Annotated in this window: 50 protein-coding genes and 1 pseudogene (1 of these 51 running past the window's edge); 28 read left to right on the top strand and 23 right to left on the bottom strand. The window is 73.2% G+C overall.

All coding sequences use genetic code 11. The annotated features are described in order from the left end of the window. Positions 1–2 precede the first annotated feature (2 nt). A complete protein-coding gene (locus tag KIK05_RS10595; RefSeq protein ID WP_214410428.1) occupies positions 3–1,160 on the bottom strand; it encodes a baeRF10 domain-containing protein in 1,158 nt (385 codons plus the stop codon). Positions 1,161–1,485: 325 nt separating this feature from the next. Here KIK05_RS10595 and KIK05_RS10590 point away from each other — a divergent pair, with 325 nt between their 5' ends. After that, entirely contained in the window at positions 1,486–1,719 is a 234-nt protein-coding gene (locus KIK05_RS10590) for a hypothetical protein (protein WP_214410427.1), read from the top strand. 17 nt (positions 1,720–1,736) lie between these two features. Here KIK05_RS10590 and KIK05_RS10585 read toward each other — a convergent pair whose 3' ends face one another. Then, positions 1,737–2,741 (bottom strand): nucleoside hydrolase, encoded by a 1,005-nt coding sequence (locus tag KIK05_RS10585; protein WP_214410426.1) that lies wholly within the window; start codon positions 2,739–2,741, stop codon positions 1,737–1,739. Then, the gene (locus tag KIK05_RS10580) at positions 2,738–3,796 is read right to left on the bottom strand and encodes a translation initiation factor eIF-2B alpha/beta/delta subunit family protein (protein ID WP_214410425.1); all 1,059 of its coding nucleotides are present in this window, start codon (positions 3,794–3,796) and stop codon (positions 2,738–2,740) included. The genes KIK05_RS10585 and KIK05_RS10580 overlap by 4 nt, the downstream gene beginning before the upstream one ends. A 320-nt stretch (positions 3,797–4,116) precedes the next feature. Here KIK05_RS10580 and KIK05_RS10575 point away from each other — a divergent pair, with 320 nt between their 5' ends. After that, a complete protein-coding gene (locus KIK05_RS10575) occupies positions 4,117–5,457 on the top strand; it encodes a lanthionine synthetase LanC family protein (protein ID WP_214410424.1) in 1,341 nt (446 codons plus the stop codon). Between the two features lie 3 nt (positions 5,458–5,460). Here the strand turns inward: KIK05_RS10575 and KIK05_RS10570 are convergent, their stop codons facing one another. The 4 genes from KIK05_RS10570 to KIK05_RS10555 form a co-directional block, all read right to left on the bottom strand. Further along, positions 5,461–6,792, bottom strand: a complete 1,332-nt coding sequence (locus tag KIK05_RS10570) for a sensor histidine kinase (RefSeq protein WP_308249849.1) — start codon at positions 6,790–6,792, stop codon at positions 5,461–5,463. Between the two features lie 132 nt (positions 6,793–6,924). Further along, entirely contained in the window at positions 6,925–7,083 is a 159-nt protein-coding gene (locus KIK05_RS10565; protein WP_214410423.1) for a hypothetical protein, read from the bottom strand. A 168-nt stretch (positions 7,084–7,251) separates the two neighbouring features. Next, complete coding sequence (locus KIK05_RS10560; RefSeq protein ID WP_214410422.1) at positions 7,252–8,319, bottom strand: ABC transporter ATP-binding protein; 1,068 nt, start codon at positions 8,317–8,319, stop codon at positions 7,252–7,254. Next, positions 8,316–9,065 (bottom strand): ABC transporter permease subunit, encoded by a 750-nt coding sequence (locus KIK05_RS10555; protein WP_214410421.1) that lies wholly within the window; start codon positions 9,063–9,065, stop codon positions 8,316–8,318. Before KIK05_RS10555 ends, KIK05_RS10560 begins: the two co-directional genes overlap by 4 nt. Before the next feature lie 159 nt (positions 9,066–9,224). Here KIK05_RS10555 and KIK05_RS10550 point away from each other — a divergent pair, with 159 nt between their 5' ends. Next, on the top strand, positions 9,225–10,046 hold the full coding sequence (locus KIK05_RS10550; RefSeq protein ID WP_214410420.1) for a DUF1206 domain-containing protein: 822 nt from the start codon (positions 9,225–9,227) through the stop codon (positions 10,044–10,046). A 66-nt stretch (positions 10,047–10,112) separates the two neighbouring features. Here KIK05_RS10550 and icmF read toward each other — a convergent pair whose 3' ends face one another. Further along, entirely contained in the window at positions 10,113–13,328 is a 3,216-nt protein-coding gene (icmF, locus tag KIK05_RS10545) for a fused isobutyryl-CoA mutase/GTPase IcmF (RefSeq protein WP_214410419.1), read from the bottom strand. Between the two features lie 105 nt (positions 13,329–13,433). Next, on the bottom strand, positions 13,434–14,750 hold the full coding sequence (gene glyA / locus KIK05_RS10540) for a serine hydroxymethyltransferase (protein ID WP_308249848.1): 1,317 nt from the start codon (positions 14,748–14,750) through the stop codon (positions 13,434–13,436). 166 nt (positions 14,751–14,916) lie between these two features. Between glyA and KIK05_RS10535 the strand changes: the two genes are divergently transcribed. The 4 genes from KIK05_RS10535 (at position 14,917) to KIK05_RS10520 (ending at position 17,102) form a co-directional block, all read left to right on the top strand. Further along, positions 14,917–15,639, top strand: a complete 723-nt coding sequence (locus tag KIK05_RS10535) for an aspartate/glutamate racemase family protein (protein ID WP_214410417.1) — start codon at positions 14,917–14,919, stop codon at positions 15,637–15,639. A 51-nt stretch (positions 15,640–15,690) separates the two neighbouring features. Next, a complete protein-coding gene (locus tag KIK05_RS10530) occupies positions 15,691–16,362 on the top strand; it encodes a response regulator (protein ID WP_214410416.1) in 672 nt (223 codons plus the stop codon). A gap of 271 nt (positions 16,363–16,633) precedes the next feature. Then, positions 16,634–16,882, top strand: coding sequence for a DUF6400 family protein (locus KIK05_RS10525; protein ID WP_214410415.1), 249 nt, complete (start codon positions 16,634–16,636; stop codon positions 16,880–16,882). Continuing rightward, the gene (locus tag KIK05_RS10520; protein WP_214410414.1) at positions 16,869–17,102 is read left to right on the top strand and encodes a hypothetical protein; all 234 of its coding nucleotides are present in this window, start codon (positions 16,869–16,871) and stop codon (positions 17,100–17,102) included. Before KIK05_RS10525 ends, KIK05_RS10520 begins: the two co-directional genes overlap by 14 nt. A 13-nt stretch (positions 17,103–17,115) precedes the next feature. Here the strand turns inward: KIK05_RS10520 and KIK05_RS10515 are convergent, their stop codons facing one another. Next, complete coding sequence (locus KIK05_RS10515; protein ID WP_214410413.1) at positions 17,116–17,847, bottom strand: MOSC domain-containing protein; 732 nt, start codon at positions 17,845–17,847, stop codon at positions 17,116–17,118. A 62-nt stretch (positions 17,848–17,909) separates the two neighbouring features. Here KIK05_RS10515 and KIK05_RS10510 point away from each other — a divergent pair, with 62 nt between their 5' ends. Continuing rightward, a complete protein-coding gene (locus KIK05_RS10510) occupies positions 17,910–18,542 on the top strand; it encodes a YigZ family protein (RefSeq protein ID WP_214410412.1) in 633 nt (210 codons plus the stop codon). Positions 18,543–18,580: 38 nt separating this feature from the next. On the opposite strand, the pseudogene KIK05_RS10505 reads toward KIK05_RS10510, so the two are convergent. Beyond that, a pseudogene (locus KIK05_RS10505) lies at positions 18,581–19,372 on the bottom strand (helix-turn-helix transcriptional regulator); the annotation flags it as partial. Between the two features lie 100 nt (positions 19,373–19,472). Between KIK05_RS10505 and KIK05_RS10500 the strand changes: the two are divergent. After that, positions 19,473–20,297, top strand: a complete 825-nt coding sequence (locus KIK05_RS10500; RefSeq protein WP_214410411.1) for an SDR family NAD(P)-dependent oxidoreductase — start codon at positions 19,473–19,475, stop codon at positions 20,295–20,297. A gap of 103 nt (positions 20,298–20,400) precedes the next feature. Beyond that, positions 20,401–21,549, top strand: coding sequence for a PucR family transcriptional regulator (locus KIK05_RS10495; protein WP_214410410.1), 1,149 nt, complete (start codon positions 20,401–20,403; stop codon positions 21,547–21,549). Positions 21,550–21,560: 11 nt separating this feature from the next. Here the strand turns inward: KIK05_RS10495 and KIK05_RS10490 are convergent, their stop codons facing one another. Further along, positions 21,561–22,103, bottom strand: a complete 543-nt coding sequence (locus KIK05_RS10490) for a phosphate-starvation-inducible PsiE family protein (protein ID WP_214410409.1) — start codon at positions 22,101–22,103, stop codon at positions 21,561–21,563. Positions 22,104–22,310: 207 nt separating this feature from the next. Here KIK05_RS10490 and KIK05_RS10485 point away from each other — a divergent pair, with 207 nt between their 5' ends. Beyond that, positions 22,311–24,317: an erythromycin esterase family protein gene (locus KIK05_RS10485; RefSeq protein WP_214410408.1), complete on the top strand. Its 2,007-nt coding sequence runs from the start codon at positions 22,311–22,313 to the stop codon at positions 24,315–24,317. A gap of 143 nt (positions 24,318–24,460) precedes the next feature. Beyond that, entirely contained in the window at positions 24,461–25,075 is a 615-nt protein-coding gene (locus KIK05_RS10480; protein WP_250562527.1) for a TetR/AcrR family transcriptional regulator, read from the top strand. Positions 25,076–25,298: 223 nt separating this feature from the next. Here the strand turns inward: KIK05_RS10480 and KIK05_RS10475 are convergent, their stop codons facing one another. Further along, on the bottom strand, positions 25,299–25,856 hold the full coding sequence (locus KIK05_RS10475) for a TetR/AcrR family transcriptional regulator (RefSeq protein WP_214410407.1): 558 nt from the start codon (positions 25,854–25,856) through the stop codon (positions 25,299–25,301). Positions 25,857–25,983: 127 nt separating this feature from the next. On the opposite strand from KIK05_RS10475, the gene KIK05_RS10470 reads away from it, so the two are divergent. Together KIK05_RS10470 and KIK05_RS10465 are read left to right on the top strand one after the other, a co-directional pair. Next, positions 25,984–27,585: an MDR family MFS transporter gene (locus KIK05_RS10470; protein WP_214410406.1), complete on the top strand. Its 1,602-nt coding sequence runs from the start codon at positions 25,984–25,986 to the stop codon at positions 27,583–27,585. 145 nt (positions 27,586–27,730) lie between these two features. Then, positions 27,731–28,144, top strand: coding sequence for a DUF3592 domain-containing protein (locus KIK05_RS10465; RefSeq protein ID WP_214410405.1), 414 nt, complete (start codon positions 27,731–27,733; stop codon positions 28,142–28,144). A gap of 16 nt (positions 28,145–28,160) precedes the next feature. On the opposite strand, the gene KIK05_RS10460 is transcribed toward KIK05_RS10465, so the two are convergent. Next, positions 28,161–28,535: a class I SAM-dependent methyltransferase gene (locus KIK05_RS10460; protein ID WP_214410404.1), complete on the bottom strand. Its 375-nt coding sequence runs from the start codon at positions 28,533–28,535 to the stop codon at positions 28,161–28,163. Positions 28,536–28,604: 69 nt separating this feature from the next. Here KIK05_RS10460 and KIK05_RS10455 point away from each other — a divergent pair, with 69 nt between their 5' ends. From KIK05_RS10455 to KIK05_RS10440, 4 genes are all read left to right on the top strand, one after another. Then, positions 28,605–29,366 carry a phosphotransferase enzyme family protein gene (locus KIK05_RS10455; RefSeq protein ID WP_214410403.1) on the top strand — a complete coding sequence of 254 codons (762 nt, stop codon included), beginning with the start codon at positions 28,605–28,607 and terminating at the stop codon, positions 29,364–29,366. Positions 29,367–29,721: 355 nt separating this feature from the next. After that, a complete protein-coding gene (locus tag KIK05_RS10450) occupies positions 29,722–30,531 on the top strand; it encodes a putative protein N(5)-glutamine methyltransferase (protein WP_308249847.1) in 810 nt (269 codons plus the stop codon). 12 nt (positions 30,532–30,543) lie between these two features. Next, complete coding sequence (locus tag KIK05_RS10445) at positions 30,544–31,476, top strand: Ppx/GppA family phosphatase (protein ID WP_214410401.1); 933 nt, start codon at positions 30,544–30,546, stop codon at positions 31,474–31,476. Between the two features lie 159 nt (positions 31,477–31,635). Further along, complete coding sequence (locus tag KIK05_RS10440) at positions 31,636–32,148, top strand: hypothetical protein (protein WP_214410400.1); 513 nt, start codon at positions 31,636–31,638, stop codon at positions 32,146–32,148. A 24-nt stretch (positions 32,149–32,172) separates the two neighbouring features. On the opposite strand, the gene KIK05_RS10435 is transcribed toward KIK05_RS10440, so the two are convergent. From KIK05_RS10435 to KIK05_RS10415, 5 genes are all read right to left on the bottom strand, one after another. Then, a complete protein-coding gene (locus KIK05_RS10435) occupies positions 32,173–33,483 on the bottom strand; it encodes an AAA family ATPase (protein WP_214410399.1) in 1,311 nt (436 codons plus the stop codon). Positions 33,484–33,565: 82 nt separating this feature from the next. Next, positions 33,566–35,035 (bottom strand): hypothetical protein, encoded by a 1,470-nt coding sequence (locus KIK05_RS10430; protein WP_214410398.1) that lies wholly within the window; start codon positions 35,033–35,035, stop codon positions 33,566–33,568. Positions 35,036–35,093: 58 nt separating this feature from the next. After that, complete coding sequence (locus KIK05_RS10425) at positions 35,094–36,203, bottom strand: hypothetical protein (RefSeq protein ID WP_214410397.1); 1,110 nt, start codon at positions 36,201–36,203, stop codon at positions 35,094–35,096. A gap of 93 nt (positions 36,204–36,296) precedes the next feature. After that, positions 36,297–37,151, bottom strand: a complete 855-nt coding sequence (locus KIK05_RS10420) for a hypothetical protein (protein WP_214410396.1) — start codon at positions 37,149–37,151, stop codon at positions 36,297–36,299. A 90-nt stretch (positions 37,152–37,241) separates the two neighbouring features. Next, entirely contained in the window at positions 37,242–38,435 is a 1,194-nt protein-coding gene (locus KIK05_RS10415) for an ROK family transcriptional regulator (RefSeq protein ID WP_214410395.1), read from the bottom strand. 174 nt (positions 38,436–38,609) lie between these two features. Here KIK05_RS10415 and KIK05_RS10410 point away from each other — a divergent pair, with 174 nt between their 5' ends. The 7 genes from KIK05_RS10410 (at position 38,610) to KIK05_RS10380 (ending at position 47,080) form a co-directional block, all read left to right on the top strand. Further along, positions 38,610–39,983 carry a glycoside hydrolase family 36 protein gene (locus KIK05_RS10410; RefSeq protein ID WP_214410394.1) on the top strand — a complete coding sequence of 458 codons (1,374 nt, stop codon included), beginning with the start codon at positions 38,610–38,612 and terminating at the stop codon, positions 39,981–39,983. Between the two features lie 61 nt (positions 39,984–40,044). Then, a complete protein-coding gene (locus KIK05_RS10405; protein ID WP_214410393.1) occupies positions 40,045–41,001 on the top strand; it encodes a carbohydrate ABC transporter permease in 957 nt (318 codons plus the stop codon). Between the two features lie 14 nt (positions 41,002–41,015). Then, complete coding sequence (locus tag KIK05_RS10400; RefSeq protein WP_214410392.1) at positions 41,016–41,825, top strand: carbohydrate ABC transporter permease; 810 nt, start codon at positions 41,016–41,018, stop codon at positions 41,823–41,825. Between the two features lie 62 nt (positions 41,826–41,887). Next, positions 41,888–43,207, top strand: coding sequence for an ABC transporter substrate-binding protein (locus tag KIK05_RS10395; protein WP_214410391.1), 1,320 nt, complete (start codon positions 41,888–41,890; stop codon positions 43,205–43,207). 202 nt (positions 43,208–43,409) lie between these two features. After that, positions 43,410–45,032 (top strand): beta-N-acetylhexosaminidase, encoded by a 1,623-nt coding sequence (locus KIK05_RS10390; RefSeq protein WP_214410390.1) that lies wholly within the window; start codon positions 43,410–43,412, stop codon positions 45,030–45,032. A gap of 186 nt (positions 45,033–45,218) precedes the next feature. Beyond that, a complete protein-coding gene (locus KIK05_RS10385) occupies positions 45,219–45,638 on the top strand; it encodes a tyrosine-protein phosphatase (protein WP_214410389.1) in 420 nt (139 codons plus the stop codon). Between the two features lie 65 nt (positions 45,639–45,703). Further along, a complete protein-coding gene (locus KIK05_RS10380) occupies positions 45,704–47,080 on the top strand; it encodes a hypothetical protein (protein ID WP_214410388.1) in 1,377 nt (458 codons plus the stop codon). Positions 47,081–47,105: 25 nt separating this feature from the next. On the opposite strand, the gene KIK05_RS10375 is transcribed toward KIK05_RS10380, so the two are convergent. Beyond that, entirely contained in the window at positions 47,106–48,806 is a 1,701-nt protein-coding gene (locus tag KIK05_RS10375; protein ID WP_214410387.1) for a serine/threonine-protein kinase, read from the bottom strand. Between the two features lie 135 nt (positions 48,807–48,941). Here KIK05_RS10375 and KIK05_RS10370 point away from each other — a divergent pair, with 135 nt between their 5' ends. Further along, positions 48,942–49,541 carry a TetR family transcriptional regulator gene (locus KIK05_RS10370; protein WP_214410386.1) on the top strand — a complete coding sequence of 200 codons (600 nt, stop codon included), beginning with the start codon at positions 48,942–48,944 and terminating at the stop codon, positions 49,539–49,541. Positions 49,542–49,646: 105 nt separating this feature from the next. Here the strand turns inward: KIK05_RS10370 and mctP are convergent, their stop codons facing one another. The 3 genes from mctP to KIK05_RS10355 form a co-directional block, all read right to left on the bottom strand. Continuing rightward, complete coding sequence (mctP, locus tag KIK05_RS10365; protein ID WP_214410385.1) at positions 49,647–51,254, bottom strand: monocarboxylate uptake permease MctP; 1,608 nt, start codon at positions 51,252–51,254, stop codon at positions 49,647–49,649. Then, a complete protein-coding gene (locus KIK05_RS10360) occupies positions 51,251–51,481 on the bottom strand; it encodes a DUF3311 domain-containing protein (RefSeq protein ID WP_250562525.1) in 231 nt (76 codons plus the stop codon). The genes mctP and KIK05_RS10360 overlap by 4 nt, the downstream gene beginning before the upstream one ends. 134 nt (positions 51,482–51,615) lie before the next feature. Then, positions 51,616–53,211 (bottom strand): CocE/NonD family hydrolase, encoded by a 1,596-nt coding sequence (locus tag KIK05_RS10355; RefSeq protein WP_214410383.1) that lies wholly within the window; start codon positions 53,209–53,211, stop codon positions 51,616–51,618. A 299-nt stretch (positions 53,212–53,510) separates the two neighbouring features. Here KIK05_RS10355 and KIK05_RS10350 point away from each other — a divergent pair, with 299 nt between their 5' ends. Both KIK05_RS10350 and KIK05_RS10345 read left to right on the top strand, forming a co-directional pair. Next, a complete protein-coding gene (locus KIK05_RS10350; RefSeq protein ID WP_214410382.1) occupies positions 53,511–55,670 on the top strand; it encodes an anthranilate synthase component I in 2,160 nt (719 codons plus the stop codon). 137 nt (positions 55,671–55,807) lie between these two features. Next, positions 55,808–56,721 carry the 5' portion of an amidohydrolase family protein gene (locus KIK05_RS10345; RefSeq protein ID WP_214410381.1) on the top strand. The gene runs 241 nt beyond the window's last position, so the window shows 914 of its 1,155 coding nt (coding positions 1–914); the start codon lies at positions 55,808–55,810; its stop codon lies beyond the right edge, outside the window.

Genomic DNA, 56,721 nt, shown 5'->3' with positions numbered 1-56,721 from the left:
GGTCAGGCCGCGGCCGGCTGGGGTGGGCGGGGCGGGAGGGGGAAGCGGAGGGAGGCCGCGACCAGGAGGTCCTTGAGCTCGGTCTCGGCGAGCACGTGCTCCACCGTGCCACCCTCGTCGATCACCGCCTCGGCCAGCTCCGAGACCACGTCCGGGGTGCGCCGCGTCGCCCGCCCGCACAGCGGGCAGGCGTCGCCGGAGGTGCCGAGCCAGCCGGACTCGTGGCAGACCACCCCCGGCGTCGTCATGCCCTCCTGCACCAGCAGCGTCTGGACGGCGGCGACCGACCCGGCCCACAGGCAGTCGTCCAGCCCGAGGGCGGCGGGACGGCGCGTCGCGGCCCGGGCGAGGACGTCGGTGACCCAGCGGCGCTCCTCCTCCCGTTCGTACTGCTCCACGATGCGCTCGGCGCAGGAACGGATGTCGGCAGGCGTGGCCGTGCGGGGATCGACGCTGAACGTCCCGGCGACCTTGGCGCGCAGCTCGCGGGGGAGGAACTCCAGGAAGTTCGGCACCTCCTCGGGGTGGCCGCCGACGATCAGCAGTTCGTAGGCGCGAGCGCGGAACAGCTCGTCGAGGAGCTGCAGGGTGTGGCGGAAGTGGCGCCGCGTGAGGTCGTCGGCGCGGTTGCGCACCCGGTGCTCGGTGTAGCCGTACCAGCCGGCGTAGTTGGGCTTGCGCAGAGCCTCGTCCTCGACCTCGCCGATGGCGCGCATGTCGTCCTGGTACAGCTCCCACGCCTCCGCCGAGCGCCGGTCGACCATCAGGACGCAGGCACGGTGGTACTCGTCCAGGACGGCGAGCATGGGACGGACCCACGGCGTGGCGTTCACCATGATCCTGTCGCGCACCGGGCGCGGCAGCACCAGCTGCTCGAACAGCTCCCCCTCACTGCAGGAGAAGACGGCCACGCCACCGGTCTCCACCCGATCCAGGCCCTCCATGGTCTCGATGCGCTCGATGTCGGCGCGCAGGGACATGCGGGCCCGCCGCCCGAGGGAGCCGTTCTGCCCCAGCGGGCGGATCTCGTGGAGCAGGCTGTTGATCCGGGTCGGAAGGGCGCCGGGGCCGTCCTGGCCCACGCCGACGTACAGGGAAACCACGGGCAGCTCACCCCCGTGGAAGCGGATGATCCGGTCGACGGTCTCTGTGCTGATCAATCGTCCCGCCCCCTTCACTGGTCCTGTGACCTCAGTATTCGCCATCCCTCACGCCCCCCTTGTGGACACCCCCTGCCTTCGTCCCCCTCGCGCCCGCCGGACGGGAAGTGCGGTGCCGTGTGCGATCCTCGGAGAGTGGGGAGGCCGGAGCCCCGCGACGCGAGTCGCGTATGGTGCGGTTGAGTGGCATCGGGCGGCGTCGCGGAGCAGGATGGGCTTTCCACCGCGTCGCGCTGTTGTCGGCCCGGCGCACGATTTGCCGCTCTCGGCACCCGCCCGGGCTCGCCACCCCGGCGACCAGATCCGTTACCGCGAGGAGAACCCTTTGAGCACCGCACCCAAGATGGACAACCTCGACCTCGCCACCACCGCCCGCGAGCTGGCCGACGACGCCCCGTCCGGCTCGCTGGACAAGGCCGCCGCCACGTCGGTGGCCATCACCTGCGCCACCACGCGCGACATCGCGGAGGCCAGGGCCGCGCTCGGCGGGATCACCCCGGCCGAGGTACGGCAGGCCGCTCTCGCGCTGTTCGACCGGCTGTCCGCCGGGGCACGCTAGAGCCGCGCGGGCGCCGGTCAGGGCGGCGTCCGGGTCAGGGCCCGGACGAAGCCGTCGACGAACCTCGCCGAGTCGACGGCCCTGACCACGCGTGTGCCGGGCGCGGGTTCGCACGGCACGGCCGGGGGAGGGCCGCCGGGGACACCCATCAGGTGCGCCCGCCACGAGGAGTCGTCCCTGACCACGTTCACCGGCCCGACGGCCGCGGCGGTGACCAGCGACGGGTCGGCCAGCACGCCGGCCGCCAGGGGGTCGTGCAGCGGGATCGCCATCCGCCCCCGCCTGCGGCGTGACAGCTCGAGGTAGGCCTGGAGGATCTCCGCGGCGAACCCGGAGACCGGCGTTCCCGCGGCGCGCAGGGCGGCGAGGGCCGGCTCCGGCAGGATCGTGGTGGCCGTGACGTCGACGCCGACCATGGTCAGCTCGCGGCGCGGCGCCGAGAACACCGCGCGGGCGGCCCGCGGGTCCTGTGCGACGTTGGTGTCGGCCATGAGCGGCGCGCCCGGCGGGACGTACGGGCCGGAGCCCGCCATGACCACGACCGAGCGGTACTTCGTGAAGAGCGCCGGGTCGGCCCGCAGCGCCAGGGCCAGGTTGGTCATCGGGCCGAGGGCCAGCAGGTCCAGCTCGCCCGGCCGCTCTGCGGCGAGCCGGACGAGCAGCCCGGCGGCGCGTTCGCCGCCGGCGGGCGGCGGCGGCCGGTCGTGCCCGAGGTCGCCGAGGCCGTCCCTCCCGTGCACCCCGTCCCCGTCCGGGGCTCCCCGCCCCTCGCCCTCGTGGTGTCCGCCGGCCCGCCGCCCGCCGGCCAGCGGGCGCCCGGCGCCGCGCGCCACGGGGGTGTCCAGCCCGAGCAGCCGCAGCACGTACGCGATGTTGCGCACGGCGTCCTCCTCGGCGCAGTTGCCGAACACCGAGGTCACCGCGGTGATCTCCGTCTCCGGGCGTCCGGCGAGGTACAGCAGCGCGCACGCGTCGTCGATGCCGGTGTCGGTGTCGACGACGACGCGGCGGGGAGCGCTCAACCCGCCCGTCCCTCCGCGCCGGCGCCGTAGGCGAAGTGGTCGGCCACGCGGGAGGGGGCGAAGGCGCCGCGCTCGGTGACGATCCTGGTCACCAGGTGAGGCGGTGTCGCGTCGAAGGCCGGGTAGTAGCCGCGCACCCCCTCCGCCGCGGTGCGCGTGCCGAGCACGTGCAGCACCTCCTCGCCGTCGCGATGCTCGATCTCGACGTGGTCGATGCCGGGGGAGAGCGGATCGGGCGCGTGCGACAGCACGTGGAACGGCACCCCGAACTCCCGCGCGGCCAGCGCCACCGCGAGCGTGCCGACCTTGTTGACCACGTGGCCGTCCATGGTCACCCGGTCGGAGGCGACCAGTGCCACGTCGGCGAGGCCGTTCGCCAGCGCGGCGGGCACCATGCCGTCGGTGATCAGGGTGGGCCGGTACCCCATCTCGACGAGCGCCGCCGCGGTGAGCCTCGCCCCCTGGAGGTACGGCCGGGTCTCGGTGCAGACGAACTCCAGGCGCCTGCCCTGCTCCTCGGCGGCCCGGACGGTCGCGACCAGGTAGGCGTCGCCCCAGCAGTGGGTGAGCACCCGCGCCCCGTCCGGGAGCAGCTCGGCGGCGTGCCGGCCGAGGGCGCGGAATCCGGCGCGGCGGCTCTCGTCATGCCGGGCCGCCGCCTCGGTGACGGCCGGCAGCAGCTCCTCCCCGGAGGCGTCCGCCAGCGGCCCGTCGGCGGTCGCGGCCAGGACGGCGCGCACGGCGTCGCGGATGTGGTTGTTGGTGGGCCGCGTCGCGATCAGCCTGGCGCCGGCGGCCCGCAGCCGCTCGGCGGCCGCCCCCGGCCCGAGGCGCGCGGCCTCACGGGCGGCCAGCACCAACCCGGCGGTGGTGGCGAACAGCGGCCCGAGGCTCTGGGTGACCATCCGCTCGATGGCCACGGCGACGTCCTCGGCGGTGGCGCAGCGCACCCACCGCCGCTCGAAGGGGTAGACCCGGCGGTCGAGGATGTCCACGCCGTCGCCGGTCAGCCGGACCGAGTCCGCCAGGACAGGTGTGTTCCCGGTGTCGCTCACGTGACCGTTCCTTCCGCCCGGCTTCCGCGGGGCCCGTCTGGTGCCGTCGCTCCCTCTGTTTCCGCCGTTCCGCCGGGGCAAAAGCGTCAGCGGGGACGAATACCGTCTTGCTCGTCCTTCGGACCGGCGGACAGCCCGCGGCGATACGGGATTGTGCCGTATCGGGGGCCGCCGGAACCGCCCGCCCGGGCGCGGTCTGTGAGATTGTTCTGATGCGGCCGATGAAGGGGTCGGTGGCGAACCATGACCGGATGCCGACCGATTGCCTAGTTTTCCTACCAAATTGATAGGTATGCTGGGGATCGCGTAGAGGAGGCGAGATGAGCCCGGACCGGAGCGGCCCGTCGTGGCCGCGCGCCGAGACACCCTTCAGCGCGGCCGTCATGGCCGGACGCTGGATCCGATCCGCCGCCGTCGACGACGGCCGCGGGCGCCACTGGCGCGCCAACCCCGATCCCCGGCGGCCCTCGGCGAGATCCGGCCAGCCCGGCTCCCTGTACGCGGGGGTCGCCGGCATCGTGCTGTTCTTCCTGGAGCTCGCCGCCGCGACCGGCCACGAGGCCTACCTCGACGACGCCCGGCAGGGCGCCCGCTACCTCGCGGCCACCTGGGAGGACGAGCCCGACCTGTCGCTGTACCACGGCCTCACCGGCATGGTCTTCGCGCTGGCGGAGGCCGGTTGGGCCACCGGCGAGGAGAGCTTCTCGGTCGCCGCGCGGGCGGGGGCCGACCGCGTCGTCCGCAGCCTGCGCAGGAACGGCGACGGCGTCGGCTGGACCGGCGACCCCGCCCAGCGCGGTGACGGCGGCATCATCCTCGGGCTGCTGCACGCGGCCGGCATCCTCGGCGTCTCGGCCTACGAGGAAGTGGCCGTCGAGGCCGGCGAACGCATCGCCGGGCTGGTCGTGCCCGGCCACAGATTCGGAGAGGAAGGCTGCGCCGACCTGCCCGTGGACGCCGTCACGCCCGGCTTCCTGTCCGGCACGGCGGGCACGGCCTTCCTGCTCGCCCGCCTGTACGGCGTGACCGGCGACAAGCGGTTCCTGGAGGCGGCCCGCAGGGGAGCCGACTTCGTCCGCACCGTGAGCACCGTGACCGACAGGCACGCCTTCGTCCCCCACCACGTCCCGCAGGGCAGAGGACTGCACTACCTCGGGCTGTGCTCGGGGTCGGCCGGCGTGGCCCGCATGTTCTACGAGCTCTACCGGGTGACCGGCGACCGGGGCGAGCTCGACTGGGTCGCGCGGCTCGCCGACGGCATCATGTGCAGCGGCGTGCCGCACCGCCAGACCCCCGGTTTCTGGAACGTCGCCTGCCAGTGCTGCGGCGCGGCGGGCCTGCTGGAGCTGTTCGTCGGGCTCTGGGCCGCCACCGGAGAGGAGCGGTACCTCCGGTTCGCCCGCTCCCTCGGCGAGAACCTCGTCAGCCGCGCCACCGGGCACGACCACGCCGGCTACCGCTGGTACCAGGCCTACCGGCGGCTGCGCCCCTGGGAGGTCACCGCCGACACGGGCTACATGGTGGGCGCGGCGGGCATCGGGGCGGCGCTGCTCCACCTGGACGCCACCGGCCGCTCGGCCGACCCGCGGCGGCTCATCCTGCTCCCCGACAACCCCTTCCCCGCCATACCCGTGCCGGCCTCGGCGCTGCGCCGCGGGTGAGGCTCAGTCCTCGTCCTCCTCGGAGGGAAGGGCCAGCGGAAGGCACAGGACGAAGCGGGCGCCCTTGTCGCTCGGCTCGATCGTCAGGGTCCCGCCGGTGGCCTGGGCGATCTGGCGCGCGATCGGCAGGCCCAGGCCGGTGCCCCCGGCGTCCTTGCTGCGCGCCGCGTCGAGCCGGGTGAATCGCTGGAAGACCGCCTCGCGCTTGTCGGGCTCGATGCCCGGCCCGTCGTCCTGCACCTCCAGGACGATGACCCCGGTACGGAAGCGCCTGTTCGGGGGCTCGCTGCGCACCGTCACCGAGATGGACTGCTCGGCGTGCCGCTCGGCGTTGTCCATCAGGTTGGTGAACAGCCGGGCCAGCCGCAGCCGGTCACCCATCACCACGACGCCCGGCTGCAGGTCCCGCTTGATCGTCAATCTCGAGTGGCGCCGGTTCAGCTCGGAGTTGATCAGCGCCGACAGGTCGACGCGTTCCCTCTCGCCCGGCGTCCCGGCGTCCAGCCGGGCGACGATCAGCAGGTCGGACACGATGGCCTGCAGCCGGTCCAGGCTCTCCAGCAGGGAGTCGCCCATCACGCTGATGTTGGTCTCCTCGGGGGCGAGCAGGGCGTCCTCGACCTCCGCCCGCATGGCCGTGATGGGGCTGCGCAGGTCGTGGGAGGCGTCGGAGGCGAACTGGCGCTGCTGCTCCATGGCGGCCTGCAGCCGGTCGAGGGTGTGGTTCACGCTCTCGGCGAGCTCCTGGATCTCGTCCCGGGCGGGGGGCACGGGCACCCGGCGGTCGGGGCAGCTGGCGTTGATCTCGTCCAGCTCCGCCCGGATGGCGTTCACCGGGTTCAGCGCCCGGGAGAGCAGGCGGTAGGCGCCGTAGGTGATGGCGGCGGTCAGGAAGACGGTGCCGCCGATCACCAGCGCCGCCAGCGTGGGATGCACGAGCGGGGGCACCTGGGGCGCGGCGGCGTAGACCATCCAGTCCTGCCCCATGACGTAGGCCCGCTGCCCCACGACGATGTAGCACTCGTCGTCGGGAAAGGTCCCGCCGCACACCACCCTCGAGGCGATGGTCTTGCCGGCGGCAGGGGTGAAGTCCGCGATCGGCGGCTTGCTCTGGAGGCGATACGTGGCCGCCACGACCCTGCGGCTGGGGTCGACGATCTGGATGAACTCGATGGGCCCGGCCGAAAGGGGGTTGGGCCGGTAGCCTCGTATCAGTTCGCCGGCCACGCGGTCCCCCGCCGCGGTCACCTCGTCGCTGACGTACTCGGTGGCGATACGGTTGACCGCCACCATGAGGATGGTGGCGACCAGCGTGGACAGCAGAGCAGCGACCACGCCTGCGAACAGCGTGACGCGGGTTCTGACCGACCATCGGTGACGCACACGCACCCTCTCGCACCCCTAGGACCAGTCGACCATACGGGTCTTCGGAGTGTTCAGCGGGGGGCGAAGGCGGGGGAGGACCGATCAGTCGCCGGGGCGGCCCGCCCCGGCCTCGGCGGTGCTTCCCGTGAGGGACTGCACGGCCTCGGTGAGATAGGCCACCTGGAGTTCGAGGCTGTGCACCCGGGCCTCGAGGTCGATCGGGCTTGGGGGCTGGTATCCGGTGGCGATCTGCCTCGGCATCGGCGCCCGCTCCCTTCCATGATGGTCAGCGGCGGTGTGGAGGAGTGCGAGGGATCTCCGGAGAGATCCCCGCGTCCTTACCTCTGCCCGCACAGAGGCCGGGCAAGCACGGACCCCCGATAAGGCTAACGTTACCTTTGGGTAATGCCACGGACGGCCGCGGCCCGTCTAATCCCAGAAGGCGGGGATGTCCGGCTGGGTGTCGTCCAGGGGGTAGGCACGGGTCCGGGCGGCGTCGGTGACGGCCCACACCCGCAGGCCGGGGGACAGACCCAGCTCCACGGCGGCCGGCGGTGCGAGGTCGGCCGCCGCGGCGATCGGCCCGGCGAGACGGACCCGCACCTGGTCGCCGTGCGGCTCGACCCCCGCGACCACCGCCTCCCACCGGCCCGCGGCCGCGTCCGGCGGCCGCGGGCGCAGCGTGACGGCCGACGGCGGGAACGCGACGTACACCGGCCCCTTGGCCTCGTCGGCCACGCCGAGCACCGGCCCGCCCGCCGGGCCGACCGACACCTCCCGGCCGCGCCCGTCGCCCCGGCACAGGTTCAGCCCCGCCAGCCGGGCGGCGAAGCCGGTGCGCGGGCGGCACGCCACCTCGGCGGGAGTCCCCTCCTGGACCAGCGCGCCCCCCTCGACGACGAGGACCCGGTCGGCGAGCGCCAGATCCAGCGGATCGCCGGTGACGAGGACGCACCCGCCGTCGAACACGCCCAGCTGCGCCCGCAGCGCGGCGCGGACCGTCAGGCGCGCGCCGGCGTCCAGAGCGGCCAGCGGCTCGTCGAGCAGCAGCACCCGGGGCCGTACGGCGAGCGTGCGGGCGAGCGCGACCAGCCGCGCCTCCCCGGGGGTCAGCTCGCGGGGCCGTGCGCGCAGCCGCCCGCCCAGCCCCAGCCGCCGCAGCCACAGGGCCGCGGCCCGGCGGGCCTCGGCGCGGCTCGCCCCCCGGCATCGCGGCCCGAAGGCGACGTTCCCGAGCGCGCTCAGGTGCGGGAACAACAGGTGCTCCGGGGACAGCATGCCGACGGGACGCACCCCCGGCGGCCGCGCGTGGACGGCGGCCCCGTCCAGGACGATGTGGCCGCCGCCGGGCGGGGTGAGGCCGGCGAGGACCCTCAGGGCGGTGGTCTTGCCGGCCCCCGGCGGCCCGGTCACGGCGACCACCTCCCCGGCGGCCAGGCGGATCCTGAGGTCGAGCCGGAAGGGCGGACGCTCGGCCACCAGGTGGGCGTCGATCATCGGTGGTCCAGCACCCGGCCGCGCAGGCACGCCACGACGGCGACGGCGACCGGCAGCGGCACCAGGCCGAGCACGACGGCGGCCTGCCGGAGGGCGGCGGGCGGGGTGCTCGCCGCGAGTGCGACCGCCGCCCCGGACTCGGCCAGTGCCCGGGCCCAGCAGAGGGCCGTTCCCGCCGCGATCCCCGGCCAGGCGAGCGGCAGCGTCACCAGGCGCATGGTCCTCCACCTGGAGGCGCCCAGCAGGACCGCCGCCTCCTCCAGGCGTGGCCCGCGGGCGCGCAGCACGCCCTCGACGGTGAGGACGAGGAACGGCATCGCGGCGAACGCGGCGGCCGGCACGAGCCGCCCGCCGGGCGGCTCCTCGGGGCCGAGCGCCCGCAGCAGGACGACCGGCGACGCGACCAGCGGCAATGCGACCAGGACCCGGACCACCGCCGTGCCGGGAAAGGACGCGCGGGCCAGCGCCCAGGCCAGCGGCAGGCCGGACAGCAGGCAGCACACGGTGGCGGCCGTGGCCGCCCCCACCGCGAGCCGGAGGGAGTCGGCGACGCGCGGGTCGGCCGGCCGGGCGCCGAGGACCGTCCACGGAGCCACCGCCGCCGGCCAGGCGAGGGGCAGCACCAGCACCGCCAGGCCGAGCGCTGCGGGGACCAGCAGCACCCGGGGCAGGCCCGGCACCCCCTCCCAGGCCGTGCGCCCGCCCCCGGTCCGCGGCCGGCGCCGCGTGGTGATCAGTACCCTCATGCCGCCTTCATCCCCGCCATGCCGGCCCGCCACGCGAAGCCCCGCCTCAGGAATCACGGCCGTTCAAACCGGTGGTCGACTGGAGATCCGATGAAGAGACGGGAGTTTATCTTCCGCCCAGAAGTGCAGAGGGGAAGGCGTACCGAAAGGAGAGGGACCATGAGCTCCGTGGCCTCAGCCGGTCACCACGCGCGGGGAGTCGCGCGGCAAGCGACACGCAGCCGGGCATTCGACCGGCTGGCCCGGTTCGGGATGGCGTGCCGGGGCGTCCTGTACGCCCTCATCGGCATCCTGGCGCTGCAGATCGCCTTCGGCGGTAGCGGAAAGGAAGCGGACAAGACAGGCGCCGTGCGGATGGTGGCCGAGCAGCCCTTCGGCACCGTCGTGCTGTGGCTGCTCGCCATAGGCTTCACCGGGCTGGCCCTGTGGCAGCTGTCGGAGGCGCTGTTCGGCGGCCTCGAGGTCAAGGACCGGGTGGAGGCGGCCTCGCGCACCGTCGTGTACGCCCTGGTCGTCGGCACCGTCCTCAGCTTCCTGCTGCGCGGCAGCACCGGGCAGTCGAGCGACCAGAAGTCCAAGGACCTCACCGCCACCGTCATGGACTGGCCGGGCGGCCAGCTGATCGTCGGCGCTGTCGGCCTCGGCATCATGGCCCTGGGCGCCTTCTGGGTCTACGAGGGGGTGACCAGGAAGTTCCGCAAGAACCTGCGCACCGGCGAGATGTCCCCGCGCGTGCGCGGCGTGGTCGAGAAGCTCGGCATGGTGGGCTACAGCGCGCGCGGCGTGATCGCCGTGGCGGCCGGCGTCTTCTTCCTGCACGCGGCCATCACCTACGACCCGGACAAGGCCAAGGGGATCGACTCCACGCTCCGCTCGTTCGCCGGCATGCCCTTCGGCCCCTGGGTGCTCGCCGTGGTCGCCCTCGGGCTGGTGCTCTTCGGCGTCTACTGCGTCTGCGAGGCCCGCTGGCGCAGGACCTGACCTTCACCTCCCCTTGCACGGAAACGGACCCCGGCGCCTGCCGGGGTCCGTTTCCGTCGTCCGCGGTCAGAGGTTGCGGCGGTACTGGCCCCCGGCCTCGAACAGGGTCTCGGTGATCTGGCCCAGGGAGCAGACCCGGGCGGCGTCCATCAGCGCGGCGAAGGCGTTCCGGTCGGACATCGCCGCCTCGCGCAGCCGCCGCAGGGCCTCCGGCGCCTCGGACGCGTGCCGCTGCTGGAACGCGCGCAGCCGTTCGAGCTGGCCGCGCTTCTCCTCCTCGGTGCCGCGGGCCAGTTCCAGCGTGCCGTGCTGGACGTCCCCCTCCGGATTGCGGAAGGTGTTGACCCCGATGATCGGCAGCGACCCGTCGTGCTTGCGCTGCTCGTACAGCATCGACTCGTCCTGGATGCGGCCGCGCTGGTAGCCGGTCTCCATCGCGCCGAGCACGCCGCCGCGGTCCGACAGCCGCTCGAACTCGGCCAGCACCGCCTCCTCGACCAGGTCGGTGAGGTCCTCGACGATGAACGAGCCCTGCAGGGGGTTCTCGTTCTTCGCCAGGCCCCACTCCCGGTTGATGATCATCTGGATGGCCATGGCACGGCGCACCGACTCGGCGCTGGGGGTGGTGACGGCCTCGTCGTAGGCGTTGGTGTGCAGGCTGTTGCAGTTGTCGTAGATCGCGATGAGGGCCTGCAGCGTGGTGCGGATGTCGTTGAAGTTCATCTCCTGCGCGTGCAGCGACCGGCCGGAGGTCTGGATGTGGTACTTGAGCTTCTGCGACCGCTCGTTCGCGCCGTACCGCTCCCGCATGGCGACGGCCCAGATGCGGCGGGCCACCCGGCCGAGCACGCTGTACTCCGGATCCATGCCGTTGGAGAAGAAGAACGACAGGCTCGGCGCGAAGTCGTCGATCTTCATGCCCCGCGCCAGGTACGCCTCGACGTAGGTGAAGCCGTTGGCCAGCGTGAACGCCAGCTGGCTGATCGGGTTGGCCCCCGCCTCGGCGATGTGGTAGCCGGAGATCGACACCGAGTAGAAGTTGCGCACCTTGTTGGCGATGAACCACTCCTGCACGTCCGCCATCATCCGCAGGGAGAAGTCGGTGGAGAAGATGCAGGTGTTCTGGCCCTGGTCCTCCTTGAGGATGTCGGCCTGCACGGTCCCGCGCACGGTGGCGAGCGTGGCGGCCCGCAGCCGCTCGGCCTCCTCGGGCGTCGGCTCGCGGCCGTTGTCGGCCTGGAAGCGCGAAAGGGCCTGGTCCACGGCGGTGTGCAGGAAGAACGCCAGGATCGTCGGCGCCGGGCCGTTGATGGTCATCGACACCGAGGTGTTCGGCGAGCCGAGGTCGAAGCCGTCGTACAGCGCCTTCATGTCGTCCAGCGTGGCGATCGACACCCCCGACGTGCCGACCTTGCCGTACACGTCGGGCCGCTCGGCCGGGTCGTTGCCGTACAGCGTGACCGAGTCGAACGCCGTCGACAGGCGCACGGCGGGCTGGCCGTCCGACAGCATCTTGAAGCGGCGGTTGGTGCGGAACGGGTCGCCCTCGCCGGCGAACATCCGCGTCGGGTCCTCGTCGTCCCGCTTGAACGGGAAGACGCCGGCGGTGAAGGGGAAGCGTCCCGGCAGGTTCTCCGAGCGCAGGAACCGCAGCAGCTCGCCGTGGTCGGTGTACCTCGGCAGCGCCACGCGCGGCACCCGGCTGCCCGACAGGGTGGTGCGCCACAGCGGCGTGCGCAGCTCCTTGTCGCGCACCTTCACCACCAGCTCGTCGGCGGAGTAGGCCGCGACGGTGCGCGGCCAGTCCGAGAGCAGGGCCCTGGCGTCCTCCGGCAGCTCCGCCTCGGCGCGCTCGCGCAGGGTGTCGAGGGACGCGGTGTCGCCGCCCTCGGCGCTCACCAGCTCGGCCACCTCGGTGAGCTGCTGGCGCCGCCGCGCCGCGCCCGCCTGGCGCTCGGTCTCCCGGTGGTACTCCCGCACGGTCTCGGCGATCTCGGCCAGGTACCGTACGCGGGCGGGCGGCACGATGGCCGAGCCGAGCGCCGAGGTCCTGGCGTCGGTCCGCGGCAGGATGCCCGGGCTCTCGGGAAGGCCCTTGCGGCCGAGCAGCTCGCGCAGCCCGTGGTACAGCCCGGTGACGCCGTCGTCGTTGAACCGCGAGGCCACCGTGCCGTACACCGGCATGTCCTGGGGTGCGGCGCCGAACGCCTCCCGGTTGCGCACCAGCTGCCGCCGCACGTCGCGCAGCGCGTCCTCGGCGCCGCGCCGGTCGAACTTGTTGATGGCCACCACGTCGGCGAAGTCGAGCATGTCGATCTTCTCGAGCTGGGAGCTCGCGCCGAACTCCGGTGTCATGACATAGAGGGAGACGTCGCTGAAGGGGACGATCGCGGCGTCGCCCTGCCCGATGCCGGGCGTCTCCACGATCACCAGGTCGTTCCCGGCGGCCTTGCAGACCGCGATCACGTCGGTGAGGTGCTCGGGGAGCTCGTGCGACCCGCGGGTGGCGAGCGAGCGGAAGAACACCTGGTCGCCGCCCAGGCTGTTCATCCGGATCCGGTCACCGAGCAGCGCGCCGCCGCCCCTGCGCCGCGTCGGGTCCACGGCGATCACGGCCACGCGCAGCTTGTCCTCGTAGTCGACGCGCAGCCTGCGGATCAGTTCGTCGGTGAGCGAGGACTTGCCGGAGCCGCCGGTGCCGGTGATGCCGAGCACGGGCACCTGGCGCTCGGCCGCCGCCGCGCGCAGCCGCTCGACGTACGCCCCGTCCGCCCGGCCGGTCTCCACGAACGTGATGGCCCTGGCCACGGCCCTGTGGTCGCCGCCGAGGACCGACGGCGGCTCGGCGCCCTCGGTGAGGTCGGTGTCGCAGGTCTCGATGATCGTGTTGATCATGCCGGCCAGGCCGAGGCGCTGGCCGTCCTCGGGGGAGAAGATCTTGCTCACGCCGTGGCCCTCGAGCCTGGCGATCTCCTCGGGCACGATGACGCCGCCCCCGCCGCCGTAGACCCTGACGTGACCGGCCCCGCGCTCGCGCAGCAGGTCGACGAGGTAGGTGAAGAACTCCACGTGGCCGCCCTGGTAGGAGCTGATCGCCACGGCCTGGGCGTCCTCCTGGATGGCGGCGGTGACGACCTCGTCCACCGAGCGGTCGTGGCCGAGGTGGATCACCTCGGCTCCCTGCGACTGCAGGATGCGGCGCATGATGTTGATCGCCGCGTCGTGCCCGTCGAACAGGGCCGCCGCGGTGACGACTCGCACGGGATTGACAGGTACGTGCACCGGCGCTCCTCCAAGGCTCCACAACGAATTGCTAGGACGTCCAAGTAAATAGTAGGACGTCCTAGCAAGCCGGCGGAAGCGGCATCCGCGCGAAAGGGGGTGCCCCTACGGCGCGGCGGGCACCGAGCGGCGCAGGGCGGTGGTGTCGGGGAGGACGGCCGCCGGGTCCTCCTTGTCGAGGAGCAGGCGGCGCATCAGCTCGGCGAGGGCCTCCATCCGGCCCGGGGTGAAACCGCGGCGGGTGATCTCCTGAGTGCCGATGCGCAGGCCGCGCATGGGTTCGCCGGGCGCCTGGTCGGGCAGGCCGATGCCGCTGAGGTACACCCCGCCGGCCGCGAGGGCCCGCGCCGCCTCGTCCCCGCCGCCGAAGGCGCCCGCGTCCACCGCGACGTGATGGGACGCCGTCCAGCCGAGCCCGGCCGCCGCGACCGTGAAACCGGCCGCATGGAGCGCGGCCGCCAGCGCCCGCGCGTTCGCCATGCAAGCGTCGGCGTAGGCGGGGCCGCTCTCGGCGAGCTCGGCGACGGTGACGGCGAGCGGGGCCAGGCGCGCCGCGTCGTAGTTCGCCGTCAGCCCCGGATAGGCGGCCGCCGAGACCCGCTCGGCCAGTTCCTCGTCCCGGGTGACGATCGCGGCCCCGGGCGGCCCGCCGAACGACTTGTAGGTCGACATGGTCAGCACGTGGGCGCCCTCCTCCAGCGGGCGCTGGAAGCGGCGCCCGGCGACGAGGCCGGCCACGTGGGAGGCGTCGTACAGCAGCGTCGCGCCCACCTCGTCGCACGCGGCCCGCACCCCCGCGACGTCGTGCGGGAACAGCATCAGGCTGGCGCCGATCACCACGACGGCCGGCCGCTCCCGCCGCAGGAAACCGGGCAGCCGTTCGTGGTCGATGGTGAACCCGGCCGCGTCGTAGGGCAGGTCCACCACCCGCAGCCCCCGGATGCCGGCCACGCCCTGCGCGTGATGGCTGGCGTGCCCGCCCGCGGCCTCCGGCAGCACGGCGATCGTGTCGCCAGGGCGGGCGAAGGCCGTGTAGCAGGCCAGGTTGGCCAGCGTCGCGCTCTGCAGGCGGACCTCGGCGAACCGTCCCTCCATCAGGGAGGCCATGCCGAGCGGGGCCAGCGTCTCCAGCACGTCCAGGTGCTCGAGCCCGGCCTGGAACTTCTCGCCCGGCCAGCCCATCGACGGGCGGCTGGACACGGTGGCCTCGTGGACGGCGAGGGCGCGCGGGGTCATGGTGTTGGTGCCCGCGTACAGCACGATGCCGTCCTCGTCGAAGGCGCGGCGGTGCCGGGCCAGGCTGTCGGTGACGGTCCGCACGACATCGTCGGCGCGCTGCCCGGCGAGCAGCGCCTCCAGTTCGGTGAGGCGCCGCTGGGCACGGGACGAGGCCCAGGGCGCGACGCGGCTACGGCTTTCCACCGGCGACCAACTCCGTTCCGGACGGTGGGAGGAGACGTGATCGACGCTACGACGCCCCTTCCCGCCGCCACCACCGACAGCCGCCGAGGATGGAGGGCGGGGGTTCCTACAGGTGTAGGAACCGGTGAAGGATGGAGCTGTCGCCGTTCCCGTCCCCGGAGTCGTCATGAGCCACCTCGGAATCCTCGCCCACAGCACGGGAGGGGCCGCGCTGTGCTTCCTCGCCTACTGCGAGGAGGGGTTCCGCCGCGCCGGCCGTCACGAGCATCCCGACGTGACCCTCGACTACATCGCCTTCGGCCGCAGCATGCCCGCCTGGGAGGCGGGGGACCACGCCTCGATCCGCGCCACCCTGGCCACCAGCGTGGCGCGGCTCGCCCGCGCGGGCGCGGACTTCTTCGTCTGCCCGGACAACACCGCCCACATTGCCCTGGAGATCCCCGGGCCGGACCTCGCGCTCCCGGGTCTGCACATCGCCGAGGTCGTCGCCGACCAGGCCGCGGGGGAGGGCCGCACCCGGGTCGGGATCCTCGGCACGAAGTTCACGATGGACGGCGAGCTGTACCCGCGGGCGCTCGCCGCCCGCGGCATCGCCGCCGTGACACCCGGCGCCGACGACCGCCGCCTCGTCAACGACATCATCTTCGACGAGCTCGTGGCGGGCGTGGTCACGCAGGCCTCGCGCCGGGCGTACACCGGGGTCATCGAACGGCTCGCGACCCAAGGGTGCGACGCGGTCGCCCTGGTGTGCACCGAGATCCCCCTGCTGGTCACCCCGGAGGTCTCGCCGCTGCCCACCCTGGACTCCACCCGCCTGCTCGCCCGCGCCGCCTACGACGTCGCGGTCGGCGAGCGCGCCATGCCGGCCTGGCGCGGCGGCCCCCTCTGACGGTCGGTTCGCGGCGTCCGCCGGGACGAGGTGTGGTCTACCCTGGCCCGCATGACCTCGCCCATCCGCGTCCTGCTCGTGGACGACGACCCCCTCGTACGCGCCGGGCTGACGATGATGCTCGGCGGGGCCCCGGACATGGCCGTCGTGGGCGAGGCGGGCGACGGCAGCCAGGTGATCCCCCTGGTCGAGCGGCACGCCCCCGACGTCGTGCTCATGGACATCCGCATGCCGGAGATGGACGGCCTGGCGGCGACCGAGGCGCTGCGGCGGCGGGAACGGGCGCCGGAGGTCGTCGTCCTGACCACCTTCGGCGCCGACGAGTACGTGCTGCGCGCGCTGCGCGCCGGCGCCGCGGGCTTCGTGCTCAAGGACACGCCTCCGGCCGAGATCGTGGCCGCGGTGCGCCGGGTCGCGGCCGGTGACCCGGTGCTCTCGGCGTCGGTGACCAGGCGGCTGATCGCCCACGTGACCGAGCCCGGCCCCGGCACGCGCCGCGCCCGCGCGCTCGCCCGGCTCGGCGAGCTGAACGAGCGTGAGCGCGAGGTCGCCGCGGCCGTCGCCCAGGGCGCGTCGAACGCCGAGATCGCCGCCGAGCTCTACCTGAGCGTCCCGACGGTCAAGACCCACGTGTCCCGCATCCTCACCAAGCTGGACCTCAACAACCGCGTCCAGATCGCCCTGCTCGTCCACGACGCGGGCCTGGCGGGCGACGACCGCTGACCGGAGCCGGGCCGCAGGAGTGCCGCGCGGCGGTGGCGCCAGATCGGGCGCCGGTAGGTCGGACGTTAAAGCGGTGGCAGGCGGACCACTCATCCGTGACACGATCAAGCGGTATAAACCCGACATATGGTATAAAAAGGTATAAAGCGGCATTGCTGTAGGTGGATCCAGGTCCACTCGCGGCCCGTGCCCCCCGCCGTGACGGCGTCCGCCGCGCCCCCGCCCCGGTCCGCCGCTCTCGTTCGTTCCTCGTCCTACGGGAAGTCACGTCATGACCCACGACAACGGTCCCGAGCACATCGTCTTCGAGATGGACCTCTCGCTGCATGAAACGCGCAGGCGTGCCGAGGTCGTCGCCGCGCTCGGCACGGACTGGGACCCCGTGGCGGTCGTGCGCGGGGAGCAGGAGGCCTACGACCTGCTCTACTCCGGGCTGGACGACCGGCAGCTCGAGGTCTACGACATGCTCGTGGCCGCCGGTGTCCTCCCGCGGCGAGAGGCCGGCCGTGCTTCCGATTGACCCGCACGCCGACATCTCCCGTCGCGCCTGGATCGCCTGCCCCCGCTGCCGTGACGACAGGGGCTGCGCCGACTGCCGGTCCGGCCGCAACTGCCGCGACCACTGGCGCTACCTGCTGAGCACCACCGGCGGCGTCCTGCACGTGCAGTGCCCGGGGTGCGCCTACCTGTGGGACCACGAGACGGGTTTCGGGGCGGGCGGCAGGCCCGCCGGCCTCTGAGGCCTGGCCCCGGCTAGGCGGACACCGAGGCGACGTCGCCGGCGCGGACCGTGCCCGGCGCCGTCACCCGCATGATCACGCCGAACTTGTTCTCGTGCTCGGCGATCAGGTGCTTCTGCAGCTCAGGACGGCGTTCGCGTCCGTACGGGTCCCAGCTCGGCACCGTGCAGCGGATGCAGGGCCCGGCGTTGTCGCCGACGACCGCCAGCGTGACCTCGCCGACCGTGATCGTGGCGCCCTCGCCGAACGACTCCTCGGCGAAGGCGGGCGCGTCGGTGTCGAGGTGAAGATTGGGGCGGAAGCGGCGGATGTCCACCTCCTGCCCCGTCTCCTCCTCAAGCCCCCGCCGCGAGGCCTCGAAGGTGACCAGCACCGTCGGCCCGCGGTCCTGCTGCCCGTCGGCGGCCCGCAGCGACAGCGGCACGCCGTACTCCTCGGCGAGCGCGGCGGGGAGCTCCGGGTCCTCCCAGGCCCACGCGGCACCGGAGGCGGAGTAGAGCACCGGGGGGCCGGACGGCTCGGGGGAGCCGTCGCAGGTGGCGGGGTAGGCGGCCTCCCAGGCCAGCATCTCGGGCCTCTGCCGCACGGTGAGCCGCTTGCGGCCCCGCTCGGGCCGCTCGTCGATCAGGGCGTACGCCCGATCCCCGGCCATGCCGCGGTGGTCGAGGAGCGCGGCGCTCACCTTCTCACCGCGCAGCGACTTCACCGGCCAGCGGTACATATCCCGGACCTCACCCTTGTACATAGCCCCTGATATTAGGCGTATCGCCGAAAAGCGCTTGAGGCGGGCGGCGCTACGCTGACGGCATGGCCGAGCCGTACCTCACCGTCAGCGGGTTCACCGAGCACGAGATCGAGGTGCGGCGCTCGCGGTTCGTCTGCGCGATCGCGCCCGTCGCCGGAGAGAAGGAGGCGGCCGAGTTCGTCGCCGCCCGCAGGAAGGCCCACCACGGAGCCCGGCACCACTGCACGGCGTACGTCATCGGCGGCGACCGGCTCCTGCAGCGGGCCGACGACGACGGCGAGCCGTCCGGCACCGCCGGCCTGCCCATGCTGGAGGTGCTGAACCGGCGCGGGATCGCCGACACGATCGCCGTGGTCACGCGCTACTTCGGCGGCATCCTGCTGGGCGCGGGCGGCCTGGCCAGGGCGTACGGCGGCGCCGTCACCGAGACCCTCGACCGGGCCGGGCTGGTGACCATGGTGCCGGCCCGCGTCATGACCGTCCGCGTCGGCCATGCCCAGGCGGGACGCCTGGAGAACGACCTGCGCGCCGGCGGGCACGCGGTCCGCGGCGTCACCTACGGCGCCGACGTCGCCGCCGAGGTGGGCGTCGAGGCCGGGCGGACCGAGGAGTTCACCGCCTGGGTGGCCGCGGCGACCGCCGGCCAGGCCACCATCTCCCCGGGCCCCCTGGTGTACGTGCCGTCCCCGGAGTGAACGGCACGGGCCCCGGCCGGGGCGGTGAGCCTGGCGAGCGCCGCGGCCGACGGGGTCCCGGGCTCGGCCTGGTAGGCGATGACGACCTGGCCGTCCGTCCCGCCGACCGCCAGGCTGTGGCGCCGCAGGACCAGCGGCCCGACGACCGGATGACGGAATTCCTTCGTCTCGTCGCGCGTCGGCCGCACGTCGTGGCGCTCCCACAGGCGGCGGAATTCCTCGCAGGCCGCCGACAGTTCCTCGACCACCTCGCGCAGGGCCGGGTCGTCGAGACCGGTGCCGGCCGCGGCCCGCAGCGCGGCGACCGAGTCGGCCGCCACAGCCGTCCACATGGGGAACAGCGCCCGCGCGCCAGGGTCGAGGAAGACGTCCCGGACGAGGTTGCGCCCCGGCCGGTACATGGGCGCCAGGGCGAGGGCCGCCGCGTTGGCGGCCAGAACGTCGAACCGCCGCCCCCGCAGGTAGGCGGGTGTGCCCGCCCACGCGTCGAGGAGCCGCTGCGTGCCCGGGGCCGGTCGTTCCGCCGGCCGGTCGGGCGGCTCGCCGCGCCGGCTCGACGTCCCGCGCGCCAGCGCGTGCAGATGGGCGGTGAGGTCGGGGTCGAGGCGCAGCGCGGCGCCGAGCGCGTCGAGTACCTGCTCGGAGGGGTGGCGGTCCCGGCCCTGCTCCAGCCGGGTCAGGTAGTGGGAGCTGACGCCCGCGAGCGCGGCCAGCTCGTCGCGGCGCAGCCCGGCGACCCGGCGCCGCCCGGTCGCGGGCAGCCCGGCGTCCTCCGGGCGCACCAGCGCGCGGCGCGCCTTGATGAAGCAGCCGAGAGCGTTGCCGTCCATGACCCGACCACTCTACGCAACACCGCGAGCGGCCCACGCCGCGATGGTGGCCCTGTCACGGTACTGGTTACCCCGGCCGAGGGCGGGCAAAGTCACCGTCATGAATACCGGACACACGAAGACCTGGTTCGTCACCGGAGCGTCCCGCGGCTTTGGTGACGTGTGGACGCGGGCGGCGCTGCGGCGCGGCGAGCGGGTGGTCGCGACGGCCCGCGACGTCTCGGCGTTGAAGCCCCTGGCCGACGAGTTCGGTGACGCCGTGCTCCCGCTGGCGCTGGACGTCACCGACCGGGAGGCCGCCTTCGCCGCGGTGGCCCGGGGGGCCGCGCACTTCGGCGGGATCGATGTCGCCGTCAACAACGCCGGATACGGCCTTTTCGGAATGGTGGAGGAGGTCACCGAGGCCCAGGCGAGGGCCCAGCTGGAGACCAACCTCTTCGGCGCCCTCTGGGTCACCCAGGCCGTGCTGCCCGGGATGCGGGAACGCGGCCGGGGCCACATCCTGCAGGTGTCGAGCATCGGCGGCGTCGCCGCCTTCCCCACGCTCGGCCTCTACCACGCCTCCAAGTGGGGCCTGGAGGCGTTCAGCGAGGCGCTCGCCCAGGAGGTCGCCTCGGCGGGGATCAGGGTGACCATCATCGAGCCCGGCCCCTACGGCACCGACTGGAGCGGGTCGTCGGCCGTCCACGCCGAGCCCGAACCCGCGTACGAGCACGTCCGGGAGGCCCGCCGGGCCGCCGCCGCGGGCAGGGTCCCGATCGACCCCGCGGTCACCGCCGACGCGGTCCTCGCGGTCGTGGACGCCGAGCGGCCTCCGCTGCGACTGTTCCTCGGCGGGTACTGTCTGCCCATCGCGGAGCGGGTCTACGCCGAACGCCTGGCCACCTGGCGGGAGTGGCGGTCCCTGTCGGAGTCCGCCGGCTGAGTCCGCCCGCTGCGGGAGCCGTCACGTGATCGCCTTCGCTCGCCGAGTCGGGCGGTGAGCCTGGTGGTGGGGCCCCCGGGGACGGCTGGGTTAGCATGCGCGCATGGTCGCCGACGACGTGCAGGAGGTGCTCGAGGCGCTCGCACGGGCCGTGGGAAGGGGCGTCTCCGTCGACGACCCCGATGGGCGCGTCATCGCGCACAGCGCGCACCACGGCGAGACCGACATCGACCCCGTACGGGCCCGCGCCATCCTCTCCCGTACCGTTCCCGCCGACGTCGGCGAGTGGCAGCGCGCCCACGGCGTCGGCACCGCGACCGGCCCGGTTCGCGTCCCCGCGAACGCGGCGCTGGCGATGGGCGCCCGGCTGTGCGTGTCCCTGCTCCACCGGGGACGGCGCCTGGGGTACCTCTGGGTCATCGAGGGGGAGCGGCCGCTGTCGGCCGCCGAGATCGACCGGGTCGAACGGGACGCGGCCACGCTGGCCGCCCTGCTCGACGTCCCCGCCACCCCCGGTGGCGCCGGCCGGACCCTGCGCCGGCTGCTCACCGGCGGCCCGGACGCCCGGCGCCAGGCCGCCGCCGAACTGCTCGACCACGGTTTCACCGTCGGGGACCGGGCGTACCGGGTGATCGTCACCCACCCGCCCGCGACCGGCGGCGAGGTCTCCGCCGGCGGGATCGTCCCCTCGCCCGAGGGACTCCGCCGCCTGCTCGCCGGAACGCTCCACGGGCTCCGCCCACCGGCCGCCCACTCCCTGGTCGACGGCCGCACGGTCATCCTCGCCGTGGACGGCACCCCGCCCGGCGCCGCCGCCCCGGGGGCGGTGGCCGGGGTGAGCGCGCCGCACACCGGCCTGGCGGAGGCGCCGGACGCCTACCGGGAGGCGCTCGCCGCGTTCAGGGCGGCGGTGGGGGACCCGGCGATCGGGCCGGTGGCGATCTGGCCGGAGATCGGGGTCTACCGGTTCTTCGGCGACCGCGCGGAGCGGCGGCCGGAGGCGTCCGGCGGCCCCCTGGCACGCCTGCGCGAACGCGACCCCAGAGGCGTCCTCGCGGCCACCCTGGAGGCCTATCTCGACTCAGGAGGAGACGCCCAGGCGACCGCCGAGGCCGCACACCTGCACCGCACCAGCCTCTACTACCGTCTGCGGCGCATCGAGGAGATCACCGGCCGCGACCTGCGCGACGGCCGCCACCGGCTCGAACTCCACCTCGCGCTCAAACTCGCCCGCTGGAACGCCACGGACTGAACCGGCCGGGGTCATGGCTCTTCCCGGCCGGCCATCCTCCGCGACCATCGCGCGATGGCCAGGGCCGCGACCAGCAGGAACGTCGCGCCCGCGTAGACGGCCAGCTCGGTCCACCGGGCGCGGCTCTCGGCCTGGCTCATCCCCGCGGCGAGCCGGACGGCCACCGACAGGATGTGCCGCACCACCGCGATCACGCCCACGATGATGAAGGGTTCCAGCCGGAGAGGGCCGCCCTCCAGGTGCGCCAGGACCGTGACGAAGATCTCCAGGATGATCAGGACGAGGAGCAGTTCCTCGATGACGGTCACCGTCGTGCCCGTCCAGGGGCCGGGGCTTCGGGCCACGTTGACGCACATGACCACGATGACGGCCGCGCCGAGGGCCAGCAGCATCAGCGACACCAGGTACAGCAGCATGCGCTCCGCGCGGGCGAGGATCCCCATCAGTGTCCGGTCCAGCCCGCTCCGGCGAGCCGCGGTGGCCGAGCCGCCCGGCGTGACGGCGGGTCCCTCGGCCGGCGGGTTCGCCGCGCTGTCGGTCTTCCATGGCTCCACGGCTCGCCTCCAGGTGTCCACGTCAGCGTGCCGTGGGGACGACGCGTGGTTACATACCCGGCCTCGGCGGACGCGGTGCGCGTTCCCGGTCCGGAGTTGGTCCGGTGCGGGTCAAGCGATGGGCGAGCGCGGGTGCCGATGGGGCGGGTGCGGGCATGGAGGGCCCGCTTCTGGGTATGGCTGGCGGTTCTCGAGGAGGCCGTTGCCATGTCCGATCGTCTGTTCCAGAACCGGCGGGACGCGGGCCGGGTTCTCGCGGGTCTCCTGGACGAGTATCGCCGCCCCGACGTCGTCGTCCTCGGCCTGCCGCGCGGCGGCGTGCCGGTGGCGTACGAGGTCGCCATGGCGCTGGACGCCCCGCTCGACGTCCTCGTCGTGTGCAAGCTCGGCGTGCCGGGACACGAGGAGCTGGCGATGGGCGCGATCGCCGGTGGCGGAGTGGTCGTCGTCGGCGAGGACGTCGTCAGGGGCCTGGACATCGCGCCGGAGACCATGATGCAGGTGGCCCAGCGCGAGGGGCGGGAGCTGCTGCGGCGGGAGGAGGCCTACCGGGAGGGACGCCCGCCGCCGGACCTCGCCGGCAAGACCGTCGTCGTCGTGGACGACGGCCTGGCGACGGGGGCGAGCATGCGCGCCGCCATCCACGCCCTGCGTCGTGCCCGGCCCGCCGCCGTCGTCGTCGCCGTTCCCGCGGCACCCGACTCCACCTGCGAGGATCTGGCGGCCCTGGCGGACGACGTCGTCTGCGCCACCACACCCTCGCCGTTCCTCGCGATCGGGCGCTCCTACTGGGACTACGGCCGGACCACCGACGAGGAGGTACGCGATCTGCTGCGCGCCGCCACGAGGACCCGGCCGATCACCACGGGCTCGCGGACGCTGACCGACGTGGCCGTGGTCCGGATGGAGGCGCTTCCCACCGTGGACGGCGTACCCGACGACCACGTGCTGTTCGACCTGGTGGGAGACGCCCGGTTCGTCCTGATCGGCGAGGCGTCCCACGGGACCCACGAGTTCTACCAGGCACGCGCCCGGATGACCCGGCGGCTGATCGAGGAGAAGGACTTCTGCGCCGTGGCCGCCGAAGCGGACTGGCCGGACGCCTATCGGGTCAACCGCTTCGTCCGCGGCCGCGGGCGGGACGTCACCGCCGAGGAGTCGCTGCGCGGCTTCCGGCGCTTCCCCACCTGGATGTGGCGCAACACCGCCGTGCTGGACTTCGCCTGCTGGCTGCGCGAGCACAACGACGCCATCGGGGACGAGCGGGGCAAGGCCGGGTTCTACGGCCTGGACCTCTACAGTCTCCACAGTTCGGTGCACGAGGTCATCTCCTACCTCGAGCGGGTGGACCCCGGCGCCGCGGCCCGGGCGCGGGAGCGCTACAGCTGCTTCGACCACCGGTCCGGCGGCGACGCCCAGGCCTACGGATACGCCGCGGCGTTCGGGGCGGGCGAGACCTGCCAGCGGGAGGTGGTCGAGCAGCTCGTCGACCTGCGACGCCACGCGCTGGACTACGCGCGGCGCGACGGGCTGCTCGCCGAGGACGAGCTCTTCTACGCCGAGCGCAACGCCCAGGTGGTGCAGGCGGCCGAGGAGTACTACCGCATCATGTTCGGCGGGCGGGTCTCCTCCTGGAACCTCCGCGACAAGCACATGGCGGAGACGCTGGAGGCGCTGGCCGACCACCTCGGCCGCCGGCGCGGCCGCCCGGCCAAGATCGTGGTGTGGGCGCACAACTCGCACATCGGCGACGCCCGGGTGACCGAGGCCGCGACCCGCGGCGAGTTCACCATCGGGCAGCTGGTGCGCGAACGGTTCCCGGGGGAGTGCCGCCTGATCGGCTTCACCACCTACACCGGCACGGTCACCGCCGCCGACGACTGGGGCGGACCGGCCGAGCGCAAGCGGGTACGGCCGGCGCTGCCCGAGTCGATCGAGGAACTGCACCACGAGGCGGGAGGGAAGGAGTTCCTCCTGTGGTTCGGCCTGGCGCCGCAGGCGGCCGAGGCGCTGCGCAAGGCCCGCCTGGAGCGGATGATCGGCGTGATCTACCGGCCGCGGACCGAGCGGCGGAGCCACTACTTCCGGTGCCGGGTGTCGGAGCAGTTCGACGCGGTGATCCACGTCGACGAGACCCGGGCCGTCGAACCCCTCGAACGGACCGCCCGCTGGGAGGAGGGAGAGGTCCCGGAGACCTACCCGTTCGCCGTCTGACCCCTGTCGCCCTCACGCCGGCGAGGCCGTCCCCGGTATCACTCCCGCACGGACACCGCCCCCGTCTCTCCCGAACGCCGTGACGATCGTCCTCGCACATCGACAGTTGACGGAGTGAGGACTCACTCCGTACAGTTCGAGGTATGACAGAGACGAAGGCCCGGCGCAGGGCGCCGGGGATGAGCCCCGAACGGCGGCGCGAGATGATCCTCCAGGCGGCCCTGCCGCTGGTGGCCGAGTACGGAGCCGCGGTGACCACCGCCCAGATCGCCAGGGCCGCGGCGATCGGGGAGGCGACGATCTTCCGCGTCTTCGCCGACAAGGAGGAACTGCTGAGCGCCTGCGTCGCGCGGGCGCTCGACCCGGCCCACATGCTGGCCGAGATCGCGGCCATCCCGCTCGACCAGCCCCTCGCGGACCGGCTCCGCGAGGCCGCGGAGGCGATGCGCGCCTATCTGGAGCGCATGGGGTCGGTCATCGGCGCCCTGCACGCCTCGGGCGCCCGGCGCGGCAGGCCCGACGCCGGGGACGGCGGGGGCGGGGGGCCGGTGAGCAGGGAGGAGTCGTTCGCCCGCACCCGCGAGGCGGTGGCCGAGCTGTTCGAACCCGACCGCGACACGCTGCGCCGGCCGCCGGAGAAGCTGGCCGCGATCTTCCTCGGCATGCTGTTCGTCCGCCCCGCCGCCCGCGACGGCGAGGCCGAGACGGTGGCGCTCGACGACATCATCGAGGTCTTCCTCAACGGAGCCGTCGCCTAGCCACCGTGGCTCCGCCGGGCCACCCGCCGTACGGCGGCGCCGGCCTCGCCGCCCACCCTCCCGCCGTCGCGGCGCCGATGAAAGGCACCACCCCCGGCGGGTGAGGGCGGGTGCTCCGGCCATCCCAGGGGCCGACCGCCGGACGCCTCCGGCGGGTGAGGGCGGCCCGGCCATCCCAGGGCCGCCGGACGCCTCTGGCGGGTGAAGGCGGGGCGCGGGTGGATCAGAGGCGGGGTTCGATGAGCTCGAAGGCGACCTCCAGGGCGGCCTTCTTGCGCTCGGCGTGGGTGAGGTCGTCCTCCTGGAGGAGGAACCAGCTCACGTGCAGCGTGAACACCGCCATCGAGCTCCTGAGGCGCTGGGCGGTGGAGTCGCCCTCGTCGCACAGGATCGAGGTGAGGTCGCCCATCAGCGAGCGCATCTTCTGGAACTTGGGATGCTCGCGCAGCGCCGTCTGGTTGCGCTCCATGAACCTCATGAACTCGTGGTGGTGGCTGTCGAACAGCTCGTCGGCGTACCGGCGGACGAACTCCCGCCGCGCCTCCAGCGTGCGGGGGAGCTCCTTGCCCCACTTGATCAGGTGTTCCATGGACGCCTGCCGGTCCTCGGCCATGCTGGCGAGGATGTCGTCCTTGGTCCTGAAGTGGTAGTAGAGCGCCGCCTTGGTGACTCCGAGGGCCTCGGCGATCTCCCGGAGCGAGGTGGCCTCGTAGCCCTGCTCGGTGAAGAGCTTCAGGGCGATCTCCTGGATACGAGCTCGCGTATCGGTCTGTTCCCTCATGTCTCTGCAGACGCTCCCTAATGCGCACGAAACAACTTGACGGTCGGCAAGTAAGTGCTCTAGCTTTGCAGTATAGACACTAGCCGGTCGGCAAGTAAGTAGGCATTATCCCAAGGGGGCGTAAGAAATGACAGAGACCGAGGCCTTGCCCGGTCGCAGCCGAGAGGTCATGGCCGTCCTGCCAGGTCTCATGCTGGCCATGATCCTGGCGATGCTGGACAACATGATCGTCGGCACCGCGATGCCGCGCATCGTGGGAGAGCTGGGCGGCCTGGCCCACCTGTCCTGGGTGGTCACCGCGTACGTCCTGGGCACCACGGTCTCGACGCCCATCTGGGGCAAGATCGGTGACCTCTACGGCCGCAAGACCATCTTCCTGGCGTCGATCGGCATCTTCATGCTCGGCTCCGCCCTGTGCGGCATGGCCGGCTCCGACCTCCTCGGCGGCACGGCCGACGGCATGGCCCAGCTGATCGGATTCCGTGCCCTCCAGGGTCTCGGCGCGGGCGGTCTGATGGTCAACGCCATGGCCATCATCGGTGACCTGGTGCCGCCCCGCGAGCGTGGCCGCTACCAGGGCATCATGGCCGCCATGATGTCGCTGGCGATGGTCGCCGGCCCGCTGGTCGGCGGCTTCATCACCGACCACCTCGACTGGCGCTGGGCCTTCTACGTCAACCTGCCCATCGGCGCCATCGCCTTCGTCTGGCTCGTCGCGCGGCTGCACCTGCCGAAGTACCGCACCGAGCACCGCATCGACTGGTGGGGCGCCGCCCTGCTCACCGTGGGCATCACCGCGCTCGTCCTCATCACCACCTGGGGCGGCAACCAGTACGACTGGGGCTCCTGGCAGATCCTCGGCCTGGTGGCGGTCGCCGTGGTCTCCCTGGCGATCTTCATCCCGGTCCAGCGCAAGGTCGCCGAGCCGATCATGCCGCTGCACGTCTTCCGCAACCGGAACTTCACCCTGATCTCGCTGATCGGCTTCCTGCTCGGCTTCGCGATGTTCGGCGCGATCAACTTCCTGCCGCTGTTCCAGCAGACCGTCCAGGGCGCCTCGGCGACCAACTCCGGCCTGCTGCTGCTGCCGATGATGGCCGCCATGATGGTGGTCTCCCTGTTCGTCGGCCAGTTCATCACCAAGACCGGCAAGTACAAGGCCTTCCCGGTCATCGGCGGTGTGATCATGGCCGTCGGCATGTGGCTGCTCTCCCTGCAGGACGTCAACACCACCCGGTGGCAGACCGGCATCTTCATCGCGGTGCTCGGCCTCGGCATGGGCTTCCTGATGCAGACCACCATGCTCATCGCGCAGAACAGCGTCGAGCAGAAGGACCTCGGCGTGGCGAGCAGCGCCTCGACGTTCTTCCGGTCCATCGGTGGTTCGTTCGGCGTGTCGCTCTTCGGCGCGATCTTCAACCACAACCTGACCAACCACCTGACCGAGAAGCTCGGGCCGCAGGCGGCCAAGATGGTCGAGGGCGGCGGCGGCCGTCTCGACCCGGCCGCGCTCGCCAAGCTCCCCGCCCAGGTGCGCACCGGGTTCCTCGAGTCCCTGGCCGGCTCGGTCTCCAGCATCTTCGTCTGGGCCATCCTGTTCGCGGTGGCCGTGCCGGTGCTGGCGGCCTTCGTCAAGCAGGTCCCGCTGCGCGGCGGTCCCGCCTCGGGCGGCGGTCCTCAGGACGGCGACTCCGCCAAGGAGACGGCGATCGTCGGCGCCTTCGAGTAGCCTTCCCGCCTCACGCATCGCCCCGGTGGCCGTCGACACGGCCACCGGGGCTTCCTTGTTCCCGGAGGGTCAAGGCGCCGGCAAGTCGCGCGCAAGCGGCGGTTCCTAACGTGGGTCCCGCCCCCTCGAGGAACAAGGAGTACACGTGTCACCCACCGCCTGGATCGTGCTCGGACTCGGCCTCGGCGCCCTGGCGTTCGGCGGAGTCGGCGCCGGTCTGCTCGTCTCCCACCGCGAGTTCCGCCGTATCGCCCAGCGCGCGCAGGGCCAGGTCGTCCACCTGCGCCGCGGCTCCACCGAGGGCGGATACGTCTACTACCCGACGATCAGGTTCGTCACCGCCTACGGGCAGCAGATCGAGGCGGAGACGAACTACGGGTCCAACCCGCCGGTCGCCCCGGTCGGCGGGTTGGTCGCCGTGCTGTACGACCCCGAGAAGCCGTCGCGTGTCCGCGTCGACAGCGTCTGGGGCGGCGGGGTCGCCGTCGGCGCCATCTTCGCCGCCTCCGCGGTGCTCCTGGTGGTGGTCGCCGCCGGCGTGGTGCTCTTCGGCGCCTGATCCGGGCCCGCGGCCGCTAACCGGGTTTGCGGGCGGTGACCATGCCCGTGCCGAACCACGGCCCGCCGTACCAGAAGCGCCACCCCAGATCGCGTACGGCCACCTCCTGCGCGCCGAGCCCGCGCAGCACGTCGGCGTAGCGGGGGGCGTGCCGGAAGTCGGCGAGCAGGAGGCGTCCGCCGGGAGCGGTCACCCGGTAGGCCTCGGTGATCGCGCCGTCGCGCCCGTCCGCGTCCGGGATGTTGTGGACGGCCAGGGAGGACACGACGAGGTCGAAGGAGGCGTCCTCGACGGGCAGCGAGCGCATGTCGCCGGTGACGAGCTCGACCCGGCCGGCCACGCCTTCGGCCTCGGCGTTGCGCCGCGTCACCTCCTCGGCGTTGCCCGACACCCCGCCGGGCCTCGCCGGTCATCACGATTCGACCTCGTTCATTTCCGGTCGGATAGGGTCCTTCGGGTGATGGAGGAGATCTTGGCCGGGGGAGGGGTCAACGAGGTCGTGCGGGCGGGCGCGACGGTGCGGCGGCCCGCCGGGCCCTGGACGCCGGTCGTCCACGCCCTGCTCGGGCACCTGGCGGCCAGGGGCTTCACGGGCGCGCCCCGCGCCCACGGCCTGGACGAGCGGGGGCGCGAGATCCTCGACTTCGTCCCCGGTGAGGTGGGGCACTACCCGCTGCCCCCCGACGCGTGGAGCGAGGCCTCCCTCACGGCGGCCGGCCGGCTGCTGTGCGCCTACCACGACGCCTGCGCCGGGTTCGTCCCCCCGCCGGACGCCGCCTGGTACTTCCCGCCCCGCGAGCCGGCCGAGGTGATCTGCCACGGCGACGTCGCGCCGTACAACTGCGTCTACCGGGACGGCCTGCCCGTCGCACTGATCGACTTCGACACCGCCCACCCCGGCCCGCGCCTGTGGGACGTCGCCTACGCCGCCTACCGGTTCGTCCCGCTCACGGCGGTGGGCAACGGCGAGGCGGTGCTCCCGGTGGACGAGCAGGCCAGGCGGCTGCGGCTGTTCTGCGACGCCTACGGGCTCGGCGGCGGCGACAGGGCCGCCCTGCCCGAGGCGGTGGGGGAGCGGCTGCTGGCGATGGTCGGCCACATGCGCGAGCAGGCGCGGGCGGGGCACGCCGCCTTCGCCCGCCACCTCGCCGACGGCCACGACCGGCTCTACCTCACCGACCACGAGCACGTCACCGGCAACGCCGCGCTCTTCCGGTGCTGAGGGGCGACGTGCCGCCCGCCCGGCACCGTGACGTACTCGACGTTGTACGGGCGCAGCACCGGACGGCCCGTCTTCCGCCAGACGATGTTGGCGGAGTGGTACGGGAAGCGGAGCCGCCGTGCGGCCGCGCATCCGTCACGCTCGGCGGGGGCGGGGAGACGCGGCCGGGGGTCCGGGCGGCTCTGGTAGGGTGGCCTCGCTCGACAGTGATCGTCCTCAGGAGGTGAGACCCATCAACGCCATGTCAGGCAGGGTGCTCTCACCTCACGACGGTCCCCTCTCCCACTGACCGCGAGAGCGCCCTTCGGTATCCCGAAAGGCTCTTGTGTCCGTCTCATCCTTCTTGCCGTCGTCCGTGATCGCCTCCAGGCTGCGCGCCGCCGGGTGCGTGTTCGCCGAGGACGAGGCCGAGCTGCTCGCGGCGAGCGCCGGCACCCCCGAGGAGCTCGAGCTCATGGTGGAGCGGCGCGTCGCCGGCCTGCCGCTGGAACACGTCGTGGGCTGGGCGGAGTTCGGCGGGCTGCGCCTCGTCGTCGAGCGCGGGGTCTTCGTCCCGCGCCGCCGCACCGAACACCTTCTCCGGCAGGCCGTCGCCCTGGCCCGCCCCGGAGCCGTGGTCGTCGACCTGTGCTGCGGCGCGGGCGCGCTGGGCGCGGCGCTGGCCTCGGCCGTGCCCGGGGTCGAGGTGCACGCCGCCGACCTCGACCCCGCCGCGGTGCGCTGCGCCCGCCGCAACCTGGCCCCCTTCGGCGGGCGGGTGTACGAGGGCGACCTGTACCGCCCCTTGCCGGCCGCGCTGCGCGGACGCGTCGGCGTCCTGCTGGTCAGCCCGCCGTACGTCCCCACCGAGGCCATCGGGCTGCTGCCGCCGGAGGCCCGCCTGCACGAGCCCCACGTGGCGCTCGACGGAGGCGCCGACGGGCTCGGCGTCGCCCGGCGCGTGATCGCCGGCGCGCCGCACTGGCTGGCCCCCGGTGGCCGTCTGCTGATCGAGATGAGCAGACGGCAGGCGGACACGGTCCTGCGAGCCGCCGTGGACGCCGGGCTGGTTCCGGAACTCGCCACCTGCGACGATCTCGACGCCACCGCCGTCATCGCCACCAGACCGGTCAGCGACGGCGCATCGCCCGCTGGATCGGGCGTCACCGGCGATTCCGGACAGTAGTAGCGTCGGATCATGCGACTCGGCGTCCTCGATATCGGTTCCAACACTGTGCATCTCCTGGTGGTCGACGCCCACCGGGGCGCCCAGCCGCTCCCGGCGTTCTCCTACAAGGCCGAGCTGCGGCTGGCCGAGCATCTGCAGGACGGCGACAAGCTGTCCTCAGGCGGGGAACGCGAGCTGCGGCGGTTCGTCGAGGAGTCGCTGCGCATCGCCGAGGACAAGGGCGTGGAGGCCGTCATGGCCTTCGCGACCTCCGCCGTGCGCGAGGCGGTCAACGGCGAGGAGGTGCTGAGCCGCCTGCGGTCGGCCACCGGCGTGGACGTCGAGGTGCTCTCCGGGCAGGACGAGGCGCGGCTGACGTTCCTCGCGGTGCGCCGCTGGTTCGGCTGGTCGTCGGGACGGCTCCTGGTGCTCGACATCGGCGGCGGCTCCCTGGAGATCGCCTCCGGCGTGGAGGAGGAGCCGGACGTGGCGGTCTCGCTCCCGCTCGGGGCCGGGCGCATGACGCGCCGGTGGTTCACCGCCGACCCGCCACCGGCCGACGAGGTGCGCGACATGCGCAGGCAGGTCCGCGCGGAGATCGGCAGGGTCGTCGGCGACGTGGTGAAGTACGGGCGGCCGGACCACGCCGTGGCCACGTCCAAGACCTTCAAGCAGCTCGCGCGCATCGCGGGCGCGGCTCCTTCGAGCGAGGGGGCGCACGTCAGGCGGGTCCTGGGCCACGACGACGTCGCCCGCTGGGTGGGGCGGCTGGCGAAGATGCGCAACGCCGAGCGCGCCGAGCTGCCCGGCGTGTCGGCGGGACGCGCGCCCCAGCTGCTGGCGGGGGCGGTGGTCGCCGACGCGACGATGGACCTGTTCGAGGTCCCCGAGGTGGAGATCTGCCCGTGGGCGCTGCGCGAGGGTGTGATCCTGCGCCGCCTGGACGCCATGCCGGGAGTGTGACGGCCGGTGTTTCCGAGATCACACTGTTGCGGGGGATGTGAGGGAGATCTGCCAGGTTTACTGATACAACAGGGGTTTTCAGCTTTTCCGGGGGATGTGTGAGAGGGGCCGTGGAGGGCACCGGTCTCACCGCCACAACACAACAGGAGGATCAGAGCGATGATGGAGGTCATCGGCGCGGCCGGTACGGTGGCGGCCGTTCTGGCGCTCGCGGGGGTCGCTCTGGTGCTCATCGCGGTGCTGAGCCTCATCGCCCTGGCACTGCTGGCCTCCACCACGAACCCCGAACCCGACGTCGAGCCCACCGCCCTGAAGGAGGCCCGTCCGAGGCGGCGCCCGGATCCCCCGGAGCCGGTCAAGCGCGTCCCCATCCGCCCGGCGCCGATCCGTCCCGTCACCCCCGAGCCGGAGACCGGCACGTCCGCCGCCGGGCGGGAGGACGCGGACGGCGTGACCGAGCCGATGGACGCCGTCCGGGTGACGGCACAGGAACCGGCCGGCGACAGCGAGGGCGCGGAGCGGCCCGGAGAGGACGGGCCGGGACGGCCGCATGACGCGGACGCGGTGGGGACGGTGCCGTTCCGTCAGGTGGAGGCACGGCGCACCCGCCCGAAGGCGGACCGGCCGGCGGCTTCCCGCAAGCCGGTGCCGGCGAAGTCCGCGCAGGGATAGGACGGCCTGCGCCGGGCCCCGGCGTCAGCGCAGCGGGGCCGCCTCGACGCGGTGCTTGGACAGGTGGGACAGCACGGCCTGGTTGGCCTCCCAGCCGTCGGGGAACTTCACCGGGACGTTGAGCTGCACGGCCTCGGCGGAGGGGTGGGCGTCCAGCAGCTCGGGGATCCCCGCGCGGGCCACCACGACGCAGGCGTGCCGGTGCCGCGAGGTGAGCACGCACAGCCGTCCCGACTCCAGGTGGAACGCGGTGGCGTCCCTACGGCCGGACAGGGGATGCAGGACGATCGTGACGTCGTACTCCCGGCCCTGCAGCCGGTTGGCGGTGTCGACGGTGATCCCCTCGGGCAGCCCGGCGGCCTGGATCGCCGCCACCTGGTCGCGGTGGGCGGCCCCGACGGCGATGCGCTCGGCGGTGACCTGGTGCTCGCCCCGCTCCGACAGGGCGACCGGGGCCCGCTGCAGCAGCCGGGCGGCCAGCACCGCGACCGCCTGGACCGCCTCGGCGTCGGTGCGGACGGTGTGGCGGTTCGGCAGCTCGTACAGCGCCCAGCCGGATGCCGCCGCCTCCTCCAGCGCCCGGTCGTACGCCGTGCGCATGCCGCCGACGCCCAACGACAGACGCCGCTCACCGTGCCCGGTTCCGGCCTTGAACCCGGTGAAGGGGTAGAACGCCTCCGAGACCACGGGCGCCGCCGAGGCGGGCAGCCGCCAGGAGACCGGCAGCCGGTGAACGGGCAGATCGGGATTGTGCCGCAGCAGCACGGCGACGGCGCTCTGCAGCGGGTCCCAGGACAGGCCGGCCCACCGGTCGCCGTCGACGATCGAGAAGGGGTCCAGCTGACCGGGGTCGCCCACGAACAGCGCCCGCTCGAACAGCCCGGCGATGCGCAGCAGCTTGTCCGAACGCATCTGGTAGGCCTCGTCGACGATCGCCCACGGCCAGGTGCGGCCGCCGGCCCACGCCCACTTGTCGGCGGTCGCCACCACGACGGCGGGGTCGCCGAGGTCGGGCAGCTTGGTGCCGATGGCGGCCCTGCCCACGATCCGCTGCGGCACGGCGTAGTCGGAGGCGGACAGCCGTCCGATCGACAGGTCCGGGTGCTCGTCGGCGAGACGGACGATCAGGTCGTCGACCTGCTCGTTCGTCTGCGCGATGATCATCAGGGGCTCGCCGGTGGCGGCGATGTGCCCGGCGGCCCGCACGACCAGCGTCGACTTGCCCGCGCCGGGAGGCGAGTCGACGACGACGCCCCGGTGCCGGGGCAGGTCGGCCAGCACCGCCTCGACGACGGCCGCCGCTTCGGCGCCGGGGGAGGGCGCACCCGCCGTCATCGGCTCCCACCGCGTCCCGTGAGCCCGCTCACCCGCGCGCCGCAACCGCCCGGCGGCGGGACCGCTGCCCGGTCACCTGACCTCAAGACCACTCCTCCTCAGGGTCGTCGTCCGCGGGGACGTGCTCGGGCGGCGGGCCGCCGTGCGTCCACGGGGTCTCCTCGGGGGCCGGCAGGCTCGCCGGGGGCTGGTACTCGTCGGTCAGGGCGGCGTAGCACACCCGCTCGCCGACCTCGGGCACCGCGCCGGGCGTCGCCGCCTTACCGCGCCCCATCCCCTTGACGATCTTCAGCGTGACCCGCCCCCCGTCGATCTCGACGACCTCGGCCTGCTGCCCCCGCCGTTCGGGCGTGCCGAGCCGCGCGCCCGTCGCCAGCCGGACGGGGTCGGTGGTGCTCACGGTGAGGAGCGGCCGGAGCTTGCGCCCTCGGCCCTCGCCCTCGGTGTGCTCGGGATCGGTGGCGACCACCGTGCCGGTGAACGCCTCGCCCGTCAGCCGGTAGGCCGCCATGACCAGCGGGTCGTCGTAGGCGCGCTGGGCGTCGTAGGAGGCCTGGGCGCGCTCCATGCGGGCCAGCCGGGACGCCGCCGCGACGGCGCTGTCGTGCCGGGGCTGCGGAGGCCCGCCCTCGGCGAGCTGCGCGGCGAAGCCGGTGAACGCCGCCCGGTCGGCCTCCCAGCGAGCGGCGGTGCTCGTCGCGGCGGGCAGTGAACGCAGCAGCCCGATCGCCCGCCACACCAGCCGCCACGTCGGCTCCAGCTGGGAGCGCACCGCCTCGCCGACGCGCGCGGCGGCGCGCTCGCTCAGCGTCTCCTCGTAGGCGCGGATCGCGGGCACCAGGACCTCGGCGTCGAAGACCGGGTCGGTCGCGGGCCCGGCCGGCGGCCAGATCAGGGGATCCTCCGCCTCGCGGGCGGCGTCCGCCCCGGACATGCCGGCGGGGGGATCGATCCAGCTCACCAGGGACGCGAGGTTGGCGTCCTCCAGCATGCTCTGCCCCGTCGCCCAGTGCAGCGACAGCGCCGCCGTGGCCGCCTGCAGCATCACCGAGCCGGGGTACTGGGCCCGCTGGGCGAGGAAGGTGAGCCACCGGCCGAGCAGCGGCACCGAGGGATGCACGGCGTACGGCCCCTCGGCGCGGCGGAAGCGGGTGGAGCGCCCGAGCAGGCCCGTGAACGCGATGGCGCCCTGGTTGGGGACGATCAGCTGCGGGGCGTCCAGGCACCGCTCGTACGGCTCGGCGCCGCGCCGCTCGACCGTCTCGGTGGTCTTCTGCAGCCCCTCGATGTAGGGGAGCACGATCTCGGCAAGTTCGGCGGCGAAGGCGAACCGCAGGTCGCGGTCGCGGGGTTGCGGCACCACGAGCAGCCGGGGATGGCCGGGGTCGGTGCCGACCATGGCGGCCAGCGGCGCGGCGGCCTCGCCGGCCAGCCGCAGCGGGATGAACACCATGGGGTGCTCCGACAGGTGGCAGTGCCGCACGGTGGCCAGCGGTTGCGCCGTGCCGGACCGGACGGCCCGCAGCCGCGCGAGGGCGGCGAGCGTGCTCACGAGGCCGTCTCCGGCCGAGGACGGAGGGCCCGGTCGCGGCCGGGGACGGCCGGGGGAGTCACGACACCTCCGCGTAGATGCGGTCGGCGAGGCGGAGCAGGCGGGCGATCTCCTCCTGGCCCTCGTCGGGCGTTAGGGAACCGTCGGCCAGGCCGAGCGCCTCGGCCACCGTCGCCACCCCGCCGAGCGCGTCGCGGACCTGCCGGCCCAGCAGGTCGGTGGACCCCTCGCCGGCGGCCTCGTCTCGGCAGAAGAAGCACAGGTCGCACGTCGACAGGCACTCGGGGACGTACCGCGCCTCGACCGTGCCAACGGCCTCGCGCAGCTCGTCGGCCGGGCGGGTGGGGACACCGGCGGCGTCGCGCGCCAGGTCGAAGCTCAGCCCCTCCGGCAGCGCGGCGACGATCGAGCCGACCCGCGTCATGCGGGCGAGCTGCCTCCTGAGCACGGCGAGCTCCTTGCGGACGTCCACCAGCGTGGCGGTCGGCCGGTTGGCGAAGTTCTCCGGGCACACCAGCACGACGTCGTGGGACACCCGCTCGGGGTCGTGCCCGAGCTCGCCCAGCATGTCGCGCAGCGCGAGCACGTAGACGGCGGCCTGGCGGGCGGCGGCGGCCACCTTGTCCGGCTCGGCCTGCCCGTCGACGACGGCGAACGACTTGATCTCCACGATGTGGAACCGCGCGCCGAGCCGGAACGCCACCACGTCGGGCTCCAGATAGGAGCTGTGCCCGGCGATGTCGAGGCGGAGCAGCGGATGGTCGAACAGGGTGCCGGCGTCGTCGCTGTCGCGGGCGGCGCGGTCGATGAGCTTGCGGGTGTGGCCGTGGCGCAGCTGCGCGGAGGGGTTGCCGCCGACGTCGCCGAGATCGGTGTAGGACGCCTGCGGGATCGGCAGGCCGAGCCGCTCGCGCAGCAGCCGCAGCAGCTCGGCGCAGCCGCTCTCCTTGACCAGCGACTCGAAGGCGTTGCCGCGGGTGATGGCGAAGGGCGACTGGCCGAAGGGCGCGGGGAAGCCGAGGTGGGTGGCGGTGGCGTCCTTGTCGATGCCGGCGGCGTCCAGGACGGCGCGCCGCGCGCACCCGGGGTTGGCGGCGAGGGCGGCGATGGCCCGGGCGTCATGGGGACGCGGCGGCACCGGGCCGCGCAGCTGATCGAGTCGATCCACCTCACGCCTCTTTCCCGGCCAGGCCGGCGCGCGCGGGGCCCGGCGTGGCTCGTCTTCCTGATGGTTCCGTGTGCCGCGGCCGGCCCGGCCGCGTCAGCACGAGGCCTCCCTGCGGGCCAGGCTCAGCATCGTGCCGCCGAACAGGCGCTCGGCGTCGCCGAGCCGGTCGCGGGCACGGGCGGCGATCTCGGCCCGCGCGCCGGCGTCGGCCTCGGCGTGGACCTCCAGCTCGGCGCGGGCCGCCTTCACGACGGTGGCCGGGTCGGGGCCGGCGAAGCCGTCCAGGGCGGAGCCCCGCCCGGACGCCAGGGGCAGGACGCGCGTGCCTCCGCCGTACGGCATCGCCCCGGGGATGTTGTGCGCCAGCCTCGACAGCAGCCGCTGCGCCTGCGGCGCGGCCTGCTCGCCGGCGTCGGCGAGCCGCAGGACGTGCTCGGCGACGCGGATCGCGGTGGTGAGGAAGTGGACGCGCGGGCTGAGCGGGCCGACGACCCGCTGCTCCAGCGGCCAGGTGCTCACCGCGATCAGGCCCCGGGACGCCGAGAGGCGGTCGGTGAGCGCGGCGCACAGGTAGTAGGGCCGGGAGAACGGGGAGGTGCGGAAGGAGCGCTCCTCGTCGCGGCGCAGGCTGGCCAGCTGGGTGCTCTTGAGCGAACCGGCGCGCAGCGCCTCGTGCACCGTGACGATCATCTTCGCCGCGCTGGGCACCCCGAGCAGGGTCAGCGCCTGGTGGACCTGCTCGCGCACCGGCAGCAGCGACGCCGGCCGCGCCGCCGCCCCGTCGTCGGGGGCGTGGACGGCCACCGCCTGGTCCCACGCGCGCTCGGCCTTGCGCAGCTCGGCGCGCAGCGACCGGGCGAGGGCGCTCTCGCGCGCCCGCACGGCCTGCCGGATCTCTCCCCGGAGCGCGTTGATGCGCTCCTCGAGATCGTCCAGCGTTTCACTCACGCCCGGAGCGTACCAACAGTTCCCATGAGTTCCAGGGATTTCCAGTTTTCCCGCGGCGTGTCGGGTGGCGGGCGCGCCCCCGCGCACCCGTCAGGGGGACGCCGCGGAGGTGAGCCGGGTGTTGCGCGGGACGGGGGTGGGCAGGTCGCCCTCGCCGCCGAAGAGCCGCTCGTCGAGGTGGCCGATGGCGTAGCCGATGCCGCCGAGGACCACGCACTCGTCCCCGAGCGTCGAGGCGCGCAGCTCGGGCATGCGGGCGCACACCTCCTCCAGACGGCGCCGCAGCGGCGGCAGCAGCACGTCGGCGGCGCGGGAGAAGCTGCCGCCGAGGACGACGGTCTCCGGGTCCAGGGTGAGCACGATGAAGGTCGCGCCGAGCGCCAGCACGTCGACGTACCGCTCGACCGACTCCAGCGCCGCCGGGTCCCCGTCGCGCGCGGCCGACAGGACGTGCCGCGCGGCGTCCTGCGGCGGGGTCCCCTCGGGGACCACCGGGCTGCGGTCGAGCTCGGCCGACCCGGTGTCCCACCTGGTCAGGGGCAGCAGGCTGATCTCGCCCGCGAACCCCCCGAAGCCGCGGTGCAGCTTGCCGTCGATGATCAGGCCGATGCCCGTGCGCCGCCCGGCGTGCAGGAACACCACGTCCTTGGCCCCGCGCGCCACGCCGCGCTGCCACTCGGCGAGCGCCGCGAGCTTGCTGTCGTTCTCGACCAGGACGGTGCACGGGAACATCTCGCCGAGCCGCCCCGCGAGGTCGAGGCCCGACCAGTCGCGCACGGCCGTGGACAGCACCACCCGGCCGCCGGGGTCGACCAGGCCGGTGGTGCCCGCCGTGACGGCCCACAGGTCGTCCATGCCGAGGCCGGCCAGGGTGAGGCAGCCGGAGACGGCCTTGCCGATCGCCTCCAGCCGCGCCTCGGTGGGCGTGCCGGGCTCCAGCGCGTGCCGAGTCTCGGCCAGGACGTTCCCGTCGAGGTCGGCCAGGGCGGCGAGGACCTTGTGGGCTCCTATGTCGAGGCCCACCACGTGGCCGACGTCGGCGCGGAAGCGGTAGCGGCGGGCGGGCCGCCCCATCGTCCCGGCCACCGGGGCGACCTCCTCGACCCAGCCGAGCCCGGCCAGCTCGTCCACGACGTCCTTGGTGGACGGCCGGGACAGCCCGGTGCGCTCGGCGAGCGTCGAGAGCGTGAGCGGCTCGGCCCCGCGCAGCGCCCGCAGCGCGGCGAGCGAGTTGAGCCGCCGCAACCGGGAGAGGTCGCCGCCGCTCGGCGGAGGGTTCGCCATGACCGTCCTAACGTAAGTCTCCTTCTTAACGGACATTATGCCAGCCTCGCCACTCGCCTGCGTAGGCCGTCAGGGGCCTGCCTTTACTGAAAAAACTGACCGTTGACCCCTTTTCGGACGGGTGTTACTAATGATGGGCTCCTTCGTAACTGGCTCGGCTTGAGAGGACTGCTGATGTCACGAGCGGCCTTCACGGACGTCGGCGAGGTCCCGTGCGACACGCGGCGCGCGCTGGTCTTCGAACACGGCTGGCAGTCGTGGAGCCCGTCCGGCGCCTACCGGCTGGACGAACGGCCGCCCCGCCCCGCCGACGCCAACATCCAGGTGGTGGCCTACCGGCCGGAGAGCCCGGTGCCGTCCGGCGTCTTCCAGGGCGAGGGCCTGCTCGCCGTCGACCCCGGTGACGGGGGCCCGGTGCACGTGTGGTCGGCCCCCGGCCACCTCGCCGTCCCGTCGATCAGGGCGCGGCGCGAGGGCGGCGGCCTGGTGGTCTCGGCGGACGGCCCGGTACGGCACTGGCGGGCCGAGGGCTCGCTTCCGTCCGCGCTCGCCGGGTGGGCCGAGACCATGGCCGCGCCCGTCAGGCCGGCGATCCCCGTCGTCCCGCCCCTGTGGTGCTCCTGGTACGCCTACTGGGACAAGGTCACCGAGACCGACATCACCGGCAACCTCGCGCTCGCCGACCGTCACGGCATCGACCTGGACCTGTTCCTCATCGACGACGGCTACGAGAGCGGCATCGGCGACTGGCTCGACATCCGCCCCGGCTTCGGCTCCCTGGAGCGGACGGTCGCCGCGATCGCCGCGAGCGGCAGGAGGACCGGCATCTGGGTCGCCCCCTTCCTGGTCGGACGGCACAGCCGCCTGTACGAGCGGCACCCCGACTGGACCGTCCCCGAGCTCAGCGCCGGGCGCATGTGGGACCAGGACCTCGCCGTGCTGGACGTCACCCACCCGGCCGCGGCCGAGCACCTGGCCGGGGTGTTCCGCGAGCTCGCGGCCCTGGGGATCACCCACTTCAAGCTCGACTACTGCTACGCGGGCGCGATGAGCGGCCGCAGGCACGACGACGTCGACCCGATCACGGCCTACCGGCGCGGCCTGGAGCTGATCCGCGAGGCCGCCGGCCCGGACGCCGTGCTCCACGGATGCGGGGCGCCCCTGCTGCCGAGCCTCGGCCTCGTCGACATCATGCGGGTCAGCCCCGACACCGCTCCCCGGCGGCTGCCCCGCGCGGGCGACATCAGCCAGCCGAGCCAGCTCGGCGCCCGGCTCACCGGCCAGGCCCGGGAGTTCCTGCACGCCCGCTGGTGGGCCAACGACCCCGACTGCCTCATGGCACGGCCGGAGGTCGAGACCCGGGAGGAGTGGGCGGCCCACATCGAGGCGAGCGGCGGCCTGCGCGGCTCGAGCGACCCGATCGCGAGCCTGGACGCGTGGGGGCTCGAGACGACACGCCGCCTGATGACCCCCACCCGGCCCTGCCCCTCGGGGACCGCCGTGCCGCCCGGCGTCGCGTCCTCGCCGGCCCCGGGGGAGGGGGCGTGAGTACCGCCGGGTCCGCGCCGCCGGCCCACAAGCTCCCGTCACACCGCCGTACGGAGGCCGAATGAGTTCCACCCAGGCGCCCGCGGACGCCCCGTCCGCCGTGCCCGCCACCCCGCCCGCCGCCTCCACGGCCCCGCGCCGCCGCTTCTCGATCGCCGGCTGGTACCCCTACCTGTTCGTGGCGCCGAGCCTGTTCGGCGTGGTGGTGTTCCTGCTGCTGCCCGTGCTCATCGTCGCCGGGCTCAGCTTCTTCGACTGGCGGCTGCTGTCCCCGCCGACCTTCGCCGGCCTGGGCAACTACCGCCGGCTGATCGACGACCCGTCGGTGGGTCATTCGCTGTTCGTCACCATGCTCTACGTGCTGCTGTGCGTCCCCGCGCAGACGGTGCCGGCGCTCGGCCTGGCGGTCCTGCTGAACCGGCGCGTCAAGGGCGTCAAGATCTTCCGGGCGATGTTCGTCATCCCCTGGATCGCGACGCCGATCGTGCTCGGCCTCATCTGGGACTGGATCTTCAATCCCGAGAACGGCGTGATCAACGAGCTGCTGGCCCTCGTCGGCGTCCGCGGCCCCGACTGGCTGTCGGACCCGGCCTGGGCGCTCCCCGCCGTGGCCCTGGTCACCGTCTGGCAGCACACCGGCTACAACATGCTGTTCTTCCTGGCCGGCCTGCAGGGCATCCCCAAGGAACTGCACGACGCCGCCGCCGCCGACGGCGCCACGCCCCGGCAGCGCTTCTTCATGATCACGCTGCCGCTGCTGAACCCCACGATGTTCTTCGTGCTGGTCACGAACATGATCGGTGCGTTCCAGGTGTTCGACACGGTGTTCTCCATGACCGACGGCGGTCCCAGCCACGCCACCGAGGTGGTCAACTTCAAGATCTTCTCGACGGCCTTCAGGGACTTCGACTTCGGCTACGCCTCGACGCTGGCCATGCTGCTGTTCGTGATCATCCTGGTCGTCACCCTGGTCCAGGTCCGCTACTTCAACCGCCGCACCACCTACGACCTGAGCTGAGAGGGCGACCAGAGGTGTTCAAGAAGCTCGCGCTGTACGCGGTCCTGCTCATCGGGGCGCTGGTGTCGGTGTTCCCCTACGTGCTGGTGGTGCTGACCGCCTTCAAGTCGCGCGGCCAGCTCAACTCGACCGAGCCCTGGCTGCCCGCCGTCCCGCCGACGTTCCGCAACATCGAGCGGCTCCTGGACACGGGCTTTCCCCACTACCTCGCCAACACGGTCGTGATGACCGTGGCCCTGACGGCCGGGCAGCTGATCTTCACCACCTTCGCGGCCTACGCCTTCGCCCGCATGCGCTTCCCCGGCCGCGAGGTGCTGTTCTGGCTGTACATGGCCACGCTGATGGTGCCGGCCGCGGTCACCGTCATCCCGCTGTTCCTGATCATGCGCCAGTTCGGGCTGGTCAACACGTGGTACGGCCTGCTCGTCCCCTACCTGCTCGGCACGCCCTACGGGATCTTCCTGATGCGGCAGTTCTTCCGCGCGATCCCGGCGGGGCTGGAGGACGCCGCCCGGATCGACGGGGCGGGGCCGCTCGCCACCCTGTGGCGGGTCATCCTGCCGCTGAGCCGGCCCGCCCTCGCCACGCTGGCGATCATCACGGTGATCTCCTCGTGGAACAACTTCATGTGGCCGCTGATCATCACCAGCAGCGACGACACCAAGGTGATCACCGTCGCCATCGCGAGCCTGAAGGGGGCCGTCGGCGTGGACGACACCCTGATGATGGCCGGCAGCCTCGTCGCCCTGATCCCCATGGTCGCGCTCTTCATCTTCTTCCAGCGGTACATCGTGCGGTCCGTCGTCCTCAGCGGCCTCAAATGAGCCGTGCCGCACCCGGCACCACCCCGAAACACAGCAGGACACACAGAAAGGTGTCAGCGAATATGACCACCCCCCGGATTCGCTGGGCCGACGCCGCCTTCGGCGCGCTCCTCCTCGCCGCCACCGCCTGTGGCGGCTCGGGCTCCTCCGGAGGATCCGGCGGCGAGAAGGTCACCCTGACCTACCGGCTCTGGGACGAGCAGCAGAAGGTCGGCTACGACAAGGTGATGGCCGCCTTCGAGAAGAGCCACCCGAACATCCACGTGAACATCGAGTTGCTGCCCTGGGACCAGTACTGGCTCAAGCTCACCTCCGACGCCGTCGCGGGCACCGGCCCCGACGTGTGCTGGATGACCGTCGGGTACTTCCCCGAGTTCGTCACCAAGGGCGTGCTCGCCGACCTCTCCTCCCTGGGCATCGACACCGGCCAGTACAAGAAGACCGTCGTCGACGGCTACACCTACCAGGGCAAGCTGTACGGCGTGCCCAAGGACTGGGGCATCGTCGGCCTGCTGTACAACAAGGACCTGTTCAAGAAGGCCGGCGTCACGATGCCGGACAAGCTCACCTGGGCGCCGGACGGCTCGGGCACCCTCCTCCCGCTGGCCCGCAAGCTCACCGTCGACGCGGCCGGCAAGCACCCCGGTGACAGCGGCTTCGACGCCGGCTCGGTCAAGCAGTGGGGGTTCGCCTCCTGGAACCACTACCAGACCCAGTGGATGAACTGGGTGAACTCCAACGGCGGCAAGCTGATCGACAAGCCGTTCGGCAAGTGGGCCATGAACGACGACGCCTCCGTGCAGGGCCTGCAGTGGGGCGTCGACCTGGTGAACAAGTACCACGTCTCGCCCCCCGCCACCCAGACCAACCCCCCGACCGGCAAGGTCACCGCGATGTTCGAGCGCGGCGAGGTCGCGATGTTCCCCGCCAACAACGCGCTGCTGCCGTTCGTCGCCCCCGAGTCCAACTTCGAGATCGGCGTCACCACGATGCCCGAGGGCCCGGCCGGGCGGTCGGTCAACATGGCCGGCGGCGCCGACACGGTCCTGGCCGGCTCCAAGCACCCGCAGGAGGCCCGCGAGCTGGTGAAGTTCCTCGGGTCCCGCGACGCCCAGAAGATGATGGCCGACTCCGGGTTCGCGTTCCCGGCGCTGAACGGCCTGGAGCAGGGCTACGTCGACTTCTGGAAGGCCAAGAAGATCGACGTCGCGCCGTTCGTGGAGGAGTCCAAGGGCCTGACCTACAACCTCCCGGTGGTCACCGGCTTCAACTCCTTCGAGTCGAAGATGAACCAGATCTTCAACGACATGTACCTCGGCAAGATCACGCCGAAGGCCGCCGCCGACCAGGCCGTCCAGGAGGGCAACGCCACCATCAAGTGAGGCCGCCGCGCGCTTCTCACCTCACCCGGGGGCAGGGCGCGCAGCCTCACCATGCCCGCGTCCAAGGGCCGGCCGGGAGGGTCACCGCCTCGGTCAAGGGAGCCGCCCTCGTCCCCTCGTGGCCACAAGCGGCCCGGACAACGCCTACTTCGACCACGCCGACCTCGCCGACGCCAAGATCACCTGTGACTGAAGGGACCCCATGATCATCCCGAGGCCCGAGCGCCTGGAAGCCCGCCCCGGCTCGTTCACCGTCGGCCCGGACACCCGGATCGCGGCGGATCCCGCCCTCGCCGGCGTGGCCGCCTGGCTCCGCTCCGAGCTCGGCGCGGCGACCGGCCACGACCTCCCCCCGGGCCGGCCGGACCTCGGGGCGATCGTCCTGGCGCTCGCGCCGCAGGGCGCCCTCGGCCCCGAGGAGTACCGGCTGACGGTGGACCCCGAGGGCGTGCGCGTCGAGGCCGGGGGAGCGGCGGGGGCGTTCTACGGCGCCCAGACGTTCCGCCAGCTGCTCCCGCCCGAGGCCTTCCGCCGCGCCCCCGCCGGCGCCGGGCCCTGGACCGCGCCGGCCGTCCACATCGAGGACGGGCCCCGCTTCCCCTGGCGCGGCTGCCTGCTGGACGTGGCGCGGCACTTCATGACCAGGGCGGAGGTGCTGCGCTTCGTCGACCTGCTCGCCATGCACAAGATCAACGTGCTGCACCTGCACCTCACCGACGACCAGGGCTGGCGCCTGGAGATCAAGAAGTACCCCCGCCTCACCGAGGTGGGCGCCTGGCGGGAGGAGAGCCAGAAGGGGTGGGCCGGCCCGATGGACGGCCAGCCCCACGGCGGTTTCTACACCCAGCAGGACATCCGGGAGATCGTGGCGTACGCGGCCGCCCGCCACATCACCGTGGTCCCGGAGATCGACATCCCCGGCCACACCCAGGCCGCCATCGCCGCCCACCCCGAGCTCGGCAACCTCGACACCCCGATCGGGGTCGCCACCACCTGGGGGATCTCCGCCAACGTCCTCAATGTCGAGGAATCCACCCTGGACTTCTTCCGGGACGTCTTCGACGAGGTGCTGGAGCTCTTCCCGAGCCCCTACATCTGCGTCGGCGGCGACGAGTGCCGCAAGGACCAGTGGCGGGCGAGCTCGGCCGTCCGGCGCCGGATCGCCGAGCTCGGCCTGCGCGGCGAGGACGAGCTGCAGAGCTGGTTCATCCGGCGGTTCGACGACCACCTGGCGGCCCGGGGCCGGCGGCTCGTCGGCTGGGACGAGATCCTGGAGGGCGGCCTGGCGCCAGGCGCGGTCGTCGCCTCCTGGCGCAGCCTGGACGGCGTGGTCCTGGGGGCCCGCGCCGGCCACGACGTCATCAACTGCCTCAACACCTCGGTGTACCTCGACTACCGGCAGTCGGAGAGCCCCGAGGAGCCCGTCCCCTTCGGCACCGTGCTCCCCCTCGCCGGCGTGTACGCCTTCGAGCCGGTCCCCGACGGGCTCACCGAGGCCGAGGCCGCCCACGTCATCGGCGCCACGTGCTGCCTGTGGACCGAGCTCATCGACTCGGCCCGGCGGCTGGACTACATGGCCTTCCCCCGGCTGTGCGCCTTCGCCGAGGCCGTGTGGCGGCGCGGCGGGCGCGACCTCGCGGAGTTCCGCGGGCGGCTCGGCGCGCACCTGCGGCGGCTGGACGCGGCCGGGGTCGAGTACCGCGGGGAGGAGGGCCCGCTGCCCTGGCAGACCCGCCCCGGCGTGCCCGGCCGCCCGGAGGAACTCGACAGCTGGCTCGCGCACATGGCGGCCGAGACCGGCAACATCCGGGGCGCCCGCCCATGACCGGCGACCCGCCGCCCGGATTCGTCCTCCCCGGGAACGGCACCCCCGGTGAGCCGGCCGGCGACGCGCGCGGGGAGACCCCCGGCCTCCCGCCGCCCGGGGAGGCGTCCGGCGGCGCGTCCGGAGAGGCGTCCGGCCGGCCGCAGAGGGAGGCCGGCCGGCCGGGCGCCCGAGGGGCCGGAGACCGTGCTTTCCTGGCCCGGGTGCGAGAACGCCCGGGACCTCGGCGGGCTGCCGCTCACCTCGGGCGGAGTGATCCGTCCGGGCGCGCTGCTGCGCTCGGACGGCCACCACCGGCTGACGCCGGAAGGGGCGCGGGCGGTGCTCGGGGCGGGCCTGTCGCTCATCGTCGACCTGCGCCTGCCCGCCGAGTGCGCCGCCCTGCCCAGCGCGTTCGCCGGAACCCCGATCTACTGCAACATCTCGGTCCTGGATCCGGCGAAGGAGGAGGACGAGATCCTGGAGCTGATCGGCGACTCCCTCCCGGAGATCTACCGGCTGATCCTCGACCGCCATGGCGGAGCCGAGGCCTATCTCCGCGCGGCCGGCATGACCCCGGCCGAGCCGGCCGCGCTGCGGGCACGCCTCACGACGCCCCGGCCCTGAAGGCGCGCCCGCCCGATCCGTCCCGTCCGGCATCTCCTCCCCCTTACCCCCCGAAGGAGCCGCACATGGACACAAGACGACTCGCCCGGCTCACGGCCGCCGTCGCGCTCGTGGTCGCGAGCGTGACGGCGTTCCAGGCACCCGCCGGAGCCGCCACCGGAACGGTGATCTCCTCCTCCGAGCTCGCCGCCGTCACCCCGCTCGACGACGGCGGCAGCTTCACCACCATCACCCGTCACCGCGACGCCGTGGAGGCGTCGTCCCGGCCGCTGACGGTCACCGACCTCTCCGAGGTCGTGACGGGCGGCTACCGCACCCAGGGGATCTGCCACGCCACCGACCTGCACGTCTCGGCGTCGGTGTCGGGTTTCTGCTGGGCGGGCGGGGACGACTCCACCAACGTGTGGTACCCGCAGGGCATCACCGGCAGCGGCGACGGGGCCAACGGGTCGGTGCTGTACACCCCCTGCGCGGGCTGCGCGGCCAGGAAGATCGTCGCGGTGAGCTGGCACAGCAGCGCCCATCACGAGGCAGGCGAGAACCGGCTGGCACGCGTCAGCTTCGTCGACGTCACCTCGGGGGTCGCCGGGGCGAGCTACCGGCACGTGCTGCTCGTCGAGCCGGACGACACCGCCGCCGGCTACCACGCCGTGCCGAGCCACGCCGACGGCATCATGTGGTACGGCAACAAGCTCTTCATGGTGACCGGCGGCGACCCGGCGGCCGGCGGGGGAGACCGCCTCGTCCGGGTGTTCGACCTGCGGCACATCTGGAAGATGAGTTCCACCTCCTCGGTGTCGGTCGGCTGCACGGCCTCGGCGTGCTCGGCGGCCTACCACATCTACGCGCTCCCGGAGATCGGCTACTACCGTTTCACCGGGGGAGGGGTCTGCGCCTCGCTCGCCCTCGCCGAGCCGTGCATGACCGGCGTCTCCCTCGACAGGTCCGGCTACCCCGACGCCATGGTGACCACGGAGTTCAAGTTCGGCGGCTCGGGCGGGAAGATCCTGCGCTGGCCGCTCGACGCGGGAACCGCGCTGCTGAAGAAGAGCTCCGACGGCTACGTCCACCCGATCGCCGGATGGCGCTCCCCGGTCTGGGACGTGCAGGGCGGGGTCTTCACCGGCGGCCGCGGCGTGCTGACCGGCCGCTGCCCCAACGGCACGCCCGTGGTGAGTTACATGCCCGCGACGACCGACGGGCAGGTCGTCAACTCCTCGGGCACCACCTACACCAAGTCCTGCCTGCACAAGGCCACCCTCGCGGCCGACGGCACCCTGGACCTCCACTACTGGACCACCGCTCCGGCCAACTCCCAGAATGCCAGTTACTGGCCGGCCAGCGGTGAGCTGTGGGTGGACAGCGAGTTCAAGGGCGACGGCGTCTACCCGGGCGACCGCCTGGTGCTGGTGTTCAGCGGTCCGGGCCTGTCCTGCTCCTGAGCCCCGCCGAAGGCGTCCGGGGGCCTCAGCTGAGGGGCCGGAAAAAGGTACCGGGACGGTCGTCCCCCAGCACCGCGCCCACGCAGCGGAAGACCCGGACGCCTTCCTTGAACGCCTCGGGGGTCGGCGGGAGCACGTCGTTCATCCACTTGGCCGGCGCGATCTCCTTGGCCCGGCCGTACCGCGACTGGATCAGGACCTGGTCGGAGCAAAGCTTCTTCACCAGGGGATGCCTGGCGAGGTCGCGCGAGTTGTAGGTGAGCGCGTCCACCGGGAGCGGGGCCACGGCGTAGGTCTCCCAGGAGTGCTCCTCCTCGCAGCCACGCCGGACGGCCGTCACCGAGCCCGAGACGTCGGTGATTCCGCCCCAGCACTCGGCCTGGCGCACGCAGGCCGCCTGCGCGCCCGCCACCGCGGCGGCGGGGCAGCCGGCCGTCGTGGTCTCCACGCCCCCGGTCACCTTCTCGGCGGCGGCGGGCGAGGCGCCGGCCGCCGGCGGGCCGGAGGTGGTCCCACCGCCGGCGGGACCGTCCACCGGGGGCCGCTGCTCCAACAGCATGATCGCCGCGCCGATCGTCAGCAGCAGGGCGAAGGCGCCGGCGATCGCGACGTACACCCCCGAGTGCGACTGCGGCCTGGCCGGCGGCCGGGGCTGGGTGCTCACCGAGGCGCGGGCGCCCGGTCCCGTCACGACCGCCCGGCGCACCTCCTCGCGCCGGTCCGGACGGCGCCCGGCGCCGGGGCGCACCCCCTCCGGCCGGTCCGCCTCACGCACAGCGGCAGGCCGCGGCGACCCGGGGGGATGCCCCGCCGGCCGTGGCCGGTTCGCCGGTCCCCCCGAGGACGGCCAGGGCATCCCGGACGCCGGGGACGGCCCCGGCCCCGCGGGCACCTCGGACAGCACCGCCGCGGGGATCTCCGCCAGTGCGTCGCGCAGCGCCGCCGCCGAAGGGGTGCGCTCGCGCAGGTCGCTCGCCATTCCGGCCCGCAGGACGGCGGTCAGCTCCGGCGGGACGCCGGGGATCTCCGGGATCGGCCTGCGGTGCAGCGCGACGATCATCGCGATGTTGACGACACCGCTCTCCGGGAAGCGCGGCGGGCGGCCGCTGAGCAGGGCGTACAGCGTCGCCGCCAGCGAGTAGACGTCGCCCGCGGGGCTCGGCTCGGCGAGCTCGAACGCCTCCGGAGGCCCGAACGCCGGCGTCAGCGACTCCCGCGTCACCGACGCCTCGCCTTCGCCGTGGGCGGTGGCGGCGAGCCCGAAGTCCGACAGGGCGACCATGCCGTAGCCGTTGACCAGGATGTTCGCCGGCTTGACGTCGCGGTGCAGCACCCCGGCGGCGTGGGCGGCGGCCAGCGCGTCGGCGATGCGGACGCCGATGTCGCGCACCTCGGCCGGCGGCAGCGGACCTTCCCGGCGCAGCCGGTCGGACAGCGAGCCGTTCGGGCACAGCTCCAGGACGATGTACGGCCGGCCGTCGCCGAGCACCCCGGCGTCGTACACGTCGGCCACGTGGGGATGCCCGGACAGCGCTCCCGCTGAGGTGACCTCCCGCATGAAGCGGCGCCGGTCGCGCTCGGAGACCAGCACGCGGTTGTCCACCTTGAGGGCGACCTCGCGGCGCACGGCCAGTTGCAACGCCCGGTACACGACCCCGAAACCACCCTGCCCGAGGATCCCGAGCACCTCGTAGCCCGGCACCTCGGGTGCTCCAGGCTCGGTCACCTTCCACCTCCATCGCGGCACGCGATCGGCACATTACCGGAAAGGCGGACTTCGGTAGATCACCCCTCGCGTCACCTGAGGGGAACGTGGCCGAGGCGCGGACGTCCCGCCGGACCGGCCGTATGCTTGTCGTCCATGGCGACCGTGGCGGGGAACGGCGGGCGGGACCCCGATCGGCGCCGGGCGCTTCTCGACGCGGCCGACAGAGTGATCCGGCGTGAGGGCCCGCAGGCATCCATGGCGGCCATCGCCGCCGAGGCGGGCATCACCAAGCCCATCCTCTACCGGCATTTCGGCGACAAGAGCGGCCTGTACCAGGCGCTGGCCGACCGGCACGCCCGCACCGTGATCAGGCAGTTGCGGGTGGAGTTCGCCAAGACCCGCACCGACCTGCGCACCCGGGCCCGGGCGACCATCGAGACCTACCTCGACATGATCGCCGCCAACCGCAACCTCTACCGCTTCCTGTTCCACCGGGCCGGCGCCGAGGACAGCCGCACGCACTCCCACATGGCCTCGATCGTGCGCAGCCTGGGCGAGGAGCTCGGCGCCGTCATCGCCGCCGACGCCGCGGTGGCCGACCCCGTGCGGGCGCAGATCCTCGGCCACGCGTTCGTCGGCATGGTGCAGACCACGGGCGACTGGTGGCTGGAGCACCGCGAGGTCGACCGCCGGCAGGTCGTCGACGGCCTCGTGGACGTGATCGCCGCCGCCATGGGCGACGGCAGGCCCTGACGGGAGCCTGGCGCCCGCACGTGGAACGGCCGGTGGTCCCCGGGTGGGACCACCGGCCGTGGGCGCCGGTCGCGCACCCCGCGAGCTCGGCGGGGCCGCGTGGTGTCAGTGCGAGCCGGAGAGCTCGACCTCGTGGACGCGGGGGTCGCCCTCGTCGGCGAAGTAGTCCGACGGCCGCGTGGTGTCCGGGCCGTCGGCCAGCCTGCCCGCGCGGGCGATCGCCGTGCCGATCACCGCGACGAGGAGGTTGACCACCAGGGCGAGGAAGCCGACGTAGACCGTCATCTTGGTGTCCAGGCCGAGCTTGGACAGCTGGAAGGCCGAGCCGCCGAAGTGGGCGTGGTTGGTCGCCGGGTTGGCGATGTTGTAGAGCATCAGCATGCCCGACCCCATGCCGGCCACCCAGCCCGCGATCAGCCCGCCGCGGTGGAACCAGCGGGTGTACAGGCCGAGCGCGACCGCCGGGAGGGTCTGCAGGATGATCACGCCGCCGATCAGCTGCAGGTCGATGGAGAACTGCGGGTCGATGAGCAGGATCACCAGCACCGCGCCGACCTTCACCACCAGCGAGGCGATCTTGCTGACCGCCGCCTCCTGGGCGTCGGTGGCGTCCCGCTTGATGTACTCCTTGTAGATGTTGCGGGTGAACAGGTTCGCCGCGGCGATCGACATGATCGCGGCGGGCACCAGGGCGCCGATGCCGACGGCGGCGTAGGCCACGCCGGCGAACCAGTCGGGGAACATCTTGTCGAACAGCTGCGGGATCACCGTGTTGGCGTCGGCCTTGCCGCCGGCGGTGATCGGCTTGATCCCGGCCGCGATCGCCATGTACCCGAGCAGCGCGATCAGGCCGAGCAGCAGGCTGTAGGCCGGCAGGGCCGACATGTTCCGCTTGATCACGTTACGGTTGCGCGCGGCCAGGACGCCGGTGACGCTGTGCGGGTAGAGGAACAGCGCCATGGCCGAGCCGAGGGCGAGCGTGACGTACTGCAGCTGGTTGCCGGCGTTGAGCAGGTAGCCGTCGCCCGGGGCCGGCGTCGCGTCGAACTTCGCCTTGGCCGCGTCGAAGATCGTGCCCCAGCCGCCCAGCCTGGCCGGGATGTAGATCACCGCGACGAGGATCACCACGTAGATCAGTGAGTCCTTGACGAAGGCGATCAGCGCCGGGGCGCGCAGGCCCGACTGGTAGGTGTAGGCGGCCAGGATCGCGAAGGCGATGATCAGCGGCAGGTCGCCGGTCACGCCCATCGTCTTCAGCACCGACTCGATGCCGATGAGCTGGAGCGCGATGTACGGCATCGTGGCGACCAGGCCGGTGATGGCGATCAGCAGGGCCAGCGTGGGGGAGCCGAACCTCGCGCGCACGAAGTCCGCCGGGGTCACCATGCCGTGCACGTGCGACACCGACCACAGCCGGATCAGCACGAGGAACACCAGCGGGTAGGTCACGATCGTGTACGGCAGCGCGAAGAACCCGGTCGCCCCGGCGCCGTACAGCAGTGCGGGCACCGCGACGAAGGTGTAGGCGGTGTACAGGTCGCCGCCGACCAGGAACCAGGTGATCCACGAGCCGAACTTCCGGCCGCCGAGCCCCCACTCGTGCAGGCTGGCCAGGTCGTCGGGACGGCGCCAGCGCGCCGCGACGAAGCCCATGCCGCTGACGGCCAGGAACAGCACGGCGAATACGACGATCTCGGTGACGTGCCCGCTCATCGCCCGCTCCGCTTCTTGCCCGTCTGGTACACGATGGTCGTGGCGCCGACGCCGAGCACGATGAAGGCGAGCTGCAGCCAGTAGAACAGCGGGAACCCGAACAGCCGGGGCTCGTCGGCGTTGTACAGCGCGGGGATCAACGGGATCACGACCGGTACGAGCAGCAACCAGTTCCAGGGGTTGCGATCGCTGCGCGCCGGGCGCTCTTCGCTTGGTGGCGTGGTCAACACACTCTCCTAGGAGAAGAGAGGTATGTCTAGCCTGATCAGGCTAGTTATCGGTTGACCGGAAGCGTAGTTACGATGGTCCGGCCCGGCCCGCACCAATCGGCGAACGGCCCTGTTGGCGCGCCGAGCGGTCGTCAGCCGGAGGCGTGGGGAAGGATGACCGCCGAGGGGCGGCCGGGGTCGTGGAAGATCTCCTGGTCGGCGGCGATGCCGGCGTGGCCCGTGGCGAGGGGCTCGCCGGTGCCGAGGTTGCGCGCCAGCCGGGGGTAGGCGCCGCTGGCGATCTGCACCCGCAGCCGGTGGCCGCGCCGGAAACGGTGGCCGATCGGCCACAGCTCGACCTCGACGCGGCGCACGCCGTGCTCGTCGGCGGGCGGCGTGCCCGGCACCAGGCGCCGGACGCCCTCGCACACGTTCAGGGAGGACCCGTCCGGGTGGACGTCGCACAGGCGCACCACCAGGTCGGTGTGGCCGGTGCTGGAACGCATGAACACCTCGGCCCTGACCGGGCCGATCAGGTCGAGGTCGTCCCTGAGCTCCTCGCCGGTGTAGACCAGCACGTCCGAGCGGGCCTCCAGCCGGCGGTTGTCGCGCGGGGCGGAGTTGCCGAGCAGCGTCGGGCCGCCGAGGACGGGAGTGGGGCGGGAGGGGTTGTAGCGGTACCGGTCGGGATACGACTCCAGCGGGCCGGTGGGGGCGAGGGCGAAGCCGGGCTGCAGGTGCCAGCGCCGTTCCTTCATGCCCGGCACCGGCCAGTCGTCGTAGTCGCGCCACTCGCCGGCCCCGGTGACGTACAGGCGGACGGGGCTCGGGCGCAGGCCCGACAGATCGCCGAGCAGGTGGGCGCGGAACCACGCCAGGGCGTCCAGGTTGGCCAGGCGGCCGTGCCGCACGTCGGCGTGGTGCCAGGGCCCGACCGTCAGGTAGGGGCGCCGCCCGGCGGCCCGCATGGCCACGTAGTCCTTCAGCTGCCAGGGCAGGAAGACGTCGTACCAGCCGCCCGTCATGGTGACCGCCGCGTCTACCTCGCCGACCGTGGCGGAGAAGTCCCGCTTCTTCCAGAACGGGACGGCCGGGTCGGCGTGGTGGGTGAGGACCTGCTGGAAGAACGGCAGGGTGCGCCCGCTGGCCAGGACGTCCAGCTCGCCGACCGGCCGCCCCGACAGCAGGGCCCGCTGGGCGCGCCGGGGGGCGAAGAGCACGGCGGCGCCGCTGAGCGGGCCCGACATCAGCGACGTCAGCGTGCTCCAGCTGAGCGTCGCCTCCAGCGCGAAGGACCCGCCCACGTAGGCGGCGTCACGGAACTGCGAGGCGGTCACCTGGGTGGCCATGGCCTTGAGGTCGGGACCGGCGTGCGGGGCGATCGCCCACTGCGCGTAGCCGAGGTAGCTCGGGCCGTGCATGGCGAAGCTGCCGCCGTACCAGGGCTGGTCGCGCATCCACTCGACGGTGGCCAGGCCGTCGTCCTGCTCGTCGAGCGGGGCCAGCTCGCCGCCCGAGCCGAAACCTCCCCGGCAGCTCTGCAGCACGACCTGGAACCCCTGCCGGGCGAAGGCCCTGCCGTAGGCCAGCCCGAAGACCCCGCGCCTGCCGTAGGGCGAGCGGATCAGTATGACCGGCGGCCTCGCCACGCCGACCGGGAAGTAGCGGTCGGCCAGCAGCACGGCGCCGTCAGGCATCGGGACCTGCATGTCCCGGTGGACGACCACGCGAAACGGTGTCCGGGCCATGAGCGCTCCTCGTCGGAATCGGGACGGCGTCCCGGGGATGTAAGCAGCGCTTTACTCATTGGTAACATGGTAGTGCTATCAGCGGCCGGGCGCTGTGACGGAAGTCACTCTCGACTCGGAGGGCCTCTCCGGTGTGTCGGCCCGAACAAGTGGCGAGGGGCGGGAGGTGCCGCTAGCATTCAGGCATGCGAAGCACCTCACCCGCGCAGTGGTGGCGCCGCTCCTAGGCGGCGCGCGTTTCGCATTCTCACCGACGGCCGCCCCGGGAGGCGGCCTTTTTCATGCCCGCCCGGGGCTCAATGCAAGATCGAAAGGGCGGGGCAAGGGTGGACACGAGCGGATATACCACTGCGGGTGGTATCGCTGTCGAGGTCACGACGGCAGACGTTCCCGAGTCCGTGCTGGAGGAGGTCGTCACCTCCCTCGGCGAGCGCCGGGGCGGCGTGCTGTCCTCCGGCATGGAGTACCCCGGCCGCTACAGCCGATGGCACCTCGCCTACGTCGACCCGATCCTGGAGATCGTCGCCAGGGGCCGCCGGATCTCCGCCCGCGCGCTGAACGAGCGTGGGCGGGTCGTCCTGCCGGCCGTGGCCTCCTGCCTGCTCGCCGCGGGCAAGACCACCGCCGAGCCCGGCGCCGACCACGTCGAGGTGTACGTCGAGCAGTCCGAGGACATCCTGCCCGAGGAGATGCGCAGCCGCCGCCCCACCGTCTTCACCGCCATCCGCGAGGTCGTCGCCGCCTTCGCCGGCGACGACGAGCACCTCGGGCTGTACGGCGCGTTCGGCTACGACCTCGCCTTCCAGTTCGAGCCCGTCCGTCAGGCCCTGGACCGGGCGCCCGACCAGCGCGACCTGGTCCTCCACCTGCCCGACCGCGTCATGGTGATCGACCGCAAGCGCGAGACCAGCCGCGAATACCTCTACGAGTTCACCGTCGACGGCGTCTCCACCCGCGGCCTGCCGCGCACCGGCGAGAGCGTGCCCCTGCCCCCGCCGGCCGCCGAGATCCCGCAGAACCCGCCGCGGGGCGAGTACGCCGCCGTCGTCGAGGCCGCCAAGCGGAAGTTCGTGCGCGGCGACCTGTTCGAGGTCGTGCCCGGCCAGGTCTTCCACGCCCCCTGCGCCGACCCCGCCGCCTTCTACCGCGGCCTGCGCAAGAGCAACCCCGCCCCGTACGAGTTCCTGTTCAACCTCGGCGAGGGCGAGCACCTGGTCGGCGCCTCGCCCGAGATGTACGTCCGGGTGCAGGGCGACCGGGTGGAGACCTGCCCGATCTCCGGCACGATCGCCCGCGGCACCAACCCCGTGGAGGACGCCGAGGCCATCCGCACACTGCTCAGCTCCACTAAGGAGGAGTCGGAGCTGACCATGTGCACCGACGTCGACCGTAACGACAAGTCGCGCATCTGCGTGCCCGGCACCGTGCAGGTCATCGGCCGGCGCCAGATCGAGATGTACTCCCGCCTCATCCACACCGTCGACCACATCGAGGGCCGCCTGCGCCCCGGGTTCGACGCCCTGGACGCCTTCCTCACCCACATGTGGGCCGTCACGGTCACCGGCGCGCCCAAGACCTGGGCCATGCAGTTCATCGAGGACCACGAGGCCACCCCGCGCCGCTGGTACGGCGGGGCCGTCGGCTATCTGGGGTTCGACGGGTCGATGAACACCGGCCTCACCCTGCGCACCGCCCAGATCCGCGGCGGCGTCGCCACGGTCCGTGCCGGGGCCACCCTGCTGTACGACTCCGACCCCGCCGCCGAGGAGCGCGAGACCGAGCTCAAGGCCAGCGCCCTGCTCGGAGCGCTCGCCGCCGTCGGCGCCCCAGAGGCCGAGACCGAGGCCGCACCGGTGGCCGAGCGTCCCGGCGAGGGCATGAAGGTCCTGCTCGTCGACCACGAGGACTCCTTCGTCAACACCCTCGCCGACTACTTCCGCCAGCAGGGCGCCGACGTCGTCACGCTGCGCCACGGCTTCCCGCTCGCCATGCTGGAGGAGATCACGCCCGACCTGGTCGTGCTCTCGCCCGGCCCTGGCTGGCCGTCCGACTTCGGCTGCGCGGCCCTGGTGGACGCCCTGTACGCCCGCGACCTGCCCGTCTTCGGCGTCTGTCTCGGCCTGCAGGCGATGGTCGAGCAGGCCGGGGGCACGCTGTCGCTGCTGGCGCAGCCCGAGCACGGCAAGCGTGGCAGCGTCGGCCGCGTGGGCGACAGCGCGCTGCTCGACGGTCTCCCGCCCGAGTTCACCGCCGCCCGCTACCACTCCCTGCACGCCAAGCAGGACGGGGTGAAGGGCTTCACGGTGACCGCGCTCACCCCCGACGGGGCGGTCATGGCCATCGAGGACACCGCCAACCGGCGCTTCGCCGTCCAGTTCCACCCCGAGTCGATCCTCACCGCCGAGGGCTCGGCCGGGGCGCGGATCGTCGCCAACGTGTTGAGGCTGTGCCGAGCTTGAGTAAAGGCCGCCAGGGCTCCACGGCACCCGTCGTAGAGTCCACCTGCTGAGGCGAGGGGCGCGGCGGCGCGGGACGCCGCCTCGAGGAGCGCCCCTCGCCGCCGGGCCGAACACGGCGGGCGGGGAGAGGTGGCCGATTGGACGCGCACGACGTACTCCCGGTCACCCTGCCCGCTGCCGTGCGCGAGGCGCTCCTCGCCCCGCTCGTCGACCACCACTGCCACGGCGTGCGCCGCGAGGAGCTCGCCCGCGCCCGCTACGAGATGCTCATCACCGAGTCGGGCTCGCCGGCGCCGCCCGGCACCACCCACTTCGACACGCCGCTCGGCGTCGCGATCAGGCGCTGGTGCGCCCCCGTGCTCGGCCTGGACCCCCACGCGCCCCCGCCCGTCTACCTGGCGCGCCGCGCCGAGCTCGGCGCCGAGGCCAACCGGCGGCTGCTCCACGCCGCCGGGGTCGTCGCCTTCCTCGTCGACGGCTCCGGCGGGCGCGAGCTGCTGTCGGCGGCCGAGATGGGACGGCTCGGCGGGGCCGCCGCCGACGAGATCGTGCGGCTGGAGGACGTCGAGGAGGAGGTCGCGGGCAGCGACCGGACCGCCGTCGGCTACATCCAGGCCCTCGAGGAGCTGGTCGCCGTCCGTGCGGCCCGCGCCGTCGGCCTGAAGTCGGTCGTCGCCCGCCGCCACGGGCTCGGCTTCGACCCCTCCAGGCCCACCCGGGGCGCCGTCATCGCGGCGGCGGGCAGGCGGCTGGCCGAGCCCAAGGAGCCGCTGGACGACCCCGTCCTGCTGCGCCACCTGCTGTGGACGGCCACCGACGTCGCCCGCGAGCGTGGCCTGCCCCTGCAGCTCCACACCGGGTACGGCGACCCCGACGCCGACCTGCGCCGGTCCGACCCCGCCCTGGCGACCGCCTTCGTCCGGGCCCTGCGCCCCTCCGGCGTGCCGGTGATCCTGCTGCACTGCTACCCCTTCCACCGGCAGGCGGCCCATCTGGCGAGCGTGTTCCCGCACGTCCACGTCGACGTGGGCCTCGCGCTCACCTACACCGC

Origin of the sequence: Sphaerisporangium fuscum (genome assembly GCF_018531465.1) — a bacterium.
In the GTDB taxonomy this organism is placed as follows: domain Bacteria; phylum Actinomycetota; class Actinomycetes; order Streptosporangiales; family Streptosporangiaceae; genus Sphaerisporangium; species Sphaerisporangium fuscum.
This window is presented reverse-complemented; position numbering and strand designations above follow the sequence as displayed.

Excerpts from the sequence above, each read along its gene's own strand:
- KIK05_RS10575 (WP_214410424.1), top strand. The coding sequence starts at position 4,117 with ATGAGCCCGGACCGGAGCGGCCCGTCGTGGCCGCGCGCCGAGACACCC.
- KIK05_RS10565 (WP_214410423.1), bottom strand. The coding sequence starts at position 7,083 with ATGCCGAGGCAGATCGCCACCGGATACCAGCCCCCAAGCCCGATCGAC.
- KIK05_RS10560 (WP_214410422.1), bottom strand. The coding sequence starts at position 8,319 with ATGATCGACGCCCACCTGGTGGCCGAGCGTCCGCCCTTCCGGCTCGAC.
- KIK05_RS10555 (WP_214410421.1), bottom strand. The coding sequence starts at position 9,065 with ATGAGGGTACTGATCACCACGCGGCGCCGGCCGCGGACCGGGGGCGGG.
- KIK05_RS10550 (WP_214410420.1), top strand. The coding sequence starts at position 9,225 with ATGAGCTCCGTGGCCTCAGCCGGTCACCACGCGCGGGGAGTCGCGCGG.
- KIK05_RS10535 (WP_214410417.1), top strand. The coding sequence starts at position 14,917 with ATGAGCCACCTCGGAATCCTCGCCCACAGCACGGGAGGGGCCGCGCTG.
- KIK05_RS10530 (WP_214410416.1), top strand. The coding sequence starts at position 15,691 with ATGACCTCGCCCATCCGCGTCCTGCTCGTGGACGACGACCCCCTCGTA.
- KIK05_RS10525 (WP_214410415.1), top strand. The coding sequence starts at position 16,634 with ATGACCCACGACAACGGTCCCGAGCACATCGTCTTCGAGATGGACCTC.
- KIK05_RS10515 (WP_214410413.1), bottom strand. The coding sequence starts at position 17,847 with ATGTACAAGGGTGAGGTCCGGGATATGTACCGCTGGCCGGTGAAGTCG.
- KIK05_RS10510 (WP_214410412.1), top strand. The coding sequence starts at position 17,910 with ATGGCCGAGCCGTACCTCACCGTCAGCGGGTTCACCGAGCACGAGATC.
- KIK05_RS10500 (WP_214410411.1), top strand. The coding sequence starts at position 19,473 with ATGAATACCGGACACACGAAGACCTGGTTCGTCACCGGAGCGTCCCGC.
- KIK05_RS10495 (WP_214410410.1), top strand. The coding sequence starts at position 20,401 with ATGGTCGCCGACGACGTGCAGGAGGTGCTCGAGGCGCTCGCACGGGCC.
- KIK05_RS10485 (WP_214410408.1), top strand. The coding sequence starts at position 22,311 with ATGTCCGATCGTCTGTTCCAGAACCGGCGGGACGCGGGCCGGGTTCTC.
- KIK05_RS10480 (WP_250562527.1), top strand. The coding sequence starts at position 24,461 with ATGACAGAGACGAAGGCCCGGCGCAGGGCGCCGGGGATGAGCCCCGAA.
- KIK05_RS10475 (WP_214410407.1), bottom strand. The coding sequence starts at position 25,856 with ATGAGGGAACAGACCGATACGCGAGCTCGTATCCAGGAGATCGCCCTG.
- KIK05_RS10470 (WP_214410406.1), top strand. The coding sequence starts at position 25,984 with ATGACAGAGACCGAGGCCTTGCCCGGTCGCAGCCGAGAGGTCATGGCC.
- KIK05_RS10455 (WP_214410403.1), top strand. The coding sequence starts at position 28,605 with ATGGAGGAGATCTTGGCCGGGGGAGGGGTCAACGAGGTCGTGCGGGCG.
- KIK05_RS10445 (WP_214410401.1), top strand. The coding sequence starts at position 30,544 with ATGCGACTCGGCGTCCTCGATATCGGTTCCAACACTGTGCATCTCCTG.
- KIK05_RS10440 (WP_214410400.1), top strand. The coding sequence starts at position 31,636 with ATGATGGAGGTCATCGGCGCGGCCGGTACGGTGGCGGCCGTTCTGGCG.
- KIK05_RS10435 (WP_214410399.1), bottom strand. The coding sequence starts at position 33,483 with ATGACGGCGGGTGCGCCCTCCCCCGGCGCCGAAGCGGCGGCCGTCGTC.
- KIK05_RS10415 (WP_214410395.1), bottom strand. The coding sequence starts at position 38,435 with ATGGCGAACCCTCCGCCGAGCGGCGGCGACCTCTCCCGGTTGCGGCGG.
- KIK05_RS10410 (WP_214410394.1), top strand. The coding sequence starts at position 38,610 with ATGTCACGAGCGGCCTTCACGGACGTCGGCGAGGTCCCGTGCGACACG.
- KIK05_RS10405 (WP_214410393.1), top strand. The coding sequence starts at position 40,045 with ATGAGTTCCACCCAGGCGCCCGCGGACGCCCCGTCCGCCGTGCCCGCC.
- KIK05_RS10395 (WP_214410391.1), top strand. The coding sequence starts at position 41,888 with ATGACCACCCCCCGGATTCGCTGGGCCGACGCCGCCTTCGGCGCGCTC.
- KIK05_RS10390 (WP_214410390.1), top strand. The coding sequence starts at position 43,410 with ATGATCATCCCGAGGCCCGAGCGCCTGGAAGCCCGCCCCGGCTCGTTC.
- KIK05_RS10380 (WP_214410388.1), top strand. The coding sequence starts at position 45,704 with ATGGACACAAGACGACTCGCCCGGCTCACGGCCGCCGTCGCGCTCGTG.
- KIK05_RS10370 (WP_214410386.1), top strand. The coding sequence starts at position 48,942 with ATGGCGACCGTGGCGGGGAACGGCGGGCGGGACCCCGATCGGCGCCGG.
- mctP (WP_214410385.1), bottom strand. The coding sequence starts at position 51,254 with ATGAGCGGGCACGTCACCGAGATCGTCGTATTCGCCGTGCTGTTCCTG.
- KIK05_RS10355 (WP_214410383.1), bottom strand. The coding sequence starts at position 53,211 with ATGGCCCGGACACCGTTTCGCGTGGTCGTCCACCGGGACATGCAGGTC.
- KIK05_RS10350 (WP_214410382.1), top strand. The coding sequence starts at position 53,511 with ATGCAAGATCGAAAGGGCGGGGCAAGGGTGGACACGAGCGGATATACC.